The 57,671-nt window shown below is 40.4% G+C and carries 49 protein-coding genes (2 of these 49 only partly in view); 6 read left to right on the plus strand and 43 right to left on the minus strand.

Annotated features, from left to right (window positions below):
* The 9 genes from ACM0OW_RS03505 to ACM0OW_RS03545 all read right to left on the minus strand — a co-directional run.
* On the minus strand, positions 1-841 hold the 5' portion of the coding sequence (locus ACM0OW_RS03505) for a DUF262 domain-containing protein (RefSeq protein ID WP_414548644.1). 179 nt of this gene lie to the left of the window's left edge; only the first 841 of its 1,020 coding nucleotides appear in the window; it begins with the start codon at positions 839-841; its stop codon lies beyond the left edge, outside the window.
* 118 nt (positions 842-959) lie between these two features.
* Positions 960-1,772, minus strand: a complete 813-nt coding sequence (locus ACM0OW_RS03510; protein WP_414548645.1) for a pentapeptide repeat-containing protein — start codon at positions 1,770-1,772, stop codon at positions 960-962.
* 10 nt (positions 1,773-1,782) lie between these two features.
* A complete protein-coding gene (locus ACM0OW_RS03515; protein ID WP_414548646.1) occupies positions 1,783-2,424 on the minus strand; it encodes a hypothetical protein in 642 nt (213 codons plus the stop codon).
* A gap of 366 nt (positions 2,425-2,790) precedes the next feature.
* Positions 2,791-3,432: a hypothetical protein gene (locus tag ACM0OW_RS03520; RefSeq protein ID WP_414548647.1), complete on the minus strand. Its 642-nt coding sequence runs from the start codon at positions 3,430-3,432 to the stop codon at positions 2,791-2,793.
* Between the two features lie 8 nt (positions 3,433-3,440).
* Positions 3,441-4,907, minus strand: coding sequence for a flavin-containing monooxygenase (locus ACM0OW_RS03525; RefSeq protein WP_414548648.1), 1,467 nt, complete (start codon positions 4,905-4,907; stop codon positions 3,441-3,443).
* The gene (locus ACM0OW_RS03530; RefSeq protein ID WP_414548649.1) at positions 4,885-5,715 is read right to left on the minus strand and encodes an SDR family NAD(P)-dependent oxidoreductase; all 831 of its coding nucleotides are present in this window, start codon (positions 5,713-5,715) and stop codon (positions 4,885-4,887) included. The genes ACM0OW_RS03525 and ACM0OW_RS03530 overlap by 23 nt, the downstream gene beginning before the upstream one ends.
* 198 nt (positions 5,716-5,913) lie before the next feature.
* Entirely contained in the window at positions 5,914-6,894 is a 981-nt protein-coding gene (locus tag ACM0OW_RS03535) for an SDR family NAD(P)-dependent oxidoreductase (protein ID WP_414548650.1), read from the minus strand.
* Entirely contained in the window at positions 6,881-8,359 is a 1,479-nt protein-coding gene (locus tag ACM0OW_RS03540) for an adenylate/guanylate cyclase domain-containing protein (RefSeq protein ID WP_414548836.1), read from the minus strand. Before ACM0OW_RS03540 ends, ACM0OW_RS03535 begins: the two co-directional genes overlap by 14 nt.
* Entirely contained in the window at positions 8,356-9,384 is a 1,029-nt protein-coding gene (locus tag ACM0OW_RS03545) for a molybdopterin-dependent oxidoreductase (protein WP_414548651.1), read from the minus strand. Before ACM0OW_RS03545 ends, ACM0OW_RS03540 begins: the two co-directional genes overlap by 4 nt.
* A 348-nt stretch (positions 9,385-9,732) precedes the next feature.
* On the opposite strand from ACM0OW_RS03545, the gene pruA reads away from it, so the two are divergent.
* Positions 9,733-12,705, plus strand: coding sequence for an L-glutamate gamma-semialdehyde dehydrogenase (gene pruA, locus ACM0OW_RS03550; RefSeq protein ID WP_414548652.1), 2,973 nt, complete (start codon positions 9,733-9,735; stop codon positions 12,703-12,705).
* 180 nt (positions 12,706-12,885) lie between these two features.
* On the opposite strand, the gene ACM0OW_RS03555 is transcribed toward pruA, so the two are convergent.
* From ACM0OW_RS03555 to bchM, 4 genes are all read right to left on the minus strand, one after another.
* The gene (locus tag ACM0OW_RS03555; RefSeq protein WP_414548653.1) at positions 12,886-13,266 is read right to left on the minus strand and encodes a DUF423 domain-containing protein; all 381 of its coding nucleotides are present in this window, start codon (positions 13,264-13,266) and stop codon (positions 12,886-12,888) included.
* 18 nt (positions 13,267-13,284) lie between these two features.
* Positions 13,285-13,773: a hypothetical protein gene (locus ACM0OW_RS03560; RefSeq protein ID WP_414548654.1), complete on the minus strand. Its 489-nt coding sequence runs from the start codon at positions 13,771-13,773 to the stop codon at positions 13,285-13,287.
* Between the two features lie 71 nt (positions 13,774-13,844).
* Positions 13,845-14,267, minus strand: a complete 423-nt coding sequence (locus tag ACM0OW_RS03565) for a hypothetical protein (protein ID WP_414548655.1) — start codon at positions 14,265-14,267, stop codon at positions 13,845-13,847.
* 163 nt (positions 14,268-14,430) lie between these two features.
* Positions 14,431-15,117: a magnesium protoporphyrin IX methyltransferase gene (bchM, locus tag ACM0OW_RS03570; protein WP_414548656.1), complete on the minus strand. Its 687-nt coding sequence runs from the start codon at positions 15,115-15,117 to the stop codon at positions 14,431-14,433.
* 424 nt (positions 15,118-15,541) lie between these two features.
* On the opposite strand from bchM, the gene ACM0OW_RS03575 reads away from it, so the two are divergent.
* Positions 15,542-17,620 (plus strand): cation:proton antiporter, encoded by a 2,079-nt coding sequence (locus tag ACM0OW_RS03575; RefSeq protein WP_414548657.1) that lies wholly within the window; start codon positions 15,542-15,544, stop codon positions 17,618-17,620.
* Here ACM0OW_RS03575 and ACM0OW_RS03580 read toward each other — a convergent pair.
* The 3 genes from ACM0OW_RS03580 to ACM0OW_RS03590 all read right to left on the minus strand — a co-directional run bounded on the left by ACM0OW_RS03580 (position 17,563) and on the right by ACM0OW_RS03590 (position 20,627).
* Positions 17,563-18,723: a glycosyltransferase family 4 protein gene (locus ACM0OW_RS03580; protein WP_414548658.1), complete on the minus strand. Its 1,161-nt coding sequence runs from the start codon at positions 18,721-18,723 to the stop codon at positions 17,563-17,565. The genes ACM0OW_RS03575 and ACM0OW_RS03580 overlap by 58 nt on opposite strands.
* A gap of 345 nt (positions 18,724-19,068) precedes the next feature.
* Entirely contained in the window at positions 19,069-19,803 is a 735-nt protein-coding gene (locus ACM0OW_RS03585) for a phosphoadenylyl-sulfate reductase (RefSeq protein ID WP_414548659.1), read from the minus strand.
* A gap of 101 nt (positions 19,804-19,904) precedes the next feature.
* Positions 19,905-20,627 carry a hypothetical protein gene (locus ACM0OW_RS03590; protein ID WP_414548660.1) on the minus strand — a complete coding sequence of 241 codons (723 nt, stop codon included), beginning with the start codon at positions 20,625-20,627 and terminating at the stop codon, positions 19,905-19,907.
* A gap of 9 nt (positions 20,628-20,636) precedes the next feature.
* On the opposite strand from ACM0OW_RS03590, the gene ACM0OW_RS03595 reads away from it, so the two are divergent.
* The gene (locus ACM0OW_RS03595; protein WP_414548661.1) at positions 20,637-20,900 is read left to right on the plus strand and encodes a hypothetical protein; all 264 of its coding nucleotides are present in this window, start codon (positions 20,637-20,639) and stop codon (positions 20,898-20,900) included.
* A gap of 78 nt (positions 20,901-20,978) precedes the next feature.
* Here the strand turns inward: ACM0OW_RS03595 and ACM0OW_RS03600 are convergent, their stop codons facing one another.
* From ACM0OW_RS03600 to ACM0OW_RS03700, 21 genes are all read right to left on the minus strand, one after another.
* Positions 20,979-22,457: an O-antigen ligase family protein gene (locus ACM0OW_RS03600; protein ID WP_414548662.1), complete on the minus strand. Its 1,479-nt coding sequence runs from the start codon at positions 22,455-22,457 to the stop codon at positions 20,979-20,981.
* A 64-nt stretch (positions 22,458-22,521) separates the two neighbouring features.
* On the minus strand, positions 22,522-23,451 hold the full coding sequence (locus tag ACM0OW_RS03605) for a glycosyltransferase family 2 protein (RefSeq protein WP_414548663.1): 930 nt from the start codon (positions 23,449-23,451) through the stop codon (positions 22,522-22,524).
* Positions 23,369-24,592 carry a glycosyltransferase family 4 protein gene (locus ACM0OW_RS03610; RefSeq protein WP_414548664.1) on the minus strand — a complete coding sequence of 408 codons (1,224 nt, stop codon included), beginning with the start codon at positions 24,590-24,592 and terminating at the stop codon, positions 23,369-23,371. Before ACM0OW_RS03610 ends, ACM0OW_RS03605 begins: the two co-directional genes overlap by 83 nt.
* Before the next feature lie 65 nt (positions 24,593-24,657).
* Positions 24,658-25,656 (minus strand): glycosyltransferase family 2 protein, encoded by a 999-nt coding sequence (locus ACM0OW_RS03615; protein ID WP_414548665.1) that lies wholly within the window; start codon positions 25,654-25,656, stop codon positions 24,658-24,660.
* Positions 25,657-25,809: 153 nt separating this feature from the next.
* Positions 25,810-26,976, minus strand: a complete 1,167-nt coding sequence (locus ACM0OW_RS03620; protein WP_414548666.1) for a glycosyltransferase family 4 protein — start codon at positions 26,974-26,976, stop codon at positions 25,810-25,812.
* 148 nt (positions 26,977-27,124) lie between these two features.
* The gene (locus ACM0OW_RS03625) at positions 27,125-28,294 is read right to left on the minus strand and encodes a glycosyltransferase family 4 protein (protein ID WP_414548667.1); all 1,170 of its coding nucleotides are present in this window, start codon (positions 28,292-28,294) and stop codon (positions 27,125-27,127) included.
* Entirely contained in the window at positions 28,291-29,733 is a 1,443-nt protein-coding gene (locus tag ACM0OW_RS03630) for a glycosyltransferase (protein WP_414548668.1), read from the minus strand. The genes ACM0OW_RS03625 and ACM0OW_RS03630 overlap by 4 nt, the downstream gene beginning before the upstream one ends.
* 78 nt (positions 29,734-29,811) lie before the next feature.
* On the minus strand, positions 29,812-30,771 hold the full coding sequence (locus ACM0OW_RS03635) for a glycosyltransferase family 2 protein (protein ID WP_414548669.1): 960 nt from the start codon (positions 30,769-30,771) through the stop codon (positions 29,812-29,814).
* 32 nt (positions 30,772-30,803) lie between these two features.
* Positions 30,804-32,645: a heterocyst formation ABC transporter subunit HepA gene (gene hepA, locus ACM0OW_RS03640; RefSeq protein ID WP_414548670.1), complete on the minus strand. Its 1,842-nt coding sequence runs from the start codon at positions 32,643-32,645 to the stop codon at positions 30,804-30,806.
* A 181-nt stretch (positions 32,646-32,826) separates the two neighbouring features.
* On the minus strand, positions 32,827-33,570 hold the full coding sequence (gene hepC / locus ACM0OW_RS03645; protein ID WP_414548672.1) for a heterocyst development glycosyltransferase HepC: 744 nt from the start codon (positions 33,568-33,570) through the stop codon (positions 32,827-32,829).
* A 784-nt stretch (positions 33,571-34,354) separates the two neighbouring features.
* On the minus strand, positions 34,355-36,598 hold the full coding sequence (locus ACM0OW_RS03650) for a GumC family protein (RefSeq protein ID WP_414548673.1): 2,244 nt from the start codon (positions 36,596-36,598) through the stop codon (positions 34,355-34,357).
* 241 nt (positions 36,599-36,839) lie between these two features.
* Positions 36,840-37,928 (minus strand): glycosyltransferase, encoded by a 1,089-nt coding sequence (locus tag ACM0OW_RS03655; protein WP_414548674.1) that lies wholly within the window; start codon positions 37,926-37,928, stop codon positions 36,840-36,842.
* A 506-nt stretch (positions 37,929-38,434) separates the two neighbouring features.
* Complete coding sequence (locus tag ACM0OW_RS03660; RefSeq protein WP_414548676.1) at positions 38,435-39,748, minus strand: NAD(P)H-dependent oxidoreductase; 1,314 nt, start codon at positions 39,746-39,748, stop codon at positions 38,435-38,437.
* Between the two features lie 190 nt (positions 39,749-39,938).
* Positions 39,939-40,496, minus strand: a complete 558-nt coding sequence (gene rfbC, locus ACM0OW_RS03665; protein ID WP_414548677.1) for a dTDP-4-dehydrorhamnose 3,5-epimerase — start codon at positions 40,494-40,496, stop codon at positions 39,939-39,941.
* Between the two features lie 41 nt (positions 40,497-40,537).
* Positions 40,538-41,377, minus strand: coding sequence for a phytanoyl-CoA dioxygenase (locus ACM0OW_RS03670; protein ID WP_414548837.1), 840 nt, complete (start codon positions 41,375-41,377; stop codon positions 40,538-40,540).
* A 44-nt stretch (positions 41,378-41,421) separates the two neighbouring features.
* A complete protein-coding gene (locus ACM0OW_RS03675; protein WP_414548678.1) occupies positions 41,422-42,414 on the minus strand; it encodes a glycosyltransferase family 2 protein in 993 nt (330 codons plus the stop codon).
* A gap of 242 nt (positions 42,415-42,656) precedes the next feature.
* Entirely contained in the window at positions 42,657-43,763 is a 1,107-nt protein-coding gene (gene rfbG, locus ACM0OW_RS03680) for a CDP-glucose 4,6-dehydratase (RefSeq protein ID WP_414548679.1), read from the minus strand.
* An 88-nt stretch (positions 43,764-43,851) separates the two neighbouring features.
* Positions 43,852-44,625, minus strand: a complete 774-nt coding sequence (gene rfbF, locus ACM0OW_RS03685) for a glucose-1-phosphate cytidylyltransferase (RefSeq protein WP_414548680.1) — start codon at positions 44,623-44,625, stop codon at positions 43,852-43,854.
* Positions 44,626-44,964: 339 nt separating this feature from the next.
* Complete coding sequence (locus tag ACM0OW_RS03690) at positions 44,965-47,145, minus strand: tetratricopeptide repeat protein (protein ID WP_414548681.1); 2,181 nt, start codon at positions 47,143-47,145, stop codon at positions 44,965-44,967.
* A 115-nt stretch (positions 47,146-47,260) separates the two neighbouring features.
* Positions 47,261-48,052 carry a PP2C family serine/threonine-protein phosphatase gene (locus ACM0OW_RS03695; RefSeq protein ID WP_414548682.1) on the minus strand — a complete coding sequence of 264 codons (792 nt, stop codon included), beginning with the start codon at positions 48,050-48,052 and terminating at the stop codon, positions 47,261-47,263.
* Between the two features lie 50 nt (positions 48,053-48,102).
* Positions 48,103-48,777 (minus strand): vWA domain-containing protein, encoded by a 675-nt coding sequence (locus tag ACM0OW_RS03700; RefSeq protein WP_414548683.1) that lies wholly within the window; start codon positions 48,775-48,777, stop codon positions 48,103-48,105.
* 706 nt (positions 48,778-49,483) lie between these two features.
* Between ACM0OW_RS03700 and ACM0OW_RS03705 the strand changes: the two genes are divergently transcribed.
* Positions 49,484-50,866: a response regulator gene (locus ACM0OW_RS03705; RefSeq protein ID WP_414548684.1), complete on the plus strand. Its 1,383-nt coding sequence runs from the start codon at positions 49,484-49,486 to the stop codon at positions 50,864-50,866.
* 177 nt (positions 50,867-51,043) lie between these two features.
* On the opposite strand, the gene ACM0OW_RS03710 is transcribed toward ACM0OW_RS03705, so the two are convergent.
* Complete coding sequence (locus ACM0OW_RS03710; RefSeq protein WP_414548685.1) at positions 51,044-52,192, minus strand: AI-2E family transporter; 1,149 nt, start codon at positions 52,190-52,192, stop codon at positions 51,044-51,046.
* Between the two features lie 55 nt (positions 52,193-52,247).
* The gene (locus ACM0OW_RS03715; RefSeq protein ID WP_414548686.1) at positions 52,248-52,442 is read right to left on the minus strand and encodes a hypothetical protein; all 195 of its coding nucleotides are present in this window, start codon (positions 52,440-52,442) and stop codon (positions 52,248-52,250) included.
* Positions 52,443-52,763: 321 nt separating this feature from the next.
* Between ACM0OW_RS03715 and ftsH the strand changes: the two genes are divergently transcribed.
* Positions 52,764-54,710, plus strand: coding sequence for an ATP-dependent zinc metalloprotease FtsH (ftsH, locus tag ACM0OW_RS03720; protein WP_414548687.1), 1,947 nt, complete (start codon positions 52,764-52,766; stop codon positions 54,708-54,710).
* An 18-nt stretch (positions 54,711-54,728) separates the two neighbouring features.
* Entirely contained in the window at positions 54,729-54,914 is a 186-nt protein-coding gene (locus ACM0OW_RS03725; protein ID WP_414548688.1) for a hypothetical protein, read from the plus strand.
* Here the strand turns inward: ACM0OW_RS03725 and ACM0OW_RS03730 are convergent.
* The 4 genes from ACM0OW_RS03730 to ACM0OW_RS03745 form a co-directional block, all read right to left on the minus strand.
* Positions 54,907-55,098, minus strand: coding sequence for a DUF2795 domain-containing protein (locus tag ACM0OW_RS03730; RefSeq protein WP_414548689.1), 192 nt, complete (start codon positions 55,096-55,098; stop codon positions 54,907-54,909). The two genes, ACM0OW_RS03725 and ACM0OW_RS03730, sit on opposite strands and share 8 nt — an antisense overlap.
* A gap of 367 nt (positions 55,099-55,465) precedes the next feature.
* On the minus strand, positions 55,466-56,233 hold the full coding sequence (locus ACM0OW_RS03735) for a phycobilisome rod-core linker polypeptide (RefSeq protein WP_414548690.1): 768 nt from the start codon (positions 56,231-56,233) through the stop codon (positions 55,466-55,468).
* Positions 56,234-56,373: 140 nt separating this feature from the next.
* Positions 56,374-57,117, minus strand: coding sequence for a phycobilisome rod-core linker polypeptide (locus ACM0OW_RS03740; protein ID WP_414548691.1), 744 nt, complete (start codon positions 57,115-57,117; stop codon positions 56,374-56,376).
* Between the two features lie 162 nt (positions 57,118-57,279).
* On the minus strand, positions 57,280-57,671 hold the 3' portion of the coding sequence (locus ACM0OW_RS03745) for a phycobilisome rod-core linker polypeptide (protein ID WP_414548692.1). 448 nt of this gene lie beyond the right edge of the window; the window shows 392 of its 840 coding nt (coding positions 449-840); its start codon lies beyond the right edge, outside the window; the stop codon is at positions 57,280-57,282.

Raw genomic sequence — 57,671 nt, forward strand, 5'->3', positions numbered from 1 at the left:
TTTTATCTACTAGTATTAAATTTCCTATATTACCAACTATTTCTTCGTCTCCTGTTGATTGTGGTAGTAAGTGTTCAATACTGGCAGAAGTATAATCAACGGGTAGTCCATTGATATTTGGTCCTGTCAGATTTTCCAGTATATATTGGATAAGTTCTGGTGTAGTCAAATCTTTTCCACGAGTATTGAGAGTTTCAAAAATTAAATAAGCATCATCTTCATTATCCAATTGAATAAATACTAGTTTTAAAGAAAGAATTTTGTTTCTTGTATTTTTTAAAATCTCTATAATTTGATATTTTCGTTCTTGAAACAAATCACTAGAAGAGTCATGTATATCAAATTTAGGTATTTTTGAATAAAGTTGTCTATTGATTAATTCAAATGCTGATTTTAGATTTTGTTCTTCATTGCCAACTGTACATTTTATGTCTGCTTTTTTGAAGCTTTGTATATGGTCTTGAAAATAAGGAAAAGATGTCTCAGAATTTATCACATATTCATTTATGTTATCTATATTTGCTTTTTCAATATATTGATGTACTCCCCTAGCTAAGTTTTCATCTCCATAATCAAGGAAAGCATTTCTTATAGCAGCAAGCATTAATGTAATAGTTGTTAATCTTTGTTGTCCGTCAACTATTCCATAGTATGGTTTTTCTGTTTGATAAACAACCATTGATCCTATAAAATAATGTTCATAGTCTCTAATGACGACATCTTCCCAAAAATCCTCAACCTCTTCATCTGTCCATGAATAAGGACGTTGAAATCTGGGGATTTTAAAATATCCTAGAGCAAATATATCTCGAACTTCTTTATCATTAGCTTCAATTTTCATGGTTTTTAATAAATGGTTTTACGGGGTTTGTTATTTGGGGTAGATATCCGAAGAAAAACAAACCACAGATAAACTCCCTACTTTCTTTTACAGACGCGAGTCATCGCGTTTTTACCTACTAATATTTATCACATTTAGATAAATCAGGCATAATAGTATTCTGAAGATTAGCACCTTTGAGGTTAGCACCTTGGAGTTTAGCACCCCTCAAATTAGCTCCTTGGAGATTAGCCCCAGCCAAATTCGCTCCTGTAAGGTTAGACCAAGTTAAGTTAGCACCACTCAAGTTAGCTTCTGTGAAATTAGCTCGTAACAAATATGCTCCACTTAGGTGAGCTTGGTTTAAATTAGCTTTGTAAAAATCAGCTTTATAAAGGTAAGCTCCGTTTAATTGCACCTCGTACAAATTTGCTTCACTTAAATCAGCACCAATTAAGTTAGCTTCAATCAAATTGGCGAAACTCAGGTTAGCCCTGATTAATTTCGCTGTACCTAAATCAGCATCTCTCAAGTTAGCGTCTCTCAAGTCAGTTCCAATCAGGTTCGCTTCAGCAATAATCGCGCCTTGAAGATTAGCTGCACTCAAGTCAGCCCCAATGAGATGGGCGTAACTCAAATTTGCTTGGGTAAGTGTCGCACCACTCAAATTAGCCACACTCAAATTAGCCTCGCTCAAGTTAGCTTCTATCAGCTTGGCTTGGTGAAGGTTTGCGCTACTCAGGTCAGCATTACTAAGATTGGCTCGCACCAGTAAAGCATGACTTAAATCGACTTTGTTTAAATTCACCCCTTGGAGGTTTGCGCCTCTGAGGTTGTCTCCTTTGAGGTTTGCAGTGCTGATATCTAGTTTCATCTGGGGATTTTGCTGTCTCCATTCCATCCATTGGACTGCACCCGCTTTGAGTAAAGCTAGATGCTCTTGATTTGCCATTTTCTCTCCTTTATTCGTTTCCCCCACCTTGGGGATTGACGCGACCTGCTACATTTTCAATGGCTGCTAATGCTCCGTCTGCACCTGCGAGGATGTCTTGTTCTGCTCCACCTAAATACAATCGCCCAAAACTTCCTACAGCTTGCACTTCTAAGATGTTAATTGCTGCGGCTTTCTCGGCTTCGTTCGCAGCTAGTGCAGCATAAGCAGCCGGCTGAACTTCTAATACATAGAGTGTTTGTCCTGCTAGGAGTAGCTGTCCTCTACGTGTGCGATTAATTAATTGGGTTTGGTAAGCATCAATGTTGCGAATAATTTGGTTAGAAACTACACGGGGTTTGAGACATTCGTCTTTTTTCACTCCTAGTGCTGCTAAGATTGCTTGACCAGCAGCCCGTGTTTCTCCTTGAGAGCTAGAATGAATTTCTAATAAACCATATAACCGTTCAACTACCTGCACTCCTGGGCGCACAGAGGCCGATTTGAGGGCTATATCCGTAATGCGATTAATTTCAATACCTGGAGAGATTTCAATCCACAGTGATGTATCTCCTGGTAATGGTAAGAAACCTTGGGCTACTGTTCCCATATAAGCTGCGTGTTGAGGTTGCAGGTTGTCGAGAAATACAAAACTGCGTAATTCTATTCCCAAGGTGATGCTCTCCAGTCATGCGGATAAAAGTAGTCGATTGCAATGTGTGAGTGTAACCTTAAATTACCATAAGGCTAGTACCCCAAGGCGGAAGTTAGGCTGACTTTTCACGGGGTCTGGAAAACCCCGCTTCTACGATGTACACACAAGTCAGGAAATTCTCTTTTGCGTCATAAAACCCCACCCCTAACCCCTCCCCGCAAGCGAGGAGGGGAACAAGATTTTTGATTAAATCTTGTTTTTAGGGCTGGAAACTCTTTTTGGCTGACGATGTGTGTACACGGTAGCCTGCAAGGAGAGAGGCTTTAAATTTTTCCCCTTCCCTGGTAGGGAAGGGGGTTAGGGGGTTAGGTTTTGCGTTAGTTTTTACACATAACGTGAAATGAGGTCAAGGGTTTGAATTTCTGCTTGGAGATTGAAACGAGCAGATTGTTCAGCAATTTCAAACATTAAGGGCGTATAGTAGATACGCTGCCGGCGCAAAAAACGCTCTAAAACTTGTCTACGACCTGTAATATATTCTAATTCTGACAACCAGGCATATTCTTGGCGAATAGCACGGCTGTATTTTCCGTAATCTTCTGGGTTAGTTGCCAAAATTGCTAAATCTGCATCCAGTAAGACTTGGCTATTATAGTCATCTGTAGCAGCTTGGTGATGTTTAGTGTTAATAATTAAACGAATAATAGTAGTAATATTACTAAGGGGAATCCCCAAATAACTGAGCAGATTAAAAGCATAGTCAGCACTTTTTTTTTCGTTATCTTGAGCCTGCGTATTATAAACTACATCATGAAACCACGCCGCTAGTTGCACGATCGCAAGGTCTTGAGCGTAGGTTTGCAAAGTATCAATTGTGCCGAGGACGTGATCAATGTGTTCGAGTGTGTGGTAGTGGCGATCGCTTGTAGAATAAGCTGTAACCAAATCAGTAAAGACTTGCTCAGATGCTACTTGGTCAACTGCAAAGCTTTGGAGTGTATGCTGCCAATACCCAAATAATCCCATTGCTACCTTTAACGCACTAAGGGCTGAATTGGCTCTCTACTTTGCAGAGCAGGAAGTGGCTGGTTGCTAAAGTTAGGATGTTGAGCATCAATTTGATGTGCTTTTTTCACTAAGCGATTAAATGCAGCATCACTCATTTTTGATTGGTTAAAGAATTCCTCTGGGTCAACAAGATGAGTTTTTGGTAGCTTGTGTCCCATTTCTTTGAACACTAAACCAAGAGGGACATTAATTTCATCTTGAAGTTTGAGATATCGCGAGAAAATTGTGCCGTAAGCGGAAATTACCGAGCCAACTCCACCTCTGAACTGCGCCCAACCGATATAGTAAAGTCCTTTGTAATCATCCAGAAATGAGTCTGCATAACATTGAACGACTGAACCTTCTACACGTTCTAGTTCTGGAGGTAAAAATGGATATGCTACATAGTAACCAGTTCCACAAACAATTAGGTCAAATGTCTCTCGACTACCATCGACAAATTCAACTTCCCAGCCATCGAGGCGACGTACAGCCGGCTTGGGGGTGATTTTTCCATGCTTGAGGTAATAGGGGACTTCGCTGTTAATGGTGGGGTGTTTCTCGAAAATCCGATGCTGAGGTTTGGATAAACCATAATCTTCGTGACTACCGAAACTCAGACGGATGATTGTATAAAGTATCAGGCGCGTCAACCATTGTGGGGCGCGCAATTTGAGCCAATTAGGAAGAGTAATTCCAGTAAATTTACGGTTGCTAGAATTTTTAGTAGTTGATAAATGCGACAACCATTTTGGCTTTCGCCGTCCAGGAAAATCAGCAATTGGAACTCCAGCAAATGTTTTGGGAATAAACCAGACTGATTCGCGCATACTCAGAACAGACTTGGCACTAACACGGGCTGCTTCTGCGGCTAAGTCACAAGCTGAGTTTCCACCGCCAATTACTAAAACTCGCTTTCCACGCAGCTGGTCTGGATGTTTGTAATCTTTAGAATGGATAATTTCGCCGTGGAATTCTCCCTGAAATTCGGGAAAACGTTTGCGCCAGTGATGACCATTGCACATCACCACAGCTTTATAAATTCTCTGTTCCCCATCGGCAAAGGTGACTTCCCAAAGATTGTTTTCCACTGGTCGCACATAACTAATTGTCCGATTCAGTTCAATTTGCCCAAGCAAATCAAAATGATTAGCAAACGAGTTTAAATAATCCAGCATATTTTGGGCGCTGGGAAAATCAGGATAATCATCGGGCATGGGGAAGTGAGTAAATTGGGTAATCTTGCGTGACGAAATAATGTGTGCAGTTTCGTAAACGCCGTGATACCAATTTCCGCCAATACTATCACTGGCATCAACCTGATCGTAGGGGATATCAGCAGCTTTGAGGGCTTGAGCCATACCCAAACCGACGAAACCCGCCCCAATAATCAAATGCTTGTCAGATTTATCGACCATCTGCTGAATTTTACTAGAGTTTCTCTCTTTGACCACTTTTCAATCTCCTAACGAATGTATGATTAATCAAGTTGACTATTTGAGGAAAATATCGTTTGAGAAGATGGGCATTTTGAGCGATCGCATCAGGAAAGACATGGAGTTTATTGCGCTCAATTCCTCGAAGTGTGGCGCGCATTATCTTGGCTGGGTCGGTGGCCACATTGTCCAGAAACTCATGGTCAATTTTGCTTAAATTGCCAAACTTTTCACACTGGAGAATGGGGGTACGGCTAAAAAATGGGTAAATTGCCGTTACCTTTACATTGTAATCTTTTACTTCATGGAACAATCCTTCACTGAACCCACGCAAACCAAATTTGCTGGCGGCGTAATGAATTAATCCAGGTGGTGACCACCAGCCTGCTAAGGATGAAATATTGACGATGTGACCATGTTGACGGGCAATCATATCAGTAGCAAATAAAGCACTTAACCGCATGGGTGTAAGCAGGTTTATTTGCATGAGGCGTTCCCATTTCTCTTTGGGGATTTCGTCCATGCGACCAAAGACGGCAATCCCGGCGTTGTTAATCAATATATCTACGGGGATATTCAGCGCTTTTACCTGTTGATAAAGGCTTTCACAGCCTTCTCTGGTGGAGAGATCAACAGCTAGGCAAGCCAGTACATCCCCGGTTGTAACTTGGTGTTGAATTGCTTGAACTTGTTCACGCAGGACAGTTTCATGCAAATCAGTTAATATCAGTCGGCTACCGGCTTCTAATAACTGTCGGGTTAGTTGTTGTCCAAACCCACCAGATGCACCAGTTATTAACACAACGGCTTGATCTAGTTGGGTCATATTTTTGTGCCAATTTATAAATAATTTTTATGAAATTAGTTTATTTTCGGGATTCTATGATTTTAAAATTCCGTGTATTTATCTAATATATCAATTTTTGGTAACTATCCAGATTGTTTTTTTCATACCTGAGTTGGGGTTTGCTGGTCAGAGGATGTTTTCACAGTTTTAGGCGAATATAATTCGCCAGGGCTAGTTTTAAATCTGGGGTGATTTGAGAGTTGTTAGCAGTAGCAGTGACCACGGTACTTTGATATCTGGTATCAGGGATGAGTATGTTCTCAGTGCGGGTAAGGCTGCTGGGATGAGAAATTTTAGGGAACGGAGTGATGCCGGGATATTACCTTCTTGATCTACAATTCCATATTGTTGGGCTAATTCGGCGACAATCTGCACTTTTCCGGTGCGGCGCATGACGTTAGTATCACCTGTGAGGGCTGCAATGACTCGCCCTGTAAGTAAGGGAGTTTCCCAGTTATAGCGGTCTGCAAATACTGAGTTTTTTGGGTCAGCAGTATTTTGTGCTACAACTTTATCTGCTAAACTGGAAATTTGCTCAGTACCCACGATTCCCGGCCATAAAGATACAGAAGCCACATTATGCGGTTTGAGTTCTACTGACATATCAGCTGCTAATCGGTCACAAGCAGCTTTACCAGCACCGTAGGCAGCACTAAAAATTTGGGACATCCCACCCCATGAGGAAATGGTACAAATTAATCCCTGTTGACGTTTGACCATGATTCTGGCGGCATAAATACTGGCAACATAATGACTACGCAAACCGACGTTGTTACTAGCATCCCAAAGGCTGGGTTCACATTCCCAAAAAGTCTGGCCTTGACTATTACTTATTGCTTGGACTCCTGAGAAAACGTTATTAACTAATAAATCTAGTTGTCCATTTTGCTCGTCTTGGATACGTTCAAAGAGCGATCGCACCTCTTCATCATTGCTATGATCTACCTGGATGGGAATACAGATACCACCGGCTTGTTCTACGGCGATTTTGGTATCAATGAGATTTCCTGATATTTCACTACCTGTATCAGAATTATCTAATGTCCGTCCGGTAATATACACAGTTGCCCCGACTTCACCCAGTCCAATAGCAATGCCTTTGCCAATGCCCCGTGTAGCACCTGTGACTAAAGTTACTTTTCCTTCAAGGTTTGTCATCTAAAATTTTATCCTGAAGTTGATAAATAGCGATCGCTTCATCTTTACCTCTTAATTTCACAGATTCATCTACCAATGTCAGTGAAAATAACTCTGGCTGAGATAAACTCAAAACCACTGCATCAGTTACCAAAATTCCACAGTTATAGTATTTAGTGATACTTTCAACCCGTGAGGCGATATTTACCGCATCACCGACGACAGTAGAATCTATGCGACAAGTAAATCCTACCGTACCCATGACCACTTCACCACGATGAATGCCAATACCCACGGCAATTTCTGGTAAACCTTGTTGCGATCGCTCATGATTAAATTTATCTAGAGACTGTTGCATTAAAATAGCGGCTTTAAGTGCGCCATCAGTGGCTTTGTCATCAAACAGCGCCATAATTGCATCACCTATATATTTATCAATAAAACCGCCAGTTTTACTGATTGCTTCTCCCATACAAGCCAAATAGTCATTTAAAAAGATAAATATTTCGCCTGGTGTCATTGCTTCCGACATGGAAGTGTAGCCCCGGATATCGCAGAATAAAATCGTCATTGTCCGAATGACACACACACCCACCTTAATATTTTCTATGCCTTGGGGTGCGATCGCTGCAATAAATTTATTTGGTACAAAACGTTCAAAGGATTCTAAAGTCTTCTGTAACCGACTAAAAGAATCCTGTAAAGCCATAGACATTTCATTAAAAGAAGCCGCTAAAGCCCCAATCTCATCGGAACTGGTAATTTCTGCCCGATGTTCTAAATCACCAGCCGCAATTTTAGCCGCACTTATTTGTAAACTCTGAATTGGTTTACTTAAACGGATGGAGAGAATATAAGCCAGTATTATACCTAAGACAAATCCCACGCCACCTACTGCCAAAGTCTGATTGAAGATTTTAGCAACAGCCATTTCCACTGGTTTGAGTGAGATTCCCAACCGCAAAGTCCCAATTTTTTCACCTTTGAGCAGCTGGATATCGGAAGCAATTTCAATAATTCGTTCCCCACGTTTAGCCCGTAAACTGCCAGAAAATTCAATATCTCGCAATACAAATGTCTCTATAACACTGGATTGCTCTGGCAAATTCAATGCTTTATTTGTTACTTCTGATGGGACAATATCGGGTATATATTGAGACTGAAATTCACTAGAAGAAGCGGCAACAATTTGATTTCCCCGGCGCGAATCTGAGACTAAAGCATAGACATAATCTTCATTTTCCCGCAACAGTACATCAAGATTGAGGCGAATTTGACTCCAGTTTTGTTCTGCTAAATGATTGGGGAATAATGTTCTACTTAATAGACTAGAAAATAATTGAGCTTCATTCAATTTCTGCTGGCGTAAAAGATGACTACCTGTATTCGCCCACAGCAAGACGACTAAACCAAGTAACGTCAAACTGGACATTGTTACAGCAGTCATGAGTTGCATCCGAATTGATGGGAAAGCCAAAAATTTCATGGTGCTGTGTTTAACTCTTCTACGAAAGTCAGCCAAGGTGTTTGCTTGGTTGTGGTTGGACATTCTGAACTAAAAGCCAGTGTTACCGGGCCACCCATCTTGGCGGGAATCAGTTGACGATTATCACCCCATCGAGTGGCTAAGATCACATCGCACTCAAGTACTTCACTAACTGCTAAACGGACAGCATTAGCTGTGTCGTGGTAAATGGGTGGTTTAGCACGAATCATAATTTCTTTATTTGGTGGCAAATTTTCGCCAGCTAAGGCTAAGACATCACGCAACCGCACACCATGTAATTTGACTTCGCCACTAGGCCAAGAAAATCTGTAACCGACAGGTTCATTCAGTGTGATTTGGGGAAGTTTATCTAGGGCGGCTAAATCAAGTTGCTGTTTACCCACCCTCAGCCTAACTGGTTCAGTGCCAACAACTACATGACTGACATAATAAGCCCAAGTAGCTTCGTTATATTTTTGCTGTAGTTCGGGGTATTCAGTGAAAGGTAACACTAAGTAAAGCGGTCCACCTTGATGACGGGGAATAGGTTGACCATCTTTGGCGATCGCTAAAGTCATGGGATACTTGAACAAATCTGGCAAACTCACAGTTACATAGTAAGAGTTGAAACTCACAAAAGTAATTTCCGAGATATTGTTGGTGATAGCAAACTCTTCTAGAAGTTGAGAAACCTTAATACCACGAAAATCAACAATCTGATTCGGGTTGACGACATCATGAGGATCTGGGGTTTTAACATGATGAGTTGCTAAAGCCTGTAATTGTTGCCAATTTAATTCCACAGATTCCCCCGTTGCAGTTTCACCCTGAATTAACAAACTCCATTCACTAGGTTCTGTGTTTTTGGCATTATCTGCCACAATTTCCGCATTGCGCGCGATCGCCTCTTTACGCCATACTTCCAGTTGTGCATTTGTGGGTTGGTTTGTACAACCACCCAAGTAAGTAATCACACTTACCACAATCACTAAAGGCCAGTTTTCCCCAAATCCAAATTTAACCACAATGAAAAATACTTCTATCAGAGGTATACAAATTGGTGTTGGCTACTTTACAGTCAAATTGTAATACTGTTTTACTCGGTATAAAAATTATCTGGAAACAAAATTTATTATTTTAGATTCCACAAAATGAACAAGCAGGGGGGCAGGGGGCAGGGTGCAGGGGGGAAACTTCTGTTACCATTACCCAATCCCCAATTCATAATCCCTTGTAGGGGCGGGTATGGCTACGCCACGCAAGCTATCATCGATATGATTCAAGGAAGAAGGCGGGCATCTTTGCCCTCCCCCACAATATTATGAAACCCGCCCCTACCAACCAATTCCCAATCCCAAAATAAGGAGTTACCAGTGGTATTACAAGTAAAAACCAGCACCTACGAAGCGAAAACTCAAGAAATTGCGAAACAGCTTCTGGGCGCTACCCAAGAAAATCGCTCGTTTTTAGGTTCCCTACGCGATCAAATGCGCTGGGATGATAAATTACTAGCTTGGGCGATGAGTAATCCTGGTTTACGGGTGCAACTATTTCGGTTTATTGATACATTACCCGCCTTACAAAATAAACCAGAAATTGCCGCACATTTACAAGAATATTTAGGAGAAGAGTCTGTAGAGTTACCCTCGGCTTTAAAGGGGATGCTGAATTTTGCTAACCCTGATTCTATGCCGGGACAAGTTGCGGCCACAACTGTTTCTACAGCCGTGGAAACTTTGGCGCATAAATATATTTCTGGGGAAAATATTAAACAAGTCATTAAAACAGTTGAACGACTGCGTAAAGATAAAATGGCGTTCACCATTGATTTACTTGGTGAAGCGGTAATTACGGAAACGGAAGCCCAGTCTTATCTAGAACGCTATCTTGAATTGATGCAGCAATTGGTGGAAGCATCAAAAAATTGGTCTGTAATTCCAGCAATTGATCAAGCAGATGGTGAATCTATACCACAAGTTCAAGTTTCTGTCAAGCTAACAGCCTTTTATTCTCAATTTGACCCTTTAGATGCTGAGGGTAGTGAGGAGAAAGTTAGCGATCGCATTCGTATTTTATTACGTCGGGCGAAAGAATTAGGCGCAGCTGTGCATTTTGATATGGAACAGTACGCCTACAAAGATATAACTCTAAATATTCTGCAAAAGCTACTGTTAGAAGATGAGTTTCGCCAACGTACAGATATTGGTGTGACAATCCAAGCATATCTGCGTGATAGTGAAGAGGATGTTAAAAACCTGATTTCTTGGTTACAACAGCGCGGTTATCCCCTCACAATTCGTTTGGTGAAGGGTGCATATTGGGATCAGGAAACCATTAAAGCGGAACAAAAGCACTGGAAACAGCCAGTTTATAACGATAAAGCGGCTACAGATGCCAATTTTGAAACCATTACTCAGCTATTGTTAGAAAATCACCAATATGTGTATGCTGCTATTGGTAGTCATAATGTGCGATCGCAAGCTCGTGCAATTGCCATAGCCGAAAGTTTAAATGTCCCTCGTCGTCACTTTGAAATGCAAGTGTTGTATGGGATGGGGGATAAGTTGGCGAAAGCTTTGGTAGACAAAGGTTATCGAGTTAGAGTTTATTGTCCTTATGGTGAGTTATTACCGGGGATGGCTTATCTGATTCGGCGTTTGTTGGAAAATACCGCTAATAGTTCGTTTTTACGGCAAAATCTAGAAAATCGACCAATTGAGGAATTACTCGCGCCACCAATTCCAGCCTCCCCCTCGCTTGCGGGGGGGAATGAGGGGGGGTTCCTCGGTGTGGCGGATACGGATTATGCGGAGGAGGAAGCCACTATGAAGTCTGCTAAAGCTTTTGAATTGGTTCGTCAACAATTGGGTAGGACTTATTTACCTTTGGTGAATGGGGAGTATGTGAATACTACGGAGTTTGTTGATTCGCTGAATCCTTCTAATTTTAGTGAGGTGGTGGGTAAGGTTGGTTTGATGAGTGTGGAACAGGCTGAGGAGGCGATGCGGGCGGCTAAGGCGGCTTTTCCTGGTTGGAAGAAAACGCCTGTACAGCAACGGGCTGGGGTTCTCAGGAAGGCGGCTGATTTGATGTCAGCACGTCGGGCTGAACTTGCGGCTTGGATTGTTTTGGAGGTGGGGAAACCTGTTAAGGAAGCAGATGCTGAGGTTTCTGAGGCGATAGATTTTTGCCTGTATTATGCTGAGGAGATGGAACGTCTGGATGCAGGTGTAATCTATGACGTAGCTGGGGAAACTAATCGTTATATTTACCAAGCCAGGGGAATTGCTGTTGTGATTTCTCCTTGGAATTTTCCGTTAGCGATCGCCTGTGGAATGACAGTTGCAGCTTTGGTTGCGGGTAATTGTACTTTGCTTAAACCTGCGGAAACATCCTCTGTAATTACTGCAAAATTTACAGAAATATTGATTGAGGCTGGCATCCCTAAAGGTGTATTTCAATACGTCCCCGGTAAGGGTTCCCAAGTTGGGGCTTACTTGGTAAATCATGCAGATACTCACATCATTGCCTTTACTGGTTCTCAGGAAGTGGGTTGTCGGATTTACTCCGAAGCCGCAACGCTGAAACCTGGACAAAAGCATCTGAAGCGGGTAATTGCGGAAATGGGCGGTAAGAATGCGATTATTGTGGATGAAAGTGCTGATTTAGACCAAGCTGTGGTGGGGGTGGTACAATCAGCTTTTGGTTATAGTGGACAAAAATGTTCTGCCTGTTCACGAGTAATTGTGCTGTCACCGGTATATGATGCTTTTGTGCGGCGGTTAGTTGAGGCGACGAAATCTTTAAATATTGGTGCGGCTGAGTTACCTAGTACCCAAGTTGGGCCAGTCATTGATGCTAAGGCACGCGATCGCATCCTAGAATATATTGAGAAGGGTAGGACAGAAGCACAAGTGGCGCTGGAGTTAACAGCACCTGCACAGGGGTATTATATCGGCCCTGTGATTTTTAGTGAAGTTCCAGCCGATGCGACTATTGCCCAGCAAGAAATATTTGGCCCAGTGTTAGCTGTAACGAGAGTGAAGGATTTTGCTGAAGCTTTAGCCGTAGCTAATGGGACTAATTATGCTTTAACTGGGGGGCTTTATTCTCGAACACCTTCCCACATTCAGCAAGCACAGACGGATTTTGAAGTCGGGAATGTCTATATTAACCGCAATATTACAGGTGCGATTGTGGCTAGACAACCTTTTGGCGGTTTTAAACTGTCTGGTGTGGGTTCTAAGGCTGGAGGCCCTGATTATCTTCTGCAATTCTTAGAACCGCGCACGGTTACGGAAAATATTCAGCGTCAAGGTTTTGCACCCATTGAAGGCGCGGAGTAAAGATAAAATATTTCAACTGTACGTTCGCGGTAGAAATAAATCTTTTTTTTAACGAACCACGAAGACGCGAAGAACACGAAGTGAAGAAAGAAAAGGAAGAGAAATGCTAAATTCTACTCGCAAAAACTCTCTGAAACCCTCTTTCCTTTGTGTTCTTTGTGTCCTTTGCGGTTCGTTTCCTCAAAATTTCAAACCCCAAGCCGCAAAAGCCAAAGTCCCCCAACCAATGAGAAAGGCTACACCACCCAAAGGCGTAATTGCACCGAAATATTTCACACCAGTTAAACTCAATGCGTACAAGCTACCTGAAAAAATCGCAATACCAACAATGAATAACCACCCAGTAGCTATTAACATCGGTTGAGGCGATGTTGTGCGACTAATTAATAAAGCTACTAACAAAAGCGCCAAAGCGTGGTACATTTGGTAACGTGCGCCAGTATCGAAAATTTCAAGCGATCGCTCACTAATCTTTTCTTTCAACGCATGGGCAGCAAAAGCTCCTGCGGCTACAGATAAACCGCCTAAAACGGCAGCTATGCTGACAAATATTTGTGCCATTCCTAATTAGGATTTCTTCTAGATGTCAAAATGATATGATACTCCGCCTTTTTCGCTCACCTGAAAATCAGCATTGAATTCTTTAGCTTTCATATCTAAATATTCTTGTGCGTCTGCTGCTGGTAGTTGACAATTCATCGCCAAACCTAAAACAGTGACGCGCCCGTTATTTTCTTGTAGCATTTGATAAAAATTCGATTGGAGGCGATCGCTTAGTTGTTTCTGTTGTACTTTTTTCTCGTTCTTACTTTGACGATACAACCCTAAGCTTAACCAACCACCTAACATCATTGTCGGGATACCAAATATTATCCCATTTCTGGCTGTATTATCAAGTAGATAAACCACAGGTTCATTGATAAATTCTTCGGCTACCGCCTCATGGTATCCTGTAGAAATCGGCTTGACTATGGATTTTTTCTCAACTGTCGCTGAAACTGATAATGTCAAAAACATGAATCCCAGTGTGAATAGCCAACCCGCAGCCAATTTTTCCGCAGTCTTCATAATTTCACATCAGATTTTAAACTTTGCTTGCGATTCTAACCTGACTTATCCAAAGCTTCCATTAAAAACAGTTAAATATGAAATAAGTAACTAATATCACCTTGTTCATTGGGTTCAAAAGAGGCGTTGAATTCTTGGGATTTTTGATTTAGATATTCTTTGGCTTGTTTTCCAGATAGCTTTGCTTCTATAGCCAACTGTAAAACAGTAATTTTACCATGATTTGCTTGCAGGATTTGATAAAAAACATAGTCCAGGCGATCGCTTAACTCTTTTTGATGTCTTCGGCGCAAACCCCAAAACATATATCCTCCGCCTGCTGTTAACGGTACACCTAAGACTATTCCCCCCAAAAACGCATCTTGTGCTTCTTGTTTTTGTTCTAAAGTGATGTTTTCAGCGTTTAATTCAAATAACGTGCCAACACTAACCATCAAAAATAAAACTCCCACAGTCAGCATGAACCCAGCACAGACTTTTTTAACGGTTTTCATAATTGCGACGAGGAATTTAATACCCTGTCGCAATCTTAACTTTATTTGCGCGTAGCTTTCAGTGTTGTCGCGTAGCGCAACGCACCATCCTAAATTTTCAGTGCGTTAGGACTAACTCCCCTCTCCTTACTAAGGAGAGGGGTTGGGGGTGAGGTTCTATATTTTATTTGCGCGTAGCTTCCAGTAGACGCGAGTAATAAAAACGAGTCTTAGTCATCGCTTGACGTTGTACCGTAAAGCCATTACTTTCCAGGATTTTTACCACATCAGCCTCACGATGCAAATAGGCGCGAGTGGCTTTACTAGGCCCAGGAAAGAAACTGCCAATTTTCTTGAGTATACTCAAAGCACAGGTTTTGGGGGCAAAACTCATAATTACCCTTGACTCTGCCAAAGAACAAAGATGAGACACCATCTCATCGGCTTTTTCTTGGGGGTAATGAATCAGAACATCCAAGCAAATCACCGTGTGATAACTACCACTCAAGGATTCTAAATCCTGAACGGCGAAAGTAGTATTTTCAGAATTTTCTAAGGTTGCTAAAGCTCTATCCTTGGCTTCTGTCACCATTTTTTCAGAAATATCGCTAGCATATATTTTAGCGCCATCTGCTGCCAAGGGGATACTCAGACTACCTACACCACAACCAGCATCGCAGATTGATAATTCTGGTAAATTACCATCATCTTTCAGCCAGCCAATAACTGTATCTACGGTTTGCTGGTGTCCTGTGCGGATATCTAACTGGACTTTGTTCACCTCGCCATCGCCGTAAATTCGCCGCCATCTGTCAAAGCCTGTGGAATTAAAATACTCACGAACAATCGTTTTATCGTCAGCTACGTTCATAAACTTAACTTTTTAAGTGTTCCCAATTCTTAAAATTATCATTAATAGCAACCTGCCAGAAGAATCTGACCGATTTTTTTCAGAACTTTTTTCTCTCACTTACGGCATCCTAATGAATTATAGATAATACCTGAGTGTGCTTGGTATTTATCACTTTCAGAGATAAAATCTGATTTTTAAACTCGTTCATCTCAAATAAACTCCTGTTTAGTAAAAAAGCCAGAAATTACTAGTGATTTTTGTTTGAATTGGCTGATTTATTCCTAATTAAAGTAATCCAACCTTTATTTTTGGCTTTTTTAGCATTTTTTATTAAAATATAGTGGCAGTAGTTATACTATAAATAGTTTATTTTTGGGAATTACTAAACATTTTTATATATCATAAATTAGTTTATTGGCTCATTTAGCTTTATTAATTACCAATGGCATCTAACTTACTTGACAGTCCCATTATTCAGTTTACCATTCTCCTGACAGTAATTTTTACTGTCCCCCCTATATTTGAGCGACTGCGACTACCTGGTTTAGTAGGTTTGCTGGTAGCCGGTGTGGTATTAGGGCAAAATGGGTTAAAGTTCTTAGACACTAACTCTGAAACTGTCAAACTGCTTTCAGATATCGGCAAAGTTTATTTAATGTTTGTTGCTGGGTTAGAAATTGACTTAGGACAGTTTCGTAAAACTAAAAATCGCTCAATTGTCTTTGGATTTTTAACATTTATAGTCCCCTTAATTGCTGGGATATCTGTGGGGCGATTATTCGGTTTTGGTTGGAATGCTGCTGTTTTAATTGGTTCTTTACTAGCCTCCCATACTCTTTTAGCATATCCCATTGTTAGTCGTCTGGGAGTTGTGATGAATGAAGCTGTGACAGTCACCGTGGGAGCAACAATTTTTACTGACACAGCTGCTTTATTAGTCTTAGCAATTTGCGTCGGAATTCATGGGGGAGAATTTTCGGCAATTAGTTTAGTAACTTTATTAGGTGGATTAGCAATTTACTCTGCCATTGTCCTTTTTGGGTTTGACTGGGCAGGTAAAGAATTTTTCCGTCGTTCTGGGGATGAACAAAGTAACCAATTCTTATTTATTTTATTAGCTTTATTTCTAGCATCTGTGGGCGCGCAGATAGTGGGAGTTGAAAAAATTGTTGGGGCATTTTTAGCAGGTTTAGCAGTCAATGACGTTGTAGGACGCAGCCCAGTCAAAGAAAAAATTGAATTTATTGGCAGCGTTTTATTTATCCCTTGTTTCTTTGTAGATATGGGATTATTAATTAATATACCGGCATTTATCAAAACCCTCAGTTCAATTTGGCTCACAGTAGTCATTGTCGTAGCTTTGATTTCTAGCAAATTTATGGCAGCATTGTTAGCCAAGTTAATTTACCGCTACAACAAGGCGGAAATGCTCACAATGTGGTCATTGTCACTACCACAGGTAGCAGCGACATTAGCAGCATCGTTAGTTGCCTATCAAACTTTAAATCCTGCTGGCGAACGGCTAATTAGTGAAGCTGTCTTAAATAGTGTGATTGTCCTCATGCTAGTTACTTCAATTATGGGACCATTAATTACAGCCAGATTTGCGGCTTTATTACAAATGCCCCAGACAGATTTTGAATCAGAAAATCTTTCAACTTGGTGGGAAACTTATGAAGGACAACCCTTAGAACAAACTCAACATCCATTCACTGTTTTAGTCCCAATATATAACTCTAAAACCCAACGCTACTTGATTGAAATGGCAGCATTAATAGCTCAACATGAATTTGGACAAATTTTACCATTAGCTATTACTAAAGCCCATGTTCACATGGATGACCCACAATTAGGAATATCACTAGAGCAAAATCACCAAAGACTAAAATTAGCCAAAGAAATCAGTCAAGAATTTGATGTTAAAGTCTCACCATTAATTCGGATTGATGATGATATAGCTTTAGCAATTAGCCGCACCAGTCGAGAACAAAATGCTAGTTTAGTAGTCATGGGTTGGTCCCGAACCACAGGTTTACGCGCCCGCTTGTTTGGTAATATAATTGATAGCGTCTTTTGGTCTTCTCACTGTCCAGTTGCAGTTACACGCCTAGTTAGTAGTCCCAAGGCAATCCAGAGAATTATTGTGCCAATTGGAGATTTAAGACCTCAAACTATCAGCGCTTGGCGGTTTGCGGAAATGCTAGCTGATGTGAATAAAGCTGAAGTTGTACTACTGCACGTATCAAATAGCAAAACTCCCTCTAATTTAGTAGAACAATTTACAATTCAATTGTCAGAAATTGTTGCCAAAAGTCAGTTACAAGTAAATACAAATATCCAAATCATTATAGATGATGATGTTGCTAAAGCCATAGTTCGGGAAGCTCAAGCATTTGATTTAGCCGTTTTACGTTCTGTCCGTTATCGCACCACAGGGGGTTTAGCTGTTAGTCAAGTCACAACTCAAGTAATTGAAGAGTTAACCGGTTCTATTGTTTTATTAGGAGAAGCGCATTTATAAACTCTCTGTGTCCTATACGTCTCTGCTGTTTCAATAAATAAGTCCTGGGGCATTAATTCAGCATATACGGCTAAAGTTTCTTGATTCACCCGCCCAACTGTTAACCTTTGTAAATTTTGTTGTGCTTGGTCTTGCCACTGGGAAAGAAGATCAGGATTTTGCAGTAAGTTAGCTAAAGCATCTGCTAAAGCCTGACTATTTTTAGCTGGGAATAAAATACCGGCTGCACCATGATCTAAAGCTTCGGGAATACCATCTACATCACTGGCGATAATAGCACAACCTGCTTCTCTGGCTTCGGGAATCACTAATGGCGATGGGTCACGGTGGGAGGCGAGAACAAAGATATCAGCTGCTAATAGGTAGCGTTGCGGTTGTGGCTGAAAACCTTCAAAATGGATGCGACGATTGCAAGGTGTACTTTGGGCTTGTTCCGCAAAACTTTGCCTATCCGGGCCATTTCCCACTATATACAGATGTGCTTCCGGAAAATCTGCGGCTATTTGGGCGAAAGCATCAATTAATTCACTAACACCCTTGCGTTGATACATTCCTGCTACTGTCACAATCGCTGGATGTTGTAATTCTACAGGTTCATACTCTTGAATATTACTGCTCCGGACACTCCCCAATGTGCCATTAGATATTACCCGTAATTTATGCTGTGGAATTCCTCGTTTGGCCATTGATTCAGACACAGCTTTGCTGACAGCAATGACTCTATCTGCTAAACCCATGAGTATAGCACTGTGTTGAAATTCGTTGTGTACTGTAGATACTAAATTATAGTGAGAATTGGCTTTAAGAACTTTGGCTAGTACAATTCCCGTCATCATGTGGGTGTGAACGATATCTGGCTGAAATTGCTTGATTATCTGGCGATAACGCGCAGTTGCTAAGATTAAATTCACGGGTTTGCGAGTTTGGTTTAATTGCAAATGTTTAACACCATAACTTGCTAATAATTGTTCATATTCGCCACCACCGGATGCAACAGCCACCTCATGACCGTTTTTGGCTTGTAGACAGGCTAAGTCTACAGCTACATTGACGATCCCGTTCCCTATTTCTCGGACATGATTTAAAATATGTAGGACACGCATTGATTGATCCAGTTTGAGTTAGATTTGGTAAAAAGTTAGCGAAACAATTAGTAATCGCAATTTGACACAAGTTGAATCTGCGAAAATTATTACGGTAGAGCAATCAACGGTTTATCTGTTAACAAGACGTAGATGAAGTGGTTTTGCTCCTGATAAATTGCTAACTCATTTCAACAAATTAGATGGAGTTAAACCTGAACCTGAAAAGCAAAAATCACCTGTGAGACTTGGCCAATAATCGCAAACATTCTATTGCTAGATAAATAAATTTATCCTAGTAAAATTTCTTAAAAGTAGCGATCGCCATAGTATTCCCAGAATATATAGCGAATCGCTAAATGTCAACTATTTTTCTAAATTCCCAGCGTGTAAACCGCACTCTTTCATTGTGGATTCTTCCCACCACCAACGGCCTTCGCGTTCATGCTGACTAGGTAACACAGGTCTAGTGCAAGGTTCACAACCAATGCTGATAAAACCGCGTTCGTGCAGCTTATTATAAGGCACATTAAAAGCGCGGATGTATTCCCACACCTGTGTAGAAGACCAGTTTGCTAAGGGGTTAAATTTAATTAACTGATGGTCTGGGGTAGAAAAGGCAGTATCAACTTCAATTACAGGGATATGGTTGCGGGTACTAGGGCTTTGGTCTTTGCGCTGTCCAGTAATCCAAGCATCAAGAGTATTGAGTTTGCGGCGTAATGGTCTGACCTTACGAACTCCGCAACATTCTTTGTGACCATCTTCATAGAAACTAAACAAACCCTTTTCTTCTACTAAAGCTTGTACTTCCGCAGCATCGGGGAATTGCACTTCTAATTTAATCCCATAACGTTCTCTGACCTGATTCAATAACTGATATGTTTCAGGGTGCAAGCGTCCGGTATCGAGGGTAAAAACCCGGAAATCTTTAGTAATCTTCGAGGCGATATCAATTAGAACAACATCCTCAGCACCACTAAAGGAAATCGAGAGATTATTAAAAGTTTCCAAGGCGAATTTGATAATTTCTCTTGGTGTTCTTTGACTATATTCTGCTTCTAAGGCGGGAATATTTAAATTCGTTTGGGCGGCTACCATGTCTGTTCTCCTCTGGCTCACCCTGAATTCTACCAAGTTGAGATGTGCCACCGACATATTTCTTCGATAAATTTGCAATTCCACGTTAAAGGCTGGGGAAATTAGCGGATATTAAACACCTGAAATATGCTTTGGTAGGCAGTTTGCGCCAGTTCTTCTGCTTCACTGCGTTCTTGATTGCTGACAGTTTCACGCCTTTGTTCCCCGTAATCCTCAAACTTGACTGTTAACTTCCCATTATCAAAAAAGAAAGTTTCCCCGTTATGAGTGCGCTGTACAGCTTTGACTTGACCGTTTTCAAACCAGATACTTAAACCATCACCTAATTCCGTGAGAAATTCTGACGCTTTCACAGGCTGACCATTAACAGTACAGACTGAGTAAGTTATATCACCATTAATTTGAGTCTTTTCTTCGCAATTTTGAGTTATTTGTTCCAAGGACTTCATGCTTTGCTCATAGGAACCCTGGGAATTAGTGTTTTCAATATTTAATAGACTATCTTCACTGATAATACAATCATCGGGAATACCATCACCATCGTAATCAATGCGAAAATCATTATCCTGTCCATCATTATCACAGTCAATGGGTTGACCAATAACTGTTCCCGATTTCTGTGCAGATTTCTTTTGAGGCTGTGCAGTGGTTGTAGAGGCTGGAATGGTTGGGAGTTCCGTGGGTGCAGATGTGACAGATACACCAGCAGGAATTGGTTGGGCGGAAATTTCAGATTTTTGACAAGCGCCCAACACCATCCCTAGAAAAATCAACGCTATTAACTGTATTCTTGACGCATGGATCATTTTTTGATGCCCAACCACTGTTTTTAAGTGAATAATTGCTACGTATTTGATTATACCCTATTAACAGTCAAGAATTACGGTGTTATAGCACAATACGGTTCAGTTAAGAAAATTGTAGGTTGGGTAGAACGAAGTGAAACCCAACAAAGTCATGCAAGTGTTGGGTTACGCCTACGGCAAACTACGTTAACGTTCCATTACAACCTGAAAATCGCTGTAAGAGTGTTGCAAGAAATAAATTATCCAAAAATCGTAGGGTGGTTTAGGACGCTAGTCCGTAACCCACCATAAAGTTTAAGGATAATGGTGGGTTACGCTGCGCTAACCCACCCTACAAATTGGGCATTTTTTTACTTGGAATACTCTAAGTTAAATTTTTGTAGGCGTTTCTCGGTTGTTCATTACCTCTTCAACAAATGTATTGACTCTTTGCTGCTGATAATACTTATGTGCTGCCATAGACATAGCTAAAAATCCCCAAAGAATCATACCTGCTACACTCAGCATTGCACTATTACCAACTAACTGCACACAAAGGCTCAGACTAATAGCACGAGCAGCGCTGACAAAACTATCAAAACTCGCCTCGGTATATTTAAATACGGTCAGGAGGATCAAGATTAATCCACCCAGATAAGGGATAGCACCCAACCAGCCCAGGGTAAAAAACATATCTAAAATCCCACTGTCCAGCACAACAACTTCTATTTGACCTGTTTTTTCGTTAACTTTCCAAATATTACCTAATCCACTACCGAAAATATTAGAAAGAGCTAAACTCAAGTTTCTATCATAACTTTCTGATCTTTCTCGAAAGCTAGTATCTTTTTCCAGATTAGAAAAACTTTCCAGACGCTCTGTAACTACATCAGAAATAGGCTCAATGTTGGTCAATGGCACAACACACATGAGCATGATTAAAATAATGGCAATTAAGCGCATTTGAATCCGCGCCTTGACTGAGCCAAAAATCATCACGATTCCTAGTAACCAACCCAACCAACTAGTACGGACTTGTGCTAACAAAAAGGAGATATAACCAACGGCTGAGGCTGGAAAAATTAATGCTCCTGAACTGGTAAATGATAATAATAGACCTGCTTGCATGACATAAGCAAAGGGGCCTGGTGAGTGTAACGTACTCCAAACCCTCATTCCAAACGGTTTCGGATCTCCCGAACTTGTAAACATTTTTGATTCTATCAGCCAGTATCTATCCCATTCAGGTGCTACCACGAATTGATAGACACCATAAATACCTAAAATCAGCACAGCCCAGAGAAATATACGTTGAAGATTCTGGCGGTAGCTGGGGTAATCTCGCCAGTTAACAAATAGGTGAAAAGCAAAGATAATCGGACTCAGCCAATCTAAAAAGCCCCGTCCAACAGGAAGCGGTGCGTTATAAATTAGACCCACTAAAAAGCCATAGAATACACCCATAAACGCCAAAAGAAACGGCAATCCTCCTTGAGTTGAAGCGCGAGGAGAGTGCCGTAAAAAAGTCGCTATGGTGACAAATACAACTAAATAAGGAGCGATGAGCATTTGACGGGTGGGGTCCCAGCCAATGCGATAGTCAACTAAGCGAGTAGCTAAGGGTGTCAAAAACCATATCCACCAAGTAAATCCCATATAAAGAATGGGATGTCGTAAATATAAAAATACTGCTACCGCCAAAGCTGTCGCCGGATAAATAAAGCGCAACAAAGCAGTCGCACCAGCAAAATAGCAAACTATATTCAGTAGTATAAAGCCTAAAATAGCCAGCCAACCCTGTAGCGATCGCTCTTGAGGAAAAAAGTGTGATTCTAAAAAACTATTGAAATGTACTTGCTTGGAAATCACGATAAATCCACCAATTTTATATTTTAAATCAGACGTGTGAAAACAAAAGTTTCTTAACTACGAATTACGAATTACGAACTATGAATTCTTTTCGTGCTTGCCAACGTCCACGCCAAGACACTATTAATTTCTGTCCGGCAATTTTACCTTGGCTGGGTAAAAGTCGTAGCCATTGTATTAAACCTAAACTTTCTCGTGTCCCCACAAGGACTACCCAAAACCAAAATATAATATGGCGCGATCGCGGCAAATGTTCCAATAAAACCAAAGTTTCATTATGAACTAAATTAATAAAAGCAATCTCATTAAAATTATGGCGTTGGTCTTCATCAAAACGTTGGGCGGGATAGTGATCTACTGCCACATTTGGATCATAAATTATCTTCCAACCTGCCCGCTTTAAAGTCAGAGTAAATGCCATTTCAAAATGTACTTGCGCTCCTGTACCCCGCATTCGTTGGTCAAATTGTAATTTTCCGACGGCTTGAGTCCGAAAACTCATATTTACGCCTTTGAGAACATCAACTTCACGAGGTTCTCCGACTCCTAAATGATGATTCCCAATGACTCGCCCGAACCACTGCAATTTACCAACTATTGCTTCTTCACCGTCTTCGATTTTGTCGCCGTAGTGTACCCAATCACGACCACCGACACCACCAATACTACTATCACGGCTAAAGTGAGCATTGATTTTTTCTAACCAATCAGGATGAGGTGCGGCATCATCATCAGTAATAGAAAAAATATCTCCTTCCACTGCGGCTAATCCGGCATTGAGTGCGGCTACTACTCCCGATTCTGTAACCTTTATAGTTTGCTGTGGTAAATTTTGGGAATTAAATTCGGCGAGAAATTCCCAAGTTTCTGTATCCGTGTCCCGTACCACTACAATTAATTGATCAACGGGTTTAGTTTGTGCTTGTAGTGCCAGAAGGCAACGTGATAGATCCAGAGGACGGCGATAAGTGGGGATGAGAACTGTATTTCTCATGATTAATTAACTCCTCAAATAGATCCAAATAAGTTTGTGCCATATTTGTCCAACTATGTTGTTCTGCGATTGAACGTGCAGCTTGACCCATGTTTTGGCACAATGAGCGATCGCTAGTTAGTAATTGCAACGCCTGTGTCAAAGCTTCTGAATCATCTGAGTCTGACAAAACTATTCCAGATTCTGGCGTTACTAAGTCGGCTGCACCGGTGGAACTAGCGGTAATTACTGGTAAACCAGAAGCCATTGCTTCAATCACTACTAAGCCAAACGGCTCATAACGTGAGGGGAAAACCAAAAAATCTACAGCTTTCATCAGTTCTGGCAAATCAGACCTTTGTCCCAAAAAATGTACGCGCTGACTTAATCCCAGTGATTCTGCTAGCTGAAGATATGGACTTCCTTCAGTATTTCCGGCTACCGCTAGATGTAACTCAGGTACTTTTACTAAGGCTTGTAAGACAGTATCTAAGTTCTTACGAGAAAGTCTGATATCGCCGGCAAATATTGCTAAGGGTACGCTTTCCGGTAATTGCCATTTTTGGCGTAGCGCTCCGTAGGAATCGCTAACGCCTGGGGAAAATTCCTGTAAATCAACACCGTTTAAAATAACTTTGATTGACTCTGCCGCTACACCTATTTCTAGTAAATCTTGGGCAACTTTATCAGAAACTGCCACTACTACTTGCGCTTTACGAAAAGCCTGTTTTTCCCAATGTGCATTTAAGTTTGTGTAAACCCACTGATACAAATCATATCCGAATTTATCTGATTTTGGTTGGTTTTTACTAGAGGTAAATTTTAGCCAAGAATTATGCACAAAATGTACTGCATTCACATTTCCAGGGGCATGAGTAATTGCGCCATTTACTTTTACTATGTCCATGTTTGAGCGATGTTTTCGCAACCAGGTTGTGCTTTTTCGGGAAAATATCAAGTTGCGAATAAATTCGGTTGGCCAGCTTTTAATAGAAATAGGAACCCAGTGGACTTGGGAATTTTTTTGGAGTTCTAAAGCTACATGGCTGGCTAATAATGTCAAGTGATAACCGCGACGAATTGCTTCTTGGGCAACTTCGTAGTTAACTCTACCTTGACCATCGCCTTTTTGTACGGTGTGGGTAACAATGCAAATTTCCATTTATTACCTCTATTGTTAACTATTAACTTAAAGTGAGGGAAGTTAAGCAAGATGAAGAAACCACATTAGTTTGATTTTGGTATTCCTATGGCTGGATTAGCTAACATTTTGGGGATGAAGCTGAGGCTGAGTGCTGCTATGGTGCGGAAATTAAATTTCTGCTGTTTTAAGGCTTGCCAAAGGAAAGAACGTGCTAGTTCTGTTTGTTGATTTCGCAGTAAACCAATGCCTAAAGTTGTATGAGATTCTAACCATTTTTCTTGAAAGTATGTTTTGAATGCTTTTAGTTCAGGAGCGTCTCTAAAAATTTGGTAACAGAAGATTTCATTTTTGGCTTTACGGATTTTTGCCTGTGCATTTTTACTACCACTAAGTTGGGTATCAGTTTGCTCGTGTTCTCGATATAGTGTGAGTTTTTCTGGATGATAGTAAGCACCATAACCGGATATACAGCAGAGGTAGGTTAAATATAAATCCCACATACCGCCAACTTCTGCGGGAATGCTATCCCAATCAATTAAATCATTACGAATTAAACAAGCAGCAGCAGTGGCTATACTTTGATCTATTAACCCAATTTTATAGAATGGTTGATGAACTCCTGCTGCCAGTTGATGTCGCTTGTAACTACGTGTATTTACTTTTGTAAGTGTATGTTTAATTTTGCTATTGGCATCAATAATATATTGGTCACAAAAAGCCAGAATTAAATTAGAGTTTTCTTCTAATGGTGGTACAAGTTTGGCTAAAAAATCCTGATTCCACATATCATCATCGTGGAGACTCGCAAGATATTTACCACGTGCCATTTTGAAGGCGTGCATCTGATTGGCAATCATGCCCAGATTTTGCGGTTGTCGCCAAAAGCGAATGCGTGGATCTCCAAAAGATTCTACAATTTCTTGGGGATTTTCTGGACTACAGTTATCCGAAACAATGATTTCAATATTTTGATATGTTTGGTTGATGGCACTGGATATCGCCTGATGGAGATACTCTGGTCGATTATAAGTGGGGATAACTACACTGACTAAAGGTTGGGAATATTGCATGGCTGGTGACATCAGTTTAACTTGTGGGATTTTCAAGTTGACTATTTCAATAGAAATAGATTTTATCTAGTTTTTGTATAATTAAATACTGGACTGAGATGTTGGATGGGATTGGCTGTATCAATTCCAAAACTTCACTCCCAAATCAAAAATTGATTAATTTTCTCAGATGGAGCAATAATTTAAAGCCTGATTATTAGGAGTTCTAGCTTCAAATTCAGCGATAGTTTTGGCATAGATTTGTGCCAGCCTTTGGACGTGAATATCAATGGTAAATTCTTGCTGATACCAAGCCTGACCGATCTCACCCATCAATCGGCTTTTGGGGTGATTTATGGCGAGTTCGTTGATGGCAGCAGCTAACTGCTTGATGTTATTAGGTGGAACCAAGATTCCTGTTTCACCATCTCGGACGTGTTCGGGAATACCACCGACTGCACTAGCAATGATTGGTCGATAATGACTATAGGCTTCAAGAGTTACCAAACCAGCAGGTTCAGGCCAAAGACTGGGAAAAACTACAGCAAAGCAATGTTGATAAAGTGATTCTAATTTTTCACTATTACACCAACCATGCCAAGTAATGCGATCGCTTAACCCCATCTGACGTGCTAATTTTTCCATACTGGGCTTACTCCAACCATCACCGGCGATGTCTAGATAAATGCGTTGGTTAGTTTGTGTTAAAGCTTTAATCAGCCATTCCACCCCTTTATCCGGAACAATTCGACCAGCGAACAAAATCCGTTGATTTTTATGAGTTGCCCAGTTTAACGGTGCAGTCGGATTTTTGGGTGCTTTGACACCACATCGCAGTGTTACTACTCGTTCAGGTGCTAGACCACTATGAATGATTTCTTGACGAACATAATCACTATTAGCAATTACGGGAATTTTTAGGCTTTTGAGTCTTTCTAGAGGATGCTGAGTATTCAACCAATTTTTCAGAATTTTTTGGGGTCGGCGGCTACCACAGCCATCGACTAAATGTCCCCAAGCACATCCCAAAGGATTGATCACGCGATCGCACACTTTCCCCCGATTAGCTAAATATTTTGTCCCACTAGGACAGTAACTACCGTGATTGTGCAGAGTCAATATTGCTGGGCATTCTTCCCGCAAATCCAGCAGCATCTCTGGGTCGTGAATGTGCAGTAATTGGGGCTGCTGCTGGTCTATTTTTTGGAGAGAAGAAATAGTGCGATCGCTTACCCCAGTAATTTGAGAATTTACCAAAGACGCTAAATAAGTTTCAATACCACCACCTCCCTTGATATCAGCACGGGAACAGTGATAAATCATTTTTTGCTCAACAACTAATGAATAATTCATATTTAACTTATATGCTTAGAAGTAAGTTTGTAATTTCCACAATAGTTTTATACTCAAGCATCAAACCACATACAGCATTTTGCCATTAGGTGAAATACATAATAAATGTAAAAAACACAGGTAATTAACAGCGCTGTAGATATTAAGCTTAATTAAGTAGTCCTTGATGCTTGAATATTTTGCTTAAGTTGTCTTGATAACGTGCTTGAGTTTGTGCTTCAGCCACATTTCTAGCCGATTTACCCATTTCTAGGCATTTAGCTGTATTCTCTGCTAAATATACCAGTTTATCCGCCATAGTTTGGCTATCTCTCGGTGGCACTACAAAACCATTCACACCATTGTCTACAACATCAGCCGCACCACATTGTGAAGTGACAATTACAGGTAGTCCACAAGCCATTGCTTCTAATGCCACTAAGCCAAAACCATCTTCTACAGAAGGTAATACTAAAACTGAAGATTTACCAAATATTTCTGTCGGATCAGCACTACTAAAATCCCAAAATTCTTGTTTGATTTGAGAGTGTTTATTTAAGGTTTTTTCCATAAAAATTCGCAAAGCACGGGTAGAAGTGCCACCAACTATTAACAGTTCTGATTCTGGAATATTGGCTTTTAAAAAAGCATCAACTAAATAAGTTATACCTTTGCGGGGTTCAATTGTCCCAACATAAAGTACCCGAAATACTGAATCAGTTTTTGGAATTGGACGAAATCTATTTGTATCTACAAAAGGTGTCAATACCGCCACCTTTTCTGAGGCAAATCCAGCCTTGACAAAGCTTTGTTTTGCTACTTCTGAAAGCACAACAATTAAATCAGCTTGCTGACACTCGCCTGAAAAGCGGTGCAACATCATCGGATTCATCGTAGCAACAGTAGGATCATTTAGAGATTTCATCTCTTGTTGAATTTGTTGCTGCATGAATGGTAAATAATTATTCAAGCAATATAACCAAGTCTTTGCACCTTTAGCCTTGGCGGTTTTAAAACTTAGATTTGTTTGACCTGCTACCCCCATGATTAAATCACAAGGTTGAGACTGCAATTGCTTACTTACCTGGTGATCAAAACGTAAATCACTCAATAACACAGCCAAATCATGACGACGACGTAGCACAGGAGTAGCCAGTAATCTTTTACTCCAGCGAGAATAGCCCAAAGGATTAACTGGAAAATGGGTTTGAGGTTTTTCTACTCCTGAACAATATACAGTTAAATCGGCTAGTTTGCTTAGACCTACTGCTGCATTGGCTAAACAAACACCCTGTCCTCCTGTACCTAAACCAGTGTTGCAAGTAAGAGTAATTTTCATGAATTTGAATTAGCAATAACTGTTTTTGAGCAAACTTTGTCTAAGATTTTTAGATAATCTTGCACTAAATTTATGTAGCTCAGTTCTCTTTGGATATCTGTACGATCAAATCGCAGCGGACAACCAGAAAATTTAGCTGCTGCTATGTCTTTGATCACTTGACTCATAGCTGCGGTGTCTGTGGGTTCAACTAGCCAAACTCCTGGTTTATCTTGTAAATAGTCCCAGTTCTCACCTTTAGGTACTGCTGCTAAAATGGGGCGGTCTGTCATCAAATATTCATAGGTTTTACAAGAAATACGTCCACCAGCACTACTATCCGGACGATCTGGTAAGGTAATAAATAAAAGGTCTGCCTTCCGAGCGAGTTGAATAGCTTCAAAATGAGGTAAACTACCAAATACAGAAACAACATCTGTCAGGTTTTGATTTTTTAAGACTCTTTGGACAACTGATTCTGCAAAGCTATTACCGTAAATTGCGAGCTGAATTTTTTTCTCCCATTCAGTATGTTGAATTAATAGTGTTTGTATGGCTTTACCTGCAAAAATAGGGCTAGAACTGCGATAATCAATTTTTGCACGGCGATAATAACCTAATTCCATCCAAGTTCTGTAGAGTTTTTTCAGCAGCGTTTTTTCTTCAGGACGATGATAAAATTCATACCAACCATTCATCCCACCAGTATAAATAATCTCGAAAGTTGTATCAGTAACTTCAGCTTGAATTGGAGTAGCAAAATCTGATGGGTCAGCACCACAACGAATCAAGTTGAACTTTGATTTTTGCGGTTCAGGCTGTCGTTGTTTCACCAAATCTAAATTGAATTGAGAAACATAAACAACTGCATTAGCTTGACGCACATAAAAATTTTCTAGCCCACATTCTAAATAATGATGCAACCAGCTAGGAGAAATGGGATGCATATCAGTACAGGTGGGGGAATCATCCAAACTCAAAACCAAGGGTAAACCTGTTAACCACTTCAGTATGACTCCCACCACCCCGGCTGAATAAGGCATCATAAATACAAAAATTGCATCAGGTTTATGCTGCTTAATTAATTGATAGCCCCGGAATAAAGCAGGCAAAATCCAAAAAATTTCGGTATCTGGCCAGATTAATAATTGTAATAATTTCTCTAACTTCAGCTTATTGAGAAAATTAATTAACCCTTGAGGATACCAAGTTTTAGCATAATGAATATTAGCTGGCTGATGCAAAACAGCATTTTCAGTACCAGTCAATATTTGCAACTGCCAACTTTTTTCAAATTGCCCCAACAATTTATTAGCACGATTGGCAATTGGTGTTTTTAAAGGTGGTAAATCATGAGCTATGCAGAAAAGCTTTTTAGAATTATCTAATAGAGAATTAACACCTAAATGCTCGATGCCTTGTCGAGCAATATCAGGAAAAGCTGAAATTTTTTCTTTCATTGCTTAGTGTCTTTAGCCTCTCAATCCCTGGGAACATCAGTTTTGATTTTAGCGATAGGTTGCTGGGTGGTAAAATCTCTAATATGCTAATTTAATTAATCCATATTGTTTATATTTCCGTTGTCGCTTCCATTCAACTAAATACTGTTGATAAAAATAAATAATGTGGAGAACTTCCCATTCACCCGGTAATAAGCCTTCTTTATTTACAGGTTTTAGCAAGGTTTTCAAGCGCCAAAAAGCCAAATTTATTCCACATTTAAATAGGCGCAAACGTGGAAAATTTATTTGGCTATGATGCCAGTGAAATGCCAGATAAGCAGATGTCTTGCCAGCATTTTTGACAGCCTTGAGAAGATGAGAACGCAGTAATCGTGATTCATCAAAGTGATGTTCTACAACCACATCTAAAGCCGACGCAATGCGGTATCCAGCTTGTTGAATTTGGGCTGTGAATAATGTATCGTCTCCATAGCCAATTGCCCCCGCACCGAGTTCAGGATCAAAGCCAGGAATTTTGTCTAATATTTCTTTTAAAAATCCCATATTTGCACCTACTAAACAGTTAGGTGATTCCCGGTCAATAAACTCAGAAGAGGCAAAAATAGCCCGATGGATAGGCTGCATCCAATCTCTTTCTAGATGTGAGGCAATTTTGACCCCACCGGCAACAACTTCAGCCGTTCTAGATCGGATGGGTTGACACATTTGTGCAATCCAGTTTTGCGGTAGTCGGACATCATCATCGGTGAATAAAATGATTTGGCCTCGTGCGGCAGTAATTCCGGCATTGCGAGCATTAGATAAACCACGTTTGGTTTCGCTAATGTAGCGTAATACCATATTCGGCATTGAAAAAGATTGAATGACTTGGGCAGTGCGATCGCTTGACGCATTATCTACTACAATTAATTCACAATCTAAGTTTTCTGGTACGTTCACCAGCGCCAAAGATTCTAAAGTCTGGAGCAAACTTTCTGCTCTGTTACAAGTGCAAATTAAAATTGAAACAGAGTTTAACTCTAATGGAAGATTCATATTCATTAAGCCTTCTAGTTAAAATGTTTGATTTAAGTTAATTGATGCTGCATTTGATGGTATTTCCAAAACTTACCCTTTTGCTCTAGTAACTCTTGATATCCACCCTGTTCTACAATTCGTCCCTGTTCAAGTACGACAACTTTATTGGCTCGAACAATAGTCGATAAGCGATGAGCAATTACAATCACAGTCCGACCGACAGCCAAGCTTTCTATTGACTCTTGAATTAACCTTTCTGAAACAGTATCCAGCGCACTTGTTGCTTCATCTAAAATCAGGATTTCTGGATTCCGCAGCAGAGCGCGAGCAATCGCAATTCGCTGACGCTGACCACCAGAAAGTCTCACTCCTCTATCTCCTAGTTGAGTGTCAAAACCTGCGGGCATTTCTTCGATAAATTCTAAAGCATTGGCGAGTCGAGCCGCTTCATAAATTTCGTTTTTGCTAGCTTCTGGCGCTCCATAAGCAATATTATTCAGGACAGAAGTGTTAAAAATAAAAGTATCTTGGCTGACTACAGCAATTTTACGTCTCAGAGAATTAATGTCAATATTCCGCAAATCCACACCATCGATTAAAACATTCCCTCTAGTTGGGTCATAGAATCGCGGAATCAAGTCTATGAGTGTAGTTTTTCCAGCCCCCGAAGCACCTACAAGTGCCGTCATTGTGCCACGTTCAATAGTCAGCGTAATGTTACTGAGTACCAAATTCAGGTCATCATACCCAAAATCAACTGATACTAAATCTATGGAACGTTTTAGTTCAGAAAACTGCAATTTGCCATTTTGGAAATAGTATTTAGCATCTATTTCTAAGAGTTTTTTGACAATGGCTGCTGAACCTTGCATAGTGCTAAAGAATGCACCAACACCATTGATATCTTGCATGATTGGCACAAGACGAAATAAAACAAAGAAAAATGTTAATAAAGAACCAACATTTAGCGCACCATTAGTTACTACACCCGTAAATGCCAGAATAATCATGCCAATGAGAATTGTAGTAGCTAATGCTTCTGCTAGTGGTTTAACCAGCATCCATGCAAAGGCAATCTTACTAGAAGCTTTCACAACATTGCTGCTAGCATTATAATAACGTTGGCGTTCAAAATCCTGACTAGAAAAAGCTTGAATCGTTCTAATTCCATTGATAAACTCTACAGCAGTTCCCGTAAAATTGTTATTGGCAATAGAAACGTCAAAGCTTGATTCACGGACACGAGCATTTAAGGTAGATAAGCCTACAGCCAATAAACTAAACAGCATCAAAGAAATGATAGATAACTGCCAAGATATCAAGAATATTGACATTAGGTAAATACTCGCATTCAGGATTCTGGTAAAAAGAAAGCCGGCAGCGCTAAAGGCTTGTTTAAGTCTTTCTATCTCCGTTGTCAGTATATTTATGAGTTCGCCAGATTTAGTATTATTAAAATAACTAATTTGGACAGATTGGAGTTTTTCAAAAATTTGCCGTCGTAGTCTATCAACCAAGTTCAGTTGAGTGATTTCAGTGTAAACTTGGGAAAAATAAGTAAAAAATGAACGAATTAAGGTACTAATTAAAATTAATCCAGAAATTCGATATAGCTGGCTATTGTGTGATGTATTTACTCCTAACAAAAATGTATCAAACCATGCTATTCCTGTGCGAAATGATTCATTTTCTGGATTAGTAATCGTTTGCAGAAAAGACAGTAACAGACTGACACCAACACCTTCAAAAATAGCGGCAATAAATGAAAAGAATAAAGCCAGAATCGCGACTTTGCGGAAATTTTTAAATTCTCGCAATATCACATAGTTTTCCTGATAGAAGGTGTTAGCTCGAAGTAAATTACGGAGTTTTTTAGTTAGCGTCAAGTGCATGGGTTGTTAATTTCTCACAAGATTTTGGCAAAGTAAGCCCAGTTCTCGCTCTACTTCCAGTGCGGTAAATCAAATAATTAATTACCGCACTAAAGGTAGAGAATAAGTTTTGCAGAATTAAAGTCTAGAGAATAACTGTCTGAAACGTGAATCTATGAGTTAGATTTAGTTCACGAGTAAATCACAGTGTTTGGCTATCTAAATGCAACAGATTCGACTCTTCCCATGAATCCGTCATATCTGATAGTGAATTAATTTGCTGTTGTCCAGCCAAGGTTAGCCGCACAGCATTTTCTAAAGTGCAACTACGAGATCCCATTAAAGTCATTTCACCGCGTAGAACATTCCACAATTGCGGTAGATGATCTAAATCGTATTTACGCATCCAACGGCTTAGAGGGGTAATATTGAGAGTGGCCGTTGTACAAAACTTGATAGCACGAAAAACTTTACCTCGTTCTCCAACCTGCCACTCACTGGTCAAAACTGCTCCGGGTGAGTCAATCTGTAAAATGACAAATAATGCCAGCATCACTGGACTCATGAGTAGTAGTAAAAATAAAGCGGCAATCCAGTCAATTAGTTTTTGCCAATGGCTACGTTGTTTAAACTGTTGATTGCTGGAAGGTAGGCGGAGAAATATTGGCTTACCAGCTTGTTCACAGGCTTCAACCCAAAGTTTAAGATCATTTTCACCAACATTGGGATCTATACTCACCACATTTACTAGAGTTTTTTTCAAGCATCTGACTAATAATTGAGGGTCAGATAAAGAAGGCAGATGAAGCTGTTGAGGTTGTTTGGCAGATTTGACCAATAATTGACCCCGCCGCCATTGGAGTGTACAAGATGAAAAGCGATTATTTTTGTGTGGCTGAGTCTCAGGATAGGAGTTCTGAAGAGTAGGAACTAATGAACTTGTCATAATGTCTTTGGAACTATAGAATAGTGACTTGCTGAGTTAATATCGAAAATTATCAATGCCAAAGACTCCAAACAGAATTTTATTTTTATCCCCAAAGATGTCAGTAATTGTGGGCAAAATATAGTTTTTTAACTGGCACTCTAGACAAGTCCATCTCTTGGTAAATTCTGCTGGTATAAAGATGCACAAATAAGAAAGATACCCAGCCGATAAGTAGCAGTAAACATACGGGGAAAGCTAATTGAAAAACGTGGGATTCTCTCTGATAAATAGGGATGATGGGGAAGTACAGAGGAAATTTCCCCCGTTCCTCAAATGCCCAATGACTTCATATCTATGTTTAGTTACAACTACCTATTTTTTGGATCAATCTTACAAAACCAGTTCACCTTTGTCTTTTAGCTGTGGGGAAGGGGAGTTAATCTCTAGGATATAAGACTTTATCTGAATGGCTATATGTTGGGATGGATTCTTTATTTACTCTTTAAACAGTCCGTGTTTTTTCTAGTTAATTATAAAGCTGCTATGAATATACTGAGGTGGAAGTAATAGTAATACCATAAAAAAATCATATTTAAATGAAAGTGATGTTGTCCAGCGATCGCATCTTCTGATCTTCAGCCAATCAGCCAAAAAAAAGATATGTGCGATCCCATACCAAACGGTGCGATCGCACATAATCAAAAACCTTTCAATTGGTAAATTTGCACACAGATACAAGTAGAGGCTTCCTATGACCATGTACGCGATAAATCTCGTCTCTCCCCCCTCCCCAAAATAAGCGCTATTTTTCTATCGCTTGTTGCAGCGCCAATTGAGACGAATCAGACGGCTGAGGATACTGTACATAGGTACTACCAGAATTTGAAACTCCATTAGCCACAACCCCAATCAGGTTCAACCTGCTCAACATGGCTGTAGCTTGAGCTAGTTGACTGCGAGTCACTTTACTCATACTGGCTGCCAGCACCACACTACGACAAGATGAAGCGGTCAGCATGGCATCCACTAAACCCAGAACTGGTGGGGCATCGATGAGTACCAAATCATAATTATCCTCAAATGCTGCCATCAATTGCATCATCCGTGGTGAACTCAAAAGATTTGCTGGGTCAGCAGGTATGGGTCCGGCTGTCAAAATATCGATGTAGGCTGAACCCAAACTAGGAACACCAATTTGGTTAGGGATAGTGACATCACTAGCCAAGAGAGTAGATAACCCTTGCTCATTGGGAAGATTGAGCTGTTCATGGAGACTAGGCTCTCGTAAGTTGGCATCAATCAGTAGCACCCGTTTGTGTAAACGAGCCGCACTCATCGCCAAACCCAATGCCAAAGCTGACTTACTCTCATCTCGCAAAGCGGAAGTAATCATCAGAGACTTCAAGTTAGGCACAGAATTTAACAGTTCAATATTTTTGAAAATTAAATCCAGTGATTCCCAACGTGGAGGGGATTGCAACACTTGAATAGTCCAGGGAGCCAGAACTTCTGGTTTACCAAAAGGCAACTTGATAATTGATTCTTTGTTCTTGGTTTTTGGCAGTTTGGGAGTGGTTCCCAACAACGGTAAGGAAACCTGCTTTTCCAATTCAGCAGTAGTATGCACAGCATCATCAGAAGCTTCCCGAATAAAGGTAGCAATACCTCCCAACATCAACCCCACGACTCCACCCAACAAGAGATTCTGCTGAAGATTGGGGCCTAAGTACATCCCCAATTGTGGTTCTTCCACAACTTCCCAATTAAACCCACCCTTGGCAAGTTCTTGGCGCAACTTCTGCTCGGCTCGCAATAGCTCTTCTAACCTTTCACGGCTAAATTGTAGCTGTGGCATAATCCGATTGTAATAAGCCAACAGAGGCGGAAAGCGTTTGATTTCCAAACGCAATTGATTTTCTTTCTCCGCCAAAGTTTGATCGCGGGCGCTTAAAGCAACTATAGTTGTTTGCGTCTCCACTAGCTGACTAGCCAAGTTGAGGTCAATTTCACCAAATTGCCCTTGTTCCAAAAGTGGGGCTTGAGAAGAAATCACCCCATTAGACTGTACGCCTAAAGTTCTGCCTACCTCTTGTTGCAATAATCTCTTCTGGCTGGCCAGTTGTTCTTGAAACTGTTGTACGTTAGGAGTCTCATCCGTAAAGCGTAAACGTTCTTGAGCTAGCGCCAGTTCGGTTTTTTGAATTTCGTTGAGTAAGCCTTGGTAGCGAGTAGACTGACTCAGACGAGAAGCAACCAAAGCATTTTGTGGAGAACGCTTGAGTTGTTCTTGTAAAGATTTTTGGCGAGCTACAGCTTCTTGATACTGTGAACGAGTCCCACGGCGCTCTTGTTCAATAGTGTTTAAAGAGTCTTCTACGGCTTTAGCTTGTGACTCAGGATTAATTAAATTTTGGTTTCGGCGAAATCTTTGTAAGTTAGTCTCCGAGGCATTCACTTCCTCGCTAGCTTTACTTAACTGTTCCCTGATTACCTGTAAACCTCTTTGTAAACGGGAATCCTGCTGCTCTTTATTATATTCCACATAAACTTGCCGAATTGCCGCCAGAACGTTTTGTGTCTTTTCTGGATCTTGGGCAGTATAGTCTACTTGGAAAATTTTTGTCGCTACATTGTCTTCTTTCGTCCTGAGTTGATTCAGGATTAAAGATGTTTTTATTTCGTTGACAGTAATATCCGGGTAAACAGGTTTAAGTTTGTCAACTGCCTGTTGGAGTAGTCCTGAACTTTGCATCAAATTCAGCTGAGTTGCTGTATCTATCTGAATATCAGGTTCGATGAATTGGCTGTCTGCCCCAGCACCTTCTCGCCTACCTTGATAGTTAGGTTCTACAAGCAACTGCATTGAGCTTTTGTAGGTAGGTTTTGTCCGAGAAGTTACCACAGCCGAGATTGAAATTGAAGTAATAAATACGGCTAAAAACCAAGGGAATCTGCGAATAAATATTTTAAACAGCTGTCCGTAACTTGGCTCTGTATTAGAATTATTAACCTGATTTATACCGGGACTAAGACTAGCTTGATTCATTTTTATTATCCTTGTCTGCGAGACGCTACGCGTAGCTTACTTCCCCGTAGGGATAGAGTTAATACACCAATTCGTAATTGCCCTGGGGCTACGCTCTTAGCGCAGCTATGCTGATAGATGGCGAGCCATAGGCTTTACGTAATTCTAATTCGTAATTCTGAAAATCCGAATCCATTTTAGTTGCCTAGTTTATCAGTATCACCTTCTTTTTTATAATTTGTATAAAAAACCTCAAGAATAATTAATTGATACTACAAGTTTGTGCAATAAGTTGCTCCACCTTCCTAAAAAACACTGGTTCCGAAAAATTATTCACTGCATGGTTACGAATACTTTCATAATTCCAAGTGATTCCTCCGGACTCTAATAATGCAGATTGGATCGATTCGGGTGTTTGTCTCTTAAAAAATACCCCTGTTTTCCCGTGGATCTGTGTATCTAATACTCCACCAGCACCGTAAGCAATAACTGGTGTCCCACTAGCATTAGCCTCGACAGGAACTAGTCCATAGTCTTCTAAGGCGGCAACTATCACAGACTTGGCTCTAGAAAATAAATCTTTTCGTTGGGCATCACTGACGTGTCCTAAAAATTTAATATTATCTAGAGCTTTGGCTTTGAGACGCTCTTCTTCTGGCCCATCACCTGAGATTAATAATTGCCAACCTAGCCAATTAAAAGCTTCGATGATGATATCTAGCCGCTTATAGCTGATCATCCGTGCCGAAGCCAGATAGTATTCATCTTTTATATCTGAAAACAGGAAATTATTTGTATCAATTGGATAGTTAATCGCAATTGCTTGTTTGTTGTAAATTTTTTGAATACGACGGGCGACTACACTAGAGTTAGCAATATAAAGGTCAGGTTCCTGAGCATATTTCAGGTCAACATTTCTCATTAATTGAAAAACTTGTTCAATTAACGGGGCAAAATATCGATAATCCCCATATTCTCTTAAATAAGTTTCCGTATCCCACAAAAAACGGGTAACATTATGACAAAAACAAATATGTTTTGCATCTGGACGTTTGCGTACTGCTTTAGCGAAGCTAGTACTGCTACTAATTATCAAATCGTAAGCTTGTAAATCCAATGCCCGAAAAGCAGGGAAATACAAAGGAGCCATTAATCTAAAATACTTGGCTGCGCCGGGAATTTTTTGCAGAAAAGTAGTTTGGACTATACGCTCACCCATATCAATAGTTTTTTCCGGATTGTATAAAGAGGTAAAAACATCTGCTTGGGGGTAACGTCTACACAGTAATTCAAATACGCGTTCTGCTCCACCGCGCTGGGTTAAGTAATCATGAACTAGAGCAATTTTCATAGTTTTATCTAAATTTATTTCTAAGTTTGTTGGAACAGTTTCCAGCAAGTTGCTCTGAACAACTTTATTCTTCAAAATGATCAATGCCCATGCTCATATCTTTAACCCTTACGTATAAACCCACAGAACCTCAAAAGATGCTCGTTAATTTCCTCGATTTCTCTTAGATTTTATCACTAAAGCTAGAGGTTTCGGTTTAATAGTATGTAATACAAGAAGAGCAATTTTTATTGGGGCTAGATTTAATGGTTTGCTCAGAATTACCTGTGACGAAAAGTCCTGATGAAAATGTGTTTCTATTCAATGATTAAGCGCTCATTCCCCAGATTTGTAGAACTCGGTTGATGACGACAAACTTTTATTTTTCCCGATTGGTTAGTTAATGTATGAGTAGGTGGGTGTAAATAAAGTTAATTTATCCGGTACAGATGCCCTCAAACTGCTGATGAGAGAGTTTGAGGGCATCACCGCTTTAACTGAACGTAGTGATATGGAAAATACTCATGTTACCCAACAACCGCTAGAACTTTTTCTGATGCAAAATGAGCGTTTTGTTCAGCGCGGAGTTGGTCACAAAGCCTACCTTCAGGCAACTCGACATCATCGTAAGTGAGGACTTGATCTTGGGGAATATCTCGTTTGAGGCGACATCCTTCGGCTAAACCAATTGGTAGTAGTTTCTGCTCTTGCACAATGGCAGAGTTTTCACATTGGCCGTAGGTCATATAGTAGCCAATCCCATCTAGGGTTTCGCCGGCTTTCAGATTAATTTTGGCAGTGGTAATCACATCGACCAGTGGGCCTGCTAATGGAGATAAAACAGCATCTTGAAACAGGACAGCACGGGCTACAGATAATGGAACTTCAAAATGGCAGAGGTGATAAGGAGTGTAGAAACTATATAACGGACCTTCACCTAATTTGTACAAATCCAGATAGTGGCGTTGTTTGGGGTCGTCATGAGTGGCAAATACAAATACACCAGGGCTGGGTTGAGCGCCAACTACATAATCAACAATTCCACCCAGTTCTTTGAGTTGATCAACGTCGTACATTGTGGTCATTTGATCAACATGACCACTGAAGTTATAGCCGAGCATTCCACGCTGGGCGACTTTCATTCCTGTGGCGTTAGCAACGATCGCTTGCTCGAAAGAAATTTTGGTTCCATCAGCAAAACTCGTCACCATGTGGGCTTTTTGACCCCAGCGTTTAGCAAATCCTTCTTGAGTTGTGGGGTTACGATAAGGGTCTTGAAGTCCTTTAATATTACCGCACAATAACGGAGTCAGACCAATACTTTTCACAAATCGGTAGAGATTCATTTCTACCCCTGGCTGATCACCATCACAGGCGCTGAGAATGACTCCAGCTTTTTTGGCGTACACGTTCAGGATGGGGCCGATAGTCGCGTCTAGTTCGGCATTCATCATAATTACGTGTTTGCCATGAGCGATCGCTTCCATGACGATCCCAGCGCCAAATTCTACTGCACCAGTTACTTCGATGATGGCATCAATGCCCTCAGCTTGGCAGAGTAATGAAGCATCTTCAGTAACTGCATATTTATCCTGAGCGATCGCCTCTTCTAATTCAGTTACATTTGTCACAACTTGAATATTTTCTAGTCCCGCTTCTGTATAAGCTCGTTTAGCTGCGTCAACCTGACGGCTAAAAATAGCCACCAACTCCATTCCCGGAACTGAATTAATAATTTGATTAGCAATCCCCCGACCCATAAAACCAGCCCCAATCATCCCCACTTTCACGGGATTTCCAGCTGCGGCGCGGGCTTCTAATGCACGATCAATAATAATCATTAGCTAAATTCCTCTGTTATTTTAAAGTGTTGTTAGCGGTAGCGGGGCGTTTAGCCCATGCTGAGTGCTGAGTGCTGAGTATAAAGCCAGTCATCAACATTGTTTTAATCCAATACCCTTCAGATAATCCCAAAAGTCTCATGTAGAGACGCGATTTATCGCGTCTAAAAAACTGAGAACGGTGAACTATCTATTTAGAATCTGCACTACCAACTGGAATCTTTTCCAGTAAAGTCCAACTAGAATCTTTTTCGGAAATTTCAGTTACTTCTAGAGGCCATTCAATATTAAAAAATGGGTCATTATAGCGTAAGCCTCGTTCATAACCTGGTGTATAAAACTCACCTACTTGATAAACAACTTCAGCATCATCTGTCAGGGTTTGATAACCGTGAGCAAACATTTCAGGAACATATAAAGCTCGATGATTGTCTGCGGTTAACTCTATACCAATATATGATAAAAAAGTTGGCGACTGAGAACGCATATCAATAATTACGTCATAAATAGCACCTTTAGTACAACGCACTAATTTTGTTTCTGCGGCTGGAGCAACTTGATAATGCATTCCCCGGACTGTACCTTTTTTGTAATTAAAAGATATATTACATTGGGCAACTGTAGGCTTTAAACCATGTTCGATAAATTCTTGAGCGCAAAAACCACGGGCAAAAAATCCCCGATGATCTGGCTTCTTTTCAACATCAACAATGAATGCGTCTTTGAGGGCAGTTTTAGTAAATATCATTGCTCACTTTGATGGAAATTTTAATTAGTTGTGTGAAAAGTTCAACTATGAACTGAGGTATTACTTAACACTGGAATAGTAAAAATATCATCCCAATATTGTCTGCAAAGCTCCGGTCTTTTAGGAGGATTAGCAGTGTAAGTAAAAAATAGTGCAGACCGTTCTTCTGTGCGGATGGTTCCATGATGTAAAACGGCTCTAGTATCAGCAATAATTACTGTACCTGCTGAACCCACACAAGATTTACAAGCTGATTTAGGGAGAATTTTTGCTAGCTCTTGATCGTTGAGGCCTAAGTAACCAGACTGTTTCAGCTTACGGTCAACGCGATAACCATTAAAATTAGGTATGGAAGTTAAAGAACGTGGGACATATTCAAAAGGGCCATGCTGTTCTTCAACATCATGCAAATAAATAATGACTTTAATTATCCGCCGATCTTCTGAATCTTTATGCCATAATAGTGTCCCAAACTGATGTTGATTAGAGAAATCTTTACGTAAATGAACGCCATGAAAATTAATAGGAAGTCCAATATAATTTTCAATGATGTTGAACAGTTTTCTATTACTTCCCCATATAGAAAACTCAGGTAAACTTGTAACTGTATAAATCTGAGGCAATTTATGAGTTAAATGGCTATTACTTACCTGCTCCATTTCCCGCAATAGCCTGTGAGAGGCTTGCAACAATTCTCTAGTAGAAGGTAATCCTAAATCTGCCAATGTTGTAATATAAGCACCTTCTTTTTTCAGGGTGTCAACAATCCAGCGATCGCCTACTGATAATTGAGGTAGTTTTTTGGAATATCTCAGCAACGAGGCTTCATAATACAATTGAGACTGACAAGCTAATAGCTTTTTTTTAATCCTGTTGATAATCACCGAAATGCCTGGATTTATTGGATGTAATTAATGCTGAATGCTTATGAAACCTTGATGGGACTTTTCTGCAAATGTCCCATTTCAAATCTACTCCCTAGCATAATTTTAACAGCAGATAAACAAACCAAACTTAAAAAGGGAACCACCATTTTCATGGCAGACACAGGCCATCTTCGTAAACCACCCAAAAATACTTTCATATTTACTTGTTTGAAATTTTGTAAGATCATTTGACGACAAAATTCTTTAGAGTATCCATTTTCTTCCAATTTGACAATAACTTCAGGTATATGTTTGTATTGCATTAACAGCGCAGAATTAGCTTCCTTTTGCCAATAACTCACACCCACAATACATTCCATATATGTATCTTTAGTGACGATAACTTGACCATTAGCAGCACAATAGCCAGCTAAATATGCTAAAGATAACCAATTACTTGGAGCCTCTGGCCAAATTTCTAAAGCGCGTTTGATTAAGTCAGCACGATAGACTGAAGCCGTCAGGAAACTAACTGCACCGATACTTTTAGCAAAGCAATGTTCAAATATTGCCTTACCATCTTCATTACCATCTTCGGTATCAGCATCAAACCAACGATTACCAACTATTGTTGGTGGATGAACTGGTTCATTAGTCAGCTTATTGCGTCCAGAAAAATTCAGAAATAATAATGATAGGTTTTCTTTATTTTTTAACTGATTTATCAAATAATTCACTGCTCTTAGCTGAATGGGATCATCATCTCCAATTGTCCAAATATATTTTGTTTCAGCAGAAGTTAAACAACGAATAATATTTTTGATTAATCCCAAATTTTCGGGGTTTTTATGGGATTTGAATGTAACATTAGTGAGATTATTTTGCCATTTCTTGATAATTTCTTGAGTATGGTCAGTTGAACAATTATCAGAAACGAAAATTTCACAGTCAGACTCAAAACCTTTAATAGCTTGAGCTAGCCATGCTAACTGTTTATCAAGGAACTCGGCACGATTATAAGTAGGAATGGCAATTGTGAGTAATTTCTGCATGGTAAATAAGAAAAATCTATTTAGCTAACTTGTAAATTGAACTCTGCTTTCGGGAAAGTTTTTTGACAAGATTGAGTTTAATGTTTGGAACTTTGGGTATGGGTGAACAGTTACACAAATATGTGGCTTCACCAGCTGCATTTTATTGAAAATGGGTAATATCTCCATCTTCACTCAGAATAAAAAATGCTATCATTATCTAATACAAATTCGTTATTTAACTGCTCACCTTTTGCCCCAAGTTAAACTTCCAATAGAGAATTTTTTCGTTGTGAGAAATGTGCAAGTTGCATAAACTGCTGGATTTGATATTGGCTCTTTTGCTGCATATCATGTCCTTGTTGCCAGGCTTTAGTCCAATCTACAATCCAAGCTAATGCTGTCGGTAAATCTAATTGTGGTTCCCAGTTAATTTGAGTCCGAGCTTTAGAACAATCCAAGGTTAATAAATTCGCTTCATGGGGTTGAACACCACCATCCTGAATCCAATGAGCATCGCCACCCCAAAACTTCTGAAGCTGGTCAACTACCCAAGCTACAGTTTTTACTCCTGACTCATTCGGCCCAAAATTCCAGCCTCCACAATAAATGGAACCCTGAGTATAGAGTTTTTCAGCCAGCATTAAATAACCATTCAGGGGTTCTAGAACGTGTTGCCAAGGGCGCACTGCTTGGGGATTTCTAATCACAACTTCTTTCCCTGCAAGCCAAGCGTTGAGAATATCAGGAATCAATCGGTCTTTAGCCCAATCTCCGCCGCCAATCACATTTCCCGCTCTAACGCTAGCTATAGCAACACCATGTTGCGCGTAATCAACTGGATTGAAAAATGATTGACGATAAGCTGTAGTAACTAATTCTGCACATCCTTTACTACTGCTATAAGGATCATATCCCCCCATTGCATCAGTTTCCCGGTAGCCCCAAACCCATTCTCGATTTTCATAACACTTATCAGAGGTAACTGAAACTACTGCTTTAACGCTGGGGACATTCCGTACTGCTTCCAATACGTTGACTGTTCCCATAATATTCACAGCATAAGTATCTACTGGGTTGTAGTAAGATTCCCGCACCAACGCCTGAGCCGCCAAATGAATGACAATATCAGGCTGATAGGTTTGCATCACTTCTTGGAGAAAATCTAAATCTTTGATATCTCCTACTACTGATTTCATACCATCAGCAACATTAGCTAACTCAAACAGATTCAAAGGTGTGGGGGGAGTTAAAGCATAACCACACACGTCAGCCCCTAACATTTGCAACCACAGAGATATCCAACTACCTTTAAAACCTGTATGTCCCGTAACAAAAATTTTTTTTCCTGCCCAAAAATTTGATTCCATTAGATAAATTCTCCTAGTGCAGCACGGCTCAAACTAACATTCATGGGTAGCAATTACGAACTACGAATTACGAATTACGAATTACGAACTACCACACCTTCCAAGGAGCATTACCACTTTTCCATAATTCTTCCAAGTGATTTTTATCGCGTAAAGTATCCATTGGCTGCCAAAAACCATTATGTTTAAAAGCAGATAGCTGATTCATCTGTGCCAATTTTTCTAATGGTTCTTTCTCCCAAACTGTAGAATCATCAGCAATCAAGTTAATTACTTCTGGTTCTAAAACAAAGTAACCGCCATTAATCCAGGCTCCATCACCTTCAGGTTTTTCTTGAAAGCTGTTGATTTTAGTTTGTTCTTGTCCTAGAGAAATTGCACCAAAACGTCCTGCGGGTTGAACGGCGCTTAGTGTCGCTAAAGTTTTTTGTTCTTGATGAAACTTAATTAACTCGGTGATATTAATGTTACTTACACCATCACCATAAGTGAAACAAAATGTGTTGTTACCAATATGTTCACTGATGCGCTTTAAGCGTCCACCTGTCATGGTATAATCGCCCGTATTGACTAAGGTCACGCGCCAGGGTTCAGCATAACCAGAATGCACATTCATTTGGTTAAAGCGCATATCAAAAGTTACATCTGACATATATAAAAAGTAATTAGCAAAATACTCTTTAATGATGTAACCTTTATACCCACAACAAATGATAAAATCATTAATCCCGTGTGCAGAATAAGTCTTCATAATGTGCCAAAGAATTGGGTTTCCACCAATTTCTACCATTGGCTTAGGTCTGATACTAGTTTCTTCACTGAGGCGTGTACCAAGTCCTCCAGCCAGAATGACTGCTTTCATACAATTACCTTTTTGGATATTTGCCGATGGATTATTATTTAAAATTTGCAGGATGAAGAGGATGCACGTATAGGGAAAAAATTGTCTGGATAATGTCTTCCTTCCCGTACATAATATAACTATTATTTTTACTAAATTGATGAAGAGGATGTAAATGGTTGTATTTAATATATAAAATATATATGAATATTTTTAGAGTAAAATTGAGTAAATTAAATATACGAAAAGTAGCTAACATGATAAGAGTAGTATCATATTAACCCTTATCATGCTTGTTTTTATCCGTGAAAAGGAAAAAGATTTAACAAAAACCTAGGTTTAATTTTTCCAAATTTGTAATTAATTGTTTCCTGTATATTCCCACATAGCTGAACTTTGTAATAAAGCAGTACATTGGCTTTCTATGATTACACAGATACTGCTAAGTGCTTGTTGGTAGCTTTCTGTATCTTCTTGTTCTAAGGACAGTTTGGCAGCTGTTCGTAAATCTTCAATAGCCTTCAGGTTATTTGGATCAGAGTCGTTACCAGTATATTGTGTAAGTTCATAACGAACCATCCCTCGTTTGAGGTAGACTTTTGCCAAGTTGCCATTTATTTTTAGTGCTTGATTAAAATCAGCAATCACCTGTTGATATTCTGGAATAAAGTTACTGCTAAATTGTGCCATTTTATAGCGAACTTCACCCCGTTGAAAATAAGCTTCGGCTCTGGATGCATTAAGTCGAATCGCCTGGGTGAAATCAAGAATTGCTTTTTGATAATCTTGTACAGCTTCGCCGCTATATTTAGCGATTTGAGAACGGACAATACCTCTTCTAATATAGGCTTCTATTTCTTGATCGTTGATTCCCAGAGCTTGATTAAAATCCGCGATCGCGAGATTATATTCTCGGTCAGGATCGTGGCTATATTCAGCCAGCATATAACGGGCATTACCCCGATTGACAAAAGCCTTAACTTCTTCAGGGTTAATTCTCAAAGCTTGGTTATAGTCTTCTAGAGCGCCTTCATAATCTCTCAAGTTGTAGCGGGAATTGCCTCGGTTAACATAAGCTTTAGAATTTTCCGGTTCCTGTTCTATGGCTTGGCTAAACTTTGCAACTGCTTGCTCATAATCTCGAATCTGGTAAGCAGCATGACCTTGTTTATAGTAATCTGAGAAAGCTAGAGTCTCTTCCTGGGGTTTGGAACGAGCCATCAACGTTTGTTGAGTGAAGGCATTTTGAGAAACATAAGGACGAGTAAATTTAATTGCTACGTCCAAATACCCCAACACACCCAGACCTAGTAAACACAAAACAGCAGGATAAAACTTTGTCTTCTTTTGAGGTTGATAAGCAGAATAGCTAGAAGTAGCTACTGGCTGCCAATAATTAACTTGGTACTGTGGACTAACTGGTTGTGGAGAACGTGGACGCTGGTTGTAACGCCTTTTTGGTACGACACGTGGGCGCAGATGTTCGCGATTTTCTACTGCTCTAGGTGATGGAAATGGATCACGTCCACCTAAGCGTAAAGCCCGTTCACACCAAGGACAACTATCTAAATGGCTGTTGTAACGATGCTGAGGATTAGCAGTGCAAGTAATCAGGCTATCTTCGGCTTCAGCTAAAACTGATAGCCAAGTTTGGGCGCTGGGGCGCAGATTCGGGTCATTGTGGCCATCCTCAAAACAACGCAAAAATAAGTCTTGCAACTTGGGATGCAGCACTTCCCAAGCAGGTGCAATGGGGGTTGGGCGATAAGGTACTTGGTGTTTTTGACTGTAAGTAAAATGTCCCGCAGCAATCCGGGCTTCGTAGGTTGGTGGCTCCGACACCCCTTGAAAGATACCTGAAAAGGGGTGAGTACCTTCCATTAAGAGTTGAAAAATCAACACCGCCAAGCCAAAGGAGTCATGAGTGATTTTGCGATCGTGTTCAGCAAAAACTTTATTTTGTAGTTCTGGTGGAGTAAACTCTGGTTTACCCACTGAACAGCGATAAACAACATTCTGGTCAGGATCATATACTTGGAAAGAGTCAGTATCTACCAAAGTCACCAATGCGGTATCGCTGACGAGAATATTTGACTCATTCACATCACCAACGCAATATCCACTATTATGCAAAGCGGCAAAAGCTGCTGCTAGGTTGCGCGCTGTACGCAGCAGATATTGATAATTGAATAAAGGACAGTGTTCGCGGCGGGTTCTAGGATTGTAAAAATCGATAATGGGGCGCATTCCGTAAATACGGGGCATCAAAAAGCCAATGATGCCATTGCTAGAATCTGTCGCCCGCAATAAATCCTGCGGCCAAGCAATGGAAATATGCCCCAAGCTAGCTGTAGGATTTTCTGGAGGGTTGGCAAGCATCGCCTGGAGTTTTTGGGCGTGAGCCATTGTTGGTTTGTGATAAACCTTGGCTACTAAATCATCACCGGACGGCACTGCATATATACAAGCTTCACCGCCACGCCCCAAACTAACGCTGAGGTTGATAATTTCTTGTTTGGGAAGACAACGTAAGACCTGCATGATAAAATTACGGTGAATGGGGTTATGTAAAAGACTAATCTCGCAGAATCACCACAACATTGCTGAAACAAAGATCATGAGAAGCGAGCCACGTTTCAAGTAAGTTATTCAAAACTCAGAACTCACAACTCCTAAATCCAGCTAAAATCAGTGTTAGATCATCATCAGTCCGTTGGGTAATCCGTTCGGAACCTAAAAACCGCACTAACTGCTCTTTTGCTAATGTTTGATCTTCAACATTTTCTACAAAGTCGAATAAGGGGAAAAAGAATGGTTTATGAGGTTCACCAACAAGCATATTTAAAGCCAGCATTTGTAGTCCATCGGTGAGGACACCGACATTAACTATGGTTTCACGCCATAATTTAATTTGAGCTGTATCTAAGGCATCAGGCGAAGTTAAAAAAGTTGTCTGGTTGATGTATTCGCCATTGTCAGGTTTTGTCAATGCCAGTAAGTTACCTTGATGGTCCTTGGCTACTGCTAAACCATCACCAATTTGTGCAACTCCTACCATGTCTGGTGTGGCCAGCATAATAATTAAGGTAGTTGCTAAATCTTGAGGCTGTTTGCTACAAGCTACCGCTTCATCCTCTACCGCTTTTTTGGCAGATAGCAAGGCCTCATTTAATAGTGATTGTACAAGTGCATCATCTCCCAGGATGTCTGGAGTAATTTCTTTCATGGCCAGGGTTTCTATTGCTGTTTCTACAGCTACCATTGCGCCTACTTTTCCCTGGCTGGCAGAACCTGCACCATCAGCAGCAGCAGTTACCAACACGTTACCGGGTAATAACTGCCAGTGATGAGCATCTTGACACAGTTGCTGATTTCTGATGTGGCTTGTTCCACATACAGATGCAGCCACTACTTGCCAATGAGATATCTGTTTTGATGTTGTGTTCATAGATTTTTAAGATGGCAGCTAGCTTTGTAAGTGTAAGCCGCACGACGCTATTAAAGTGTTCCCCAGCCAATTGGAGGTAGTGCTACCTGTTCATCTACGTGGGAATGGGAAACTGCTGACATACTAGCCGACAACCAAACAAACATCTCAATAAAGTTAAGTCCTTTAAGTTTGAGGGGAGTCCGCACAGCTAATTGATTTAAGCGCATCATGTTAGCGTTTTCTACACCTACTGTGAAGAATGCAACTCTTTTATTGGCTTCGTCTCCTTGCAAGCGTTGCGCTGCTTGTTCTATGAGATGGTCTAATTCACCCTGTGGTTCTCCATCTGTAATCATGAATACCCACGGACGATAGTATGCAATGCCATTGGCACGATATAAGGATTTACGCTCTTGCACCATATCTAATGCTTTATGAATTCCCGCCCCCATCGTTGTTAACCCCTGTGCAGTCAAGATGGGTGGGTTAAATTGATCGGCTGTCACAAAGTCTTGGACTATATTGACATTACTATCAAAAGTGATGATCGCCACTTCCACCCTTCGAGCTGCCAAGGAATTTTTCACTAATTCATCCTTCAAACTCAGCAAGCCCTGATTTAACGCCTCTATGGGATCTCCTTGCATGGAACCGGATGTGTCCAGCAATAGCACACAAGGACAGCGTGGTTCAGGGTTTTCAGCAAATTCAACTATTTCATCGAGTTTTAAGGTATCATTCATAACGTTTTTTGTTATGTTATAGTCCAAGGCTTTATTTTCCTTTTTTCAAAGTATATAGTTCAGTTTCCGGAGTCTACAAGACTAAACATAAATGTTTAGAGGTAATTAGTGCAATCTTTATGAAACAGATACTTTTCACTAAATTATCTATATATACCATTTATTAATGAAACCGCGTTTAATCAACCTGCCTACGCAGATTTTGGATGTGAGCTATTTGGATGGGTTGCTGTAGGTAAATAAAGCGCATTTTCTCACATACAATTGGTATATATAGGCAGGGATAAAGAGATAAAAATAACTGATTCAAATCGTATTATGTCCTTTGCTATTGCTTATTGGTAAGGCTTTCAGTGTTTTTGCTTCCAGTTATATAGTTATGCCTAGTCGATAGTGAATTATTTTTTTTCAGAAACTCTTAATGTTAAAAATTAGTTTTTTCACATAGGCAAAATTATTATTGCTAGCATAAAGTTAGATGGGCGTAAACAGATAAATTTGCCATAAAAGTTCTCTAAAAACATTCCTAAAGGTAAATATTACAAAATAGAATTCTTGAGGTATAAAAAATTTAGGTTTCATTATATAATTAAATCCCCAGTAAATACATTTATTTTAAAGAAATATTAAATATTACAATATTTTGCATAATGAGAGTCCAATTTTCGCTATCTTCTGTATAATCTTTATCTAAATTATCCAAAATATGCATAATTTTGGCACTTTAGCAAGGCTGCGTCCCCAAAGTTTGTTAAGACACTTATCTAGTTGTGATGATACTACTTGTTTACAAGTTTTTAGTAACTTAGTCACTTGGTCAATTTACTTGAAACAGGGAAGAATAATCTACGCTACCCATTCAGTAGAGCCTTTTGACCGATTAGAACGCCATCTGCGTCGCCTTAGCTATCAAATTCCTCAGCTTACTAGTGAAATTAGGGTCGAATTACGCTTAATTTTTGAACCTGACTTACATCATCAGTTCATTGAAGATGACAGTGGTATTAACCATCAACCTGCTGATTATCAAGCTATTCAATGGCTGATAACTGAAGGACATTTGAATACTCAACAAGCAACATTGCTAATTCAAGAATTAGTTATAGAAGTAGTTGAATCTTTTTTGTTAGTCAAAACTGGTAAATTTGCATTTAGCGCTGAACAGCCCGAAATATCAGAGATATGCATATTGGATGTAAAAAAAGTTATAGAACGTTGCCAAATTCAATTACAAAATTGGCTGGCTTTAACGCCTTATATTTCTTCACCTTATCAACGTCCTTATTTATTGGTTACTAGCATAGTCCACAGTCAAGGTTTTCCATACCTCCAGCCAAATCTAACTAACTGGATGAAGGGTTTCAGCCTCCGTCATCTTGCCGTGATGATAAATCAAGATGAGATTGAACTAGCTCAAACACTATATCCATATATTATCAAAGGCGAAGTTATATTACATGAACCAGATCCACCTTTTGACCAACTACCAAGAAATGTGGAAAACTTGTTATTATCTTGGAGTTATACACCAGAATTACTGGAAACAAATGTAGTAGACATACCAGTAGAAGCGAGTAAAAATACAATTCCGTCTTACGCAGACATTCCTGGAGAGCAATTCCAAAATATTTCTGCTCCTGTAAGAGAAAGTATTCCGGGGTTAATATCAAATAACATAGATTCTAGTTCGGAAAGAGTAACGGCTGCTACTATAACCAATAAAAAAGTATATAAAATTATTTCTGTAGATGATAGTCCGACAATTCTCAAAGAAATTAGCCGTTTTTTAGAGAGTGAAACTTTTGTTGTTGTGTCAATTGATGACCCGCTAAAATCTGTGATGTCGATTATTCGACACAAGCCAGACTTGATTTTACTGGATCTGAATATGGCGGGAATTGACGGTTATGAGTTGTGCCGGATTATTCGTAATAATGCATTATTTAAAAATACTCCGGTAATTTTTGTCACAGGTAATAAAGGAATTGTTGATCAGGTAAAAGCGAGATTTGTGGGAGCATCTGGATATTTGACTAAACCTTTTACACGGTTAGAATTACTAAAAATTGTCTTTACTCACTTGACTTGAATCAGGATAAAATGGGAATATTATCTGATTGGTGAAGAAGATTCATTTTACAGCGATTTTGGAGCAATGAACCACATTTTTGATTGTATAGCGGTTATCAGTTAAGTGAAATACAAGAACCCCAACCCCCTCCCCGCAAGCGAGGAGGGGGCTATTAAATTCACCAAGTCAAGAGAATTATTCTTGTTGTGGTAAGACATCATCCATTTTAGGTTCTGAATCGCTATCTGGCTTTTCTGTCTGCCAATCAATATCTGAAATGGATGCTTGAGAAATTATAACTAACTCAGTTTCTTTCTGGGGACTATGACCCCATTCATCAAGAACATCTTTAATCAATACTTCTTGCAGCCAAATCTTAGCAACGACAGTTAAGGGTAATGCTAAAAATAGTCCTAAAAACCCAAAGAAAGTCACGAAAAATAGTTGGGAAATTAAGGTAACTGCTGGTAGTAAATCAACTCGATGTGCCATGACTGTGGGAGTAACTAAGTTGGCATCAATCTGTTGAATGACAAAGTATAAAACCAACACCAGCAAAGGTTTCCAGGGATTATCCAATAAAGCGATCGCCATTGCGGGTATCAGGCTTAATGTGGGGCCTAAATTAGGAATTACGTTGAGAAATCCGGCTAGAACTCCTAAAGCTAGGGCTGCTTTTACTCCCAAAAATGATAAGCCAATCACACTGGATATGCCCACGAAACTCATAGCAATAAAAGCACCTGCGATCCATCCCTTCAATGAAAGTTCACATTGATCTAAAATGCCATTAATTCTTGAGCGATAAAATGAGGGAAATAGGCGAATAAATAATCGGCGATAGGCTTGAGGCTCGGCTAAGAACATTCCTGTTAATACTAAGACTAATAACATCTTGAGTAGGACTTCTAACGAGCCAGATACAAAAGCGAAAGAGTTGCCTAATATCTGATTCAAAAAGGGTTGTGCCTGTGCAATCAGATTATTTAAATCAGGGATATAAGGAACTAATTGGTCAGGAATCAGAGTTTCTAGTTGTTGTACCCAAACATTAAAACGAGCAAATCCTTGAGGAACCCGATAAGTTAGTTCTTGAAACTGCTGTACAAAAGGTGGCACAATCAGCCAGAAAAAACACGCTACACCCGCGAAGAAAAGCAGCACCGACAAGACCACAGCGAAACCACGTTTCAATCCGAAGCGTTGAATCCGTTTCGCTAGCCGATTTAAGGTAGCAGCCAATACAACTGCGGCAAAGATCAGCAACAATACCTGCCGTATTTGCCATAAGATATATAAAGACAGAACTATGGCAATTAAGCCAATCCATTGACCAAGGTTCACAGACTGCCCCCAGTTGGGTAATTGAGATTAGGTTAGCTGATTTTAGCAATTTATACTAATTATTTTTCGGTGCTGCTTGAAATCGCCACAATAAAGCGATCGCGATGATTACAATCGGTAACAAAACTATAATTAACGCATTAATATTTGTGGCGGCGATGGGTAAATTCGGTCCTGCATACTTAATCAATACAGATAACAAACCCGAAAGCACAAGTAATTTAACTACAAATCCGAGATTATTTTGCATACAGTTCGGCAATACACATTTTTCTTTGGGGAATACCCGATATTAGGGTACTGACTTTAGTTTCTACAATAGACCTATACAGACACAAATTTTTACATCGAGACTTTACGACTCGTAAACCTGCAACCCCGACCAATTAATTTAACTAACACCCACCTCACCATTCGCTTTGTGACTCAGCGAAAAAAGTAATCTTCGAGGAACTGATATAGCTAAGTGCTGAGTAGAAACCAAGTTACATTAAGGCTTTCAGCCATCAACAATGTTCTAGCCACCTTGCCAGTTGCCATAACTGATAACTGAATTTGGAGGGTATATCCCATGCCTGTAGAAACTAATAATAATCACAAAAACCCAAATAAACCGCCAAAAACCAGACAGTTTGGCGGAAGTTTACTCATTCTGTTAAGTTTTTTATTACTGCTGAATTTGGTTGTTCCGAGTTTGTTTGGACAGCGACAAACCCAGGTTCCGTACAGCGAGTTTATTGCTCAGGTGCAAAATAATCAAGTTGAGCAAGCTGTAGTGGGTAGCGATCGCATTGAATATACCATCAAAACCCAAACTCCTGAAGGCGAAACGGTGGAACAAGTGTTTACCACTACGCCAGTAGCTCTGGATTTAGATTTGCCCAAAATTCTTCGTGAGCATAATGTCGAGTTTACAGCACCACCCCCATCTGAAAATGCCTGGATTGCTACTTTACTGAGTTGGGTTGTCCCGCCGTTAATTTTCTTTGGTATTTGGGGCTTCTTAATCAATCGTCAAGGTGGTGGCCCTGCGGCTTTAACTGTAGGTAAAAGCAAAGCCCGCATCTATTCCGAAGGGATTACAGGTGTACAATTCAGTGACGTTGCTGGTGTGGATGAAGCTAAAGCCGAACTTGAAGAAATCATCGATTTTCTCAAAAATGCGGGTAAATACACCAGACTAGGGGCAAAAATTCCCAAAGGTGTATTGTTAGTCGGTCCTCCAGGAACAGGTAAAACCATGCTGGCTAAAGCTGTAGCGGGTGAAGCTGGTGTTCCCTTCTTCAGTATTTCTGGTTCAGAATTTATTGAGTTATTCGTGGGTGTAGGTGCTTCACGAGTGCGGGATTTGTTCGACCAAGCTAAACAGCAAGCGCCCTGTATTGTCTTTATTGACGAATTAGACGCACTGGGTAAGTCTCGTGGTGGTGCTGGGCCAATGATGGGCGGTAACGATGAACGCGAACAAACTCTCAACCAGTTACTCAGCGAAATGGATGGTTTTGACGCTAACACCGGGGTAATCATTATCGCCGCTACTAACCGTCCAGAAGTCATTGACCCCGCTTTAAGTCGTCCTGGTCGTTTTGACCGTCAAGTTGTGGTAGATCGTCCTGATAAAAGCGGTAGAGAAGCTATTCTCAATGTCCATGCTAAAAATGTCAAATTAGCTCACGATGTCAATTTGTCCACTATTGCAGCCAGAACTCCTGGTTTTGCTGGTGCAGATTTAGCTAATTTGGTGAATGAAGCGGCATTATTGGCAGCTCGACAAAATCGCCAAGCTGTAATTATGGCAGATTTTAATGAAGCTATTGAGCGCTTAGTGGCTGGGTTAGAAAAACGCTCTCGTGTGCTGAATGAACTGGAAAAAACCACCGTAGCTTATCACGAAGTGGGTCACGCCATCATCGGTGCGTTAATGCCTGGGGCTGGTAAGGTGGAAAAAATCTCTGTTGTCCCCCGTGGTGTGGGTGCTTTGGGTTATACAATTCAGATGCCAGAAGAAGACCGCTTTTTGATGATCGAAGATGAGATTCGCGGCCGCATTGCAACTTTATTGGGTGGACGTTCTGCGGAAGAAACTGTTTTTGGCAAGGTTTCCACTGGTGCTGCGGATGATATTCAGAAGGCGACTGATTTGGCAGAACGAGCCATTACTATTTATGGAATGAGCGAAAAGTTGGGGCCTGTGGCTTTTGAGAAGATTCAACAACAGCAGTTCCTCGAAGGTTACGGTAATCCTCGCCGCAGTATTAGCCCCAAGGTGGCTGAGGAAATTGACAAAGAAGTGAAGCTGACTCTGGATAATGCTCATCACATAGCTTTGAGTATTTTGGATTATAACCGCGAGTTGCTAGAGGAGACGGCACAGGCATTGTTAGAGAAGGAAATTCTTGAAGGTGCTAAGTTGCGGGAACGTCTCAACCAAGTCCAAGCACCAGATGAACTGGGTGAGTGGTTACGGACTGGTAAGTTATCTGAAGACAGACCATTGATGCAATCACTGCTGGTGTAGCAATTTTAGAGCCGTTGTATGAGTGTAGAGACGTTGTATATAACGTCTCTACAGGGGTTCAAGCGTGGTGTGTTTTATTTACCTGAAAATAGCTGTAAATTGTTTAGCGATGGGCAAAGCCCCGCCGGAGGCGATCGCCCCATTTTTAGAGCGATCGCTTTTTGCAAATCTATAGTTTTGCCTAACGCTTCAGGAATTATTTAACTTGACCAAAGGCGTGTTCTACATCTGCCATGTTGCCATATTCCTGATCTGGCATTTGTTGGAGGATGTTGATTACCTCTTTGTTGGCTTTTTTCTCTCTGGCGTGGTTGACTAAATCTTCTTTGTTGGCGGGAAAGTCTATGCCACTGAGGCTTCTTGAAATATCAACTGCTGATACTGCCATAACTTAACCTCTTTGAATTGGTTATGTCTAGGCTATTGGCGATCGCTATCTCTAATTCTCCCCCTACGGTTGTATCTTAAGTATAAAAATTTATGTGATTTCCTATACAGGAAACCTGAAATGCTTTAGCGTGTCTAGTATTTTGTCAAAACATAATTGACGAATATATTTTCTGTAGAGAAGGCGATTTATCGCGTCTGTCCAACCTCAGCACTTTGCTATAACTGTCGAACGGATAGTAAAGACAGCTACTGGGTCTAATTTCCACTTAACGTAACGCCCAGCTACAGAAAAACTGCAAACCCGTCGTCACATCAACGCAAAAACTAGACCCAGTATAAAATTTGAGACAGTTAGATTTTAAATCCTAGCGTCTGTTACCACCACGGTAAGGAACTGCATCGAGATAATCAATATCAAATGCAGAAAGCTTTTGACCGTAGTTTCCTTTGCCACTCATAGATGCTGCCATGTCCGCATATTTGCGGGGGTCGCCTTCGGGGAGGCGTTTTTCTTGGAACTTGCGGGTGTAGAACTTCTCCAAAGTGAAGCGCCAATCTGTTTCGACTGTACCCACTTTTTCGCGGAAGTCTTCGCCGTAACGAGGTGTTACCAAGTTGTGAGGACGACCTTCCATGCGTTTGCGCTGGTAAGGTACGATATTATCGCCAAAGCTTTGGGTGTACTCTTCGCTGTCTACTAAAGCATCAACGAAGCCGCCAAAACCTTTAGTAGCAATGACGATTGACCAAGCAATTTGTTCGTCTTTGTTGTAAGACGCACGGCCTAATACCCGCTTGAGGGTGATATCTACTAAACGGTAGTTGTTGTTTGACGAGACAACTAAACGATAGAAGGCTTCCGACTTGGTTAAACCTCTGATGAAGTCCCGCACAGATAGGGAACCAGTTTTCAGTTGAGATTCCAGAGTCTTCTGGCGGTTGAACTTGAGGATTTCATGTTCACTGAAAATTTGGCGATAGGCTGCCCAAATAATGCTCTGGATATCAGTGTAAGAACTGACATCTTCAATGCGGTAGATATATGGTGTATCTTCATTCAGGTCAGCTACACCAAAGCTCGTGACTCGGTGATTTTGACTGCTGGGTTTGTATTGAAGTAATGGCAGAGACATACTGCGTTCTTCCTTTTATTAACAATGTGAACAAAAAGCTGATTCGGAAAACTCAAGGAGGTTTGAATCTTCAAACCCTCACTGATGCTTTACTCATTCTCCCCCATTATGTTGATAGGTAGAGCTGATTCCGAAGTAATTTAGCGCACGGGGAAATTGGCGCTGGAATTGATGGAAACCGGAATACCTTGGGGGTTGATATCCCTGGCCATGTCGGGAATTTCAACGCTGGCGAGGTTAACTGGTGTAAATTTCAGTGTCTTGATTTCGATAGAACTGGCTAATTCCATGAAGTTCTTGATGTCGCCTGCTTTATAACGCGCATCTTCTAACTTGTCGCGCCAGTAGTTACCATAGCGGGGTGTGACTAAATTAAAGGGTCTATCTTTGTAGCGTCGCCGTTGGTAAGGAACTATATTGTCGCCAAAGTTGCTTTGATACTCTTGAGAGTTGATTAAAGCGTCAACAAAACCATTCCAGCCGAGGGTGGCTATTTTGATTGACCAAGCAATTTCTTCGTCTTTGTTGTAAGACGCACGACCTAAAATTCGTTTGAGGGCAATTTCTACTAACCGATAGTTAGAGTTGGTCTGCACTACCAAATTTCGGAAGGCTTCCGACTTGGCTAAACCCCGGATCAGGTCGCGCACGGTAATGGCTCGATTCTTGATCTGAGATTCTAAGTTAGTCTGACGATAGAATTTGAGGATTTCATGTTCGCTAAACAGCTGTCGATAAGCTGCCCAAATTAATTCTTGGACTTCACTATCAAAAGCACAGTCTTCGATGCGGTAAATTCGGGGTGTATCTTCGTTCGGTACTTCGTAACCAGCTACGCGCTGATTTTGGGAACTGGGTTTGTAATCTAGTAAAGGGATTGTCATTTCGGTTATTAGTTATCAGTTGTTTGAGTTTGATGACTTAACTCAGGTCTTAAGGGACTTTCAAGAAATAAACGAACCACAGAGGCACAGAGGACACAGAGTCAAGAGGGTTTGAGAGGTTTTTTGCGTTAAGTGGTTGAGTGTTCTTTTATTTGGAAGTCCCTAATTTGTGGGATTTGCAGGGATGTAACGGTAAGGTAGAGCCACAGCTACAGGTTTCATGGTTGGTTGGGGAGTGCCAATTTCGCGGGAGTTGTCGGGAATTTTGATATCTTTGATTTGTGAGGTGACTGTAGCTACTGTCCGTTGGTAGTTAAGTTCCGGGGCGAGAATTTCCCCGGCCATGCTCATAAAATTGGCGGGAATAATTCGACGAATCTCTTGTTTACTAGCAAAGCCTGTGGTGCGGGCGTTGTAGAAGGAACGACCACCGATAGATTCCAACATCATGCGATCGCGCCAGTATGAACCGTAGCGAGGATTAACTAAGTTAAAGGGTCTGTCTTTATAGCGACGGCGTTGGAAAGGTACGATGTCATCACCAAAGTTTTGCA

Source organism: Anabaena sp. CCY 0017 (genome assembly GCF_963920885.1).
Lineage (GTDB): Bacteria > Cyanobacteriota > Cyanobacteriia > Cyanobacteriales > Nostocaceae > Nodularia.

What these genes read in the sequence shown, in the direction of transcription:
- ACM0OW_RS03510 (WP_414548645.1), bottom strand. Translation starts at nt 1,772, where the DNA reads ATGGCAAATCAAGAGCATCTAGCTTTACTCAAAGCGGGTGCAGTCCAA.
- ACM0OW_RS03520 (WP_414548647.1), bottom strand. Translation starts at nt 3,432, where the DNA reads ATGGGATTATTTGGGTATTGGCAGCATACACTCCAAAGCTTTGCAGTT.
- ACM0OW_RS03530 (WP_414548649.1), bottom strand. Translation starts at nt 5,715, where the DNA reads ATGACCCAACTAGATCAAGCCGTTGTGTTAATAACTGGTGCATCTGGT.
- ACM0OW_RS03535 (WP_414548650.1), bottom strand. Translation starts at nt 6,894, where the DNA reads ATGACAAACCTTGAAGGAAAAGTAACTTTAGTCACAGGTGCTACACGG.
- ACM0OW_RS03540 (WP_414548836.1), bottom strand. Translation starts at nt 8,359, where the DNA reads ATGAAATTTTTGGCTTTCCCATCAATTCGGATGCAACTCATGACTGCT.
- ACM0OW_RS03555 (WP_414548653.1), bottom strand. Translation starts at nt 13,266, where the DNA reads ATGGCACAAATATTTGTCAGCATAGCTGCCGTTTTAGGCGGTTTATCT.
- ACM0OW_RS03560 (WP_414548654.1), bottom strand. Translation starts at nt 13,773, where the DNA reads ATGAAGACTGCGGAAAAATTGGCTGCGGGTTGGCTATTCACACTGGGA.
- ACM0OW_RS03565 (WP_414548655.1), bottom strand. Translation starts at nt 14,267, where the DNA reads ATGAAAACCGTTAAAAAAGTCTGTGCTGGGTTCATGCTGACTGTGGGA.
- bchM (WP_414548656.1), bottom strand. Translation starts at nt 15,117, where the DNA reads ATGAACGTAGCTGACGATAAAACGATTGTTCGTGAGTATTTTAATTCC.
- ACM0OW_RS03575 (WP_414548657.1), top strand. Translation starts at nt 15,542, where the DNA reads ATGGCATCTAACTTACTTGACAGTCCCATTATTCAGTTTACCATTCTC.
- ACM0OW_RS03580 (WP_414548658.1), bottom strand. Translation starts at nt 18,723, where the DNA reads ATGCGTGTCCTACATATTTTAAATCATGTCCGAGAAATAGGGAACGGG.
- ACM0OW_RS03585 (WP_414548659.1), bottom strand. Translation starts at nt 19,803, where the DNA reads ATGGTAGCCGCCCAAACGAATTTAAATATTCCCGCCTTAGAAGCAGAA.
- ACM0OW_RS03605 (WP_414548663.1), bottom strand. Translation starts at nt 23,451, where the DNA reads ATGAGAAATACAGTTCTCATCCCCACTTATCGCCGTCCTCTGGATCTA.
- ACM0OW_RS03610 (WP_414548664.1), bottom strand. Translation starts at nt 24,592, where the DNA reads ATGGAAATTTGCATTGTTACCCACACCGTACAAAAAGGCGATGGTCAA.
- ACM0OW_RS03615 (WP_414548665.1), bottom strand. Translation starts at nt 25,656, where the DNA reads ATGTCACCAGCCATGCAATATTCCCAACCTTTAGTCAGTGTAGTTATC.
- ACM0OW_RS03620 (WP_414548666.1), bottom strand. Translation starts at nt 26,976, where the DNA reads ATGAATTATTCATTAGTTGTTGAGCAAAAAATGATTTATCACTGTTCC.
- ACM0OW_RS03625 (WP_414548667.1), bottom strand. Translation starts at nt 28,294, where the DNA reads ATGAAAATTACTCTTACTTGCAACACTGGTTTAGGTACAGGAGGACAG.
- ACM0OW_RS03630 (WP_414548668.1), bottom strand. Translation starts at nt 29,733, where the DNA reads ATGAAAGAAAAAATTTCAGCTTTTCCTGATATTGCTCGACAAGGCATC.
- ACM0OW_RS03635 (WP_414548669.1), bottom strand. Translation starts at nt 30,771, where the DNA reads ATGAATCTTCCATTAGAGTTAAACTCTGTTTCAATTTTAATTTGCACT.
- hepA (WP_414548670.1), bottom strand. Translation starts at nt 32,645, where the DNA reads ATGCACTTGACGCTAACTAAAAAACTCCGTAATTTACTTCGAGCTAAC.
- hepC (WP_414548672.1), bottom strand. Translation starts at nt 33,570, where the DNA reads ATGACAAGTTCATTAGTTCCTACTCTTCAGAACTCCTATCCTGAGACT.
- ACM0OW_RS03650 (WP_414548673.1), bottom strand. Translation starts at nt 36,598, where the DNA reads ATGAATCAAGCTAGTCTTAGTCCCGGTATAAATCAGGTTAATAATTCT.
- ACM0OW_RS03655 (WP_414548674.1), bottom strand. Translation starts at nt 37,928, where the DNA reads ATGAAAATTGCTCTAGTTCATGATTACTTAACCCAGCGCGGTGGAGCA.
- ACM0OW_RS03660 (WP_414548676.1), bottom strand. Translation starts at nt 39,748, where the DNA reads ATGATTATTATTGATCGTGCATTAGAAGCCCGCGCCGCAGCTGGAAAT.
- rfbC (WP_414548677.1), bottom strand. Translation starts at nt 40,496, where the DNA reads ATGATATTTACTAAAACTGCCCTCAAAGACGCATTCATTGTTGATGTT.
- ACM0OW_RS03675 (WP_414548678.1), bottom strand. Translation starts at nt 42,414, where the DNA reads ATGCAGAAATTACTCACAATTGCCATTCCTACTTATAATCGTGCCGAG.
- rfbG (WP_414548679.1), bottom strand. Translation starts at nt 43,763, where the DNA reads ATGGAATCAAATTTTTGGGCAGGAAAAAAAATTTTTGTTACGGGACAT.
- rfbF (WP_414548680.1), bottom strand. Translation starts at nt 44,625, where the DNA reads ATGAAAGCAGTCATTCTGGCTGGAGGACTTGGTACACGCCTCAGTGAA.
- ACM0OW_RS03690 (WP_414548681.1), bottom strand. Translation starts at nt 47,145, where the DNA reads ATGCAGGTCTTACGTTGTCTTCCCAAACAAGAAATTATCAACCTCAGC.
- ACM0OW_RS03695 (WP_414548682.1), bottom strand. Translation starts at nt 48,052, where the DNA reads ATGAACACAACATCAAAACAGATATCTCATTGGCAAGTAGTGGCTGCA.
- ACM0OW_RS03700 (WP_414548683.1), bottom strand. Translation starts at nt 48,777, where the DNA reads ATGAATGATACCTTAAAACTCGATGAAATAGTTGAATTTGCTGAAAAC.
- ACM0OW_RS03705 (WP_414548684.1), top strand. Translation starts at nt 49,484, where the DNA reads ATGCATAATTTTGGCACTTTAGCAAGGCTGCGTCCCCAAAGTTTGTTA.
- ACM0OW_RS03715 (WP_414548686.1), bottom strand. Translation starts at nt 52,442, where the DNA reads ATGCAAAATAATCTCGGATTTGTAGTTAAATTACTTGTGCTTTCGGGT.
- ftsH (WP_414548687.1), top strand. Translation starts at nt 52,764, where the DNA reads ATGCCTGTAGAAACTAATAATAATCACAAAAACCCAAATAAACCGCCA.
- ACM0OW_RS03725 (WP_414548688.1), top strand. Translation starts at nt 54,729, where the DNA reads ATGAGTGTAGAGACGTTGTATATAACGTCTCTACAGGGGTTCAAGCGT.
- ACM0OW_RS03730 (WP_414548689.1), bottom strand. Translation starts at nt 55,098, where the DNA reads ATGGCAGTATCAGCAGTTGATATTTCAAGAAGCCTCAGTGGCATAGAC.
- ACM0OW_RS03735 (WP_414548690.1), bottom strand. Translation starts at nt 56,233, where the DNA reads ATGTCTCTGCCATTACTTCAATACAAACCCAGCAGTCAAAATCACCGA.
- ACM0OW_RS03740 (WP_414548691.1), bottom strand. Translation starts at nt 57,117, where the DNA reads ATGACAATCCCTTTACTAGATTACAAACCCAGTTCCCAAAATCAGCGC.